The sequence below is a fragment of the Kitasatospora sp. NPDC059599 genome, from assembly GCF_042735125.1.
Classification (GTDB): domain Bacteria; phylum Actinomycetota; class Actinomycetes; order Streptomycetales; family Streptomycetaceae; genus Kitasatospora.
On sequence record NZ_JBHWCL010000037.1, the window covers coordinates 1 to 57,671 of the forward strand.

Annotated in this window: 29 protein-coding genes and 2 pseudogenes; 22 read left to right on the forward strand and 9 right to left on the reverse strand. The window is 75.2% G+C overall.

What is annotated here, in order from left to right; translation table 11 throughout:
* Nucleotides 1-393 precede the first annotated feature (393 nt).
* Together ACFV04_RS15640 and ACFV04_RS15645 are read left to right on the forward strand one after the other, a co-directional pair.
* Entirely contained in the window at nucleotides 394-864 is a 471-nt protein-coding gene (locus ACFV04_RS15640) for a restriction endonuclease fold toxin-2 domain-containing protein (RefSeq protein ID WP_380529458.1), read from the forward strand.
* A gap of 140 nt (nucleotides 865-1,004) precedes the next feature.
* Nucleotides 1,005-1,379: a hypothetical protein gene (locus ACFV04_RS15645; protein ID WP_380348635.1), complete on the forward strand. Its 375-nt coding sequence runs from the start codon at nucleotides 1,005-1,007 to the stop codon at nucleotides 1,377-1,379.
* Between the two features lie 205 nt (nucleotides 1,380-1,584).
* Here ACFV04_RS15645 and ACFV04_RS15650 read toward each other — a convergent pair whose 3' ends face one another.
* Nucleotides 1,585-3,132 (reverse strand): long-chain fatty acid--CoA ligase, encoded by a 1,548-nt coding sequence (locus ACFV04_RS15650; protein WP_380529460.1) that lies wholly within the window; start codon nucleotides 3,130-3,132, stop codon nucleotides 1,585-1,587.
* Nucleotides 3,133-3,367: 235 nt separating this feature from the next.
* Between ACFV04_RS15650 and ACFV04_RS15655 the strand changes: the two genes are divergently transcribed.
* The 4 genes from ACFV04_RS15655 (at nucleotide 3,368) to ACFV04_RS15670 (ending at nucleotide 10,639) form a co-directional block, all read left to right on the forward strand.
* Complete coding sequence (locus tag ACFV04_RS15655; RefSeq protein ID WP_380348631.1) at nucleotides 3,368-3,895, forward strand: hypothetical protein; 528 nt, start codon at nucleotides 3,368-3,370, stop codon at nucleotides 3,893-3,895.
* Nucleotides 3,896-4,007: 112 nt separating this feature from the next.
* Nucleotides 4,008-7,202: a type 2 lanthipeptide synthetase LanM family protein gene (locus ACFV04_RS15660; protein ID WP_380529462.1), complete on the forward strand. Its 3,195-nt coding sequence runs from the start codon at nucleotides 4,008-4,010 to the stop codon at nucleotides 7,200-7,202.
* A 16-nt stretch (nucleotides 7,203-7,218) separates the two neighbouring features.
* Complete coding sequence (locus ACFV04_RS15665) at nucleotides 7,219-7,500, forward strand: hypothetical protein (RefSeq protein ID WP_380348628.1); 282 nt, start codon at nucleotides 7,219-7,221, stop codon at nucleotides 7,498-7,500.
* A gap of 124 nt (nucleotides 7,501-7,624) precedes the next feature.
* Nucleotides 7,625-10,639 (forward strand): AAA family ATPase, encoded by a 3,015-nt coding sequence (locus ACFV04_RS15670; RefSeq protein WP_380529464.1) that lies wholly within the window; start codon nucleotides 7,625-7,627, stop codon nucleotides 10,637-10,639.
* Between the two features lie 90 nt (nucleotides 10,640-10,729).
* Here the strand turns inward: ACFV04_RS15670 and ACFV04_RS15675 are convergent, their stop codons facing one another.
* Entirely contained in the window at nucleotides 10,730-11,668 is a 939-nt protein-coding gene (locus ACFV04_RS15675; RefSeq protein ID WP_380529466.1) for an ornithine carbamoyltransferase, read from the reverse strand.
* Nucleotides 11,665-12,966, reverse strand: a complete 1,302-nt coding sequence (ectB, locus tag ACFV04_RS15680; protein ID WP_380529468.1) for a diaminobutyrate--2-oxoglutarate transaminase — start codon at nucleotides 12,964-12,966, stop codon at nucleotides 11,665-11,667. Before ectB ends, ACFV04_RS15675 begins: the two co-directional genes overlap by 4 nt.
* A gap of 202 nt (nucleotides 12,967-13,168) precedes the next feature.
* Here ectB and ACFV04_RS15685 point away from each other — a divergent pair, with 202 nt between their 5' ends.
* The 10 genes from ACFV04_RS15685 to ACFV04_RS15730 all read left to right on the forward strand — a co-directional run bounded on the left by ACFV04_RS15685 (nucleotide 13,169) and on the right by ACFV04_RS15730 (nucleotide 43,739).
* Nucleotides 13,169-13,390 (forward strand): MbtH family NRPS accessory protein, encoded by a 222-nt coding sequence (locus ACFV04_RS15685; protein WP_360263942.1) that lies wholly within the window; start codon nucleotides 13,169-13,171, stop codon nucleotides 13,388-13,390.
* Nucleotides 13,387-15,240: an amino acid adenylation domain-containing protein gene (locus tag ACFV04_RS15690; RefSeq protein WP_380529470.1), complete on the forward strand. Its 1,854-nt coding sequence runs from the start codon at nucleotides 13,387-13,389 to the stop codon at nucleotides 15,238-15,240. Before ACFV04_RS15685 ends, ACFV04_RS15690 begins: the two co-directional genes overlap by 4 nt.
* On the forward strand, nucleotides 15,237-21,977 hold the full coding sequence (locus ACFV04_RS15695) for an amino acid adenylation domain-containing protein (protein WP_380529472.1): 6,741 nt from the start codon (nucleotides 15,237-15,239) through the stop codon (nucleotides 21,975-21,977). The genes ACFV04_RS15690 and ACFV04_RS15695 overlap by 4 nt, the downstream gene beginning before the upstream one ends.
* Nucleotides 21,974-23,374, forward strand: coding sequence for an MFS transporter (locus ACFV04_RS15700; RefSeq protein ID WP_380529474.1), 1,401 nt, complete (start codon nucleotides 21,974-21,976; stop codon nucleotides 23,372-23,374). The genes ACFV04_RS15695 and ACFV04_RS15700 overlap by 4 nt, the downstream gene beginning before the upstream one ends.
* Before the next feature lie 202 nt (nucleotides 23,375-23,576).
* Entirely contained in the window at nucleotides 23,577-24,572 is a 996-nt protein-coding gene (gene sbnA / locus ACFV04_RS15705) for a 2,3-diaminopropionate biosynthesis protein SbnA (protein WP_360263967.1), read from the forward strand.
* Nucleotides 24,566-25,567, forward strand: coding sequence for a 2,3-diaminopropionate biosynthesis protein SbnB (gene sbnB, locus ACFV04_RS15710; protein ID WP_380529476.1), 1,002 nt, complete (start codon nucleotides 24,566-24,568; stop codon nucleotides 25,565-25,567). The genes sbnA and sbnB overlap by 7 nt, the downstream gene beginning before the upstream one ends.
* Entirely contained in the window at nucleotides 25,564-28,767 is a 3,204-nt protein-coding gene (locus ACFV04_RS15715; RefSeq protein ID WP_380529478.1) for an amino acid adenylation domain-containing protein, read from the forward strand. Before sbnB ends, ACFV04_RS15715 begins: the two co-directional genes overlap by 4 nt.
* Before the next feature lie 140 nt (nucleotides 28,768-28,907).
* On the forward strand, nucleotides 28,908-29,960 hold the full coding sequence (locus ACFV04_RS15720) for a TauD/TfdA family dioxygenase (RefSeq protein WP_380335415.1): 1,053 nt from the start codon (nucleotides 28,908-28,910) through the stop codon (nucleotides 29,958-29,960).
* Nucleotides 29,947-36,489: an amino acid adenylation domain-containing protein gene (locus tag ACFV04_RS15725; RefSeq protein ID WP_380529480.1), complete on the forward strand. Its 6,543-nt coding sequence runs from the start codon at nucleotides 29,947-29,949 to the stop codon at nucleotides 36,487-36,489. Before ACFV04_RS15720 ends, ACFV04_RS15725 begins: the two co-directional genes overlap by 14 nt.
* The gene (locus ACFV04_RS15730; RefSeq protein ID WP_380529482.1) at nucleotides 36,486-43,739 is read left to right on the forward strand and encodes an amino acid adenylation domain-containing protein; all 7,254 of its coding nucleotides are present in this window, start codon (nucleotides 36,486-36,488) and stop codon (nucleotides 43,737-43,739) included. The genes ACFV04_RS15725 and ACFV04_RS15730 overlap by 4 nt, the downstream gene beginning before the upstream one ends.
* Before the next feature lie 69 nt (nucleotides 43,740-43,808).
* On the opposite strand, the gene ACFV04_RS15735 is transcribed toward ACFV04_RS15730, so the two are convergent.
* The 5 genes and pseudogenes from ACFV04_RS15735 to ACFV04_RS15755 form a co-directional block, all read right to left on the reverse strand.
* On the reverse strand, nucleotides 43,809-44,519 hold the full coding sequence (locus tag ACFV04_RS15735; RefSeq protein WP_380529484.1) for a LuxR C-terminal-related transcriptional regulator: 711 nt from the start codon (nucleotides 44,517-44,519) through the stop codon (nucleotides 43,809-43,811).
* A complete protein-coding gene (locus ACFV04_RS15740) occupies nucleotides 44,516-45,124 on the reverse strand; it encodes a response regulator transcription factor (protein ID WP_360263916.1) in 609 nt (202 codons plus the stop codon). The genes ACFV04_RS15735 and ACFV04_RS15740 overlap by 4 nt, the downstream gene beginning before the upstream one ends.
* Nucleotides 45,125-45,425: 301 nt before the next feature.
* A complete protein-coding gene (locus tag ACFV04_RS15745) occupies nucleotides 45,426-47,114 on the reverse strand; it encodes a phospholipase (protein WP_380335428.1) in 1,689 nt (562 codons plus the stop codon).
* Between the two features lie 251 nt (nucleotides 47,115-47,365).
* Nucleotides 47,366-48,793: pseudogene (locus ACFV04_RS15750) on the reverse strand (coagulation factor 5/8 type domain-containing protein); the annotation flags it as partial.
* Nucleotides 48,794-48,870: 77 nt separating this feature from the next.
* A pseudogene (locus tag ACFV04_RS15755) lies at nucleotides 48,871-49,611 on the reverse strand (hypothetical protein); the annotation flags it as partial.
* Here ACFV04_RS15755 and ACFV04_RS15760 point away from each other — a divergent pair.
* From ACFV04_RS15760 to ACFV04_RS15785, 6 genes are all read left to right on the forward strand, one after another.
* The gene (locus ACFV04_RS15760) at nucleotides 49,573-49,734 is read left to right on the forward strand and encodes a hypothetical protein (RefSeq protein ID WP_380335431.1); all 162 of its coding nucleotides are present in this window, start codon (nucleotides 49,573-49,575) and stop codon (nucleotides 49,732-49,734) included. The pseudogene ACFV04_RS15755 and the gene ACFV04_RS15760 sit on opposite strands and share 39 nt — an antisense overlap.
* Nucleotides 49,735-49,737: 3 nt before the next feature.
* Nucleotides 49,738-51,090 (forward strand): NAD(P)/FAD-dependent oxidoreductase, encoded by a 1,353-nt coding sequence (locus tag ACFV04_RS15765; RefSeq protein WP_380529487.1) that lies wholly within the window; start codon nucleotides 49,738-49,740, stop codon nucleotides 51,088-51,090.
* An 85-nt stretch (nucleotides 51,091-51,175) separates the two neighbouring features.
* The gene (locus ACFV04_RS15770; protein ID WP_380529489.1) at nucleotides 51,176-52,654 is read left to right on the forward strand and encodes a cytochrome ubiquinol oxidase subunit I; all 1,479 of its coding nucleotides are present in this window, start codon (nucleotides 51,176-51,178) and stop codon (nucleotides 52,652-52,654) included.
* Nucleotides 52,651-53,694 carry a cytochrome d ubiquinol oxidase subunit II gene (locus tag ACFV04_RS15775; protein ID WP_380529490.1) on the forward strand — a complete coding sequence of 348 codons (1,044 nt, stop codon included), beginning with the start codon at nucleotides 52,651-52,653 and terminating at the stop codon, nucleotides 53,692-53,694. Before ACFV04_RS15770 ends, ACFV04_RS15775 begins: the two co-directional genes overlap by 4 nt.
* Before the next feature lie 216 nt (nucleotides 53,695-53,910).
* Nucleotides 53,911-55,731 (forward strand): glycoside hydrolase family 15 protein, encoded by a 1,821-nt coding sequence (locus tag ACFV04_RS15780; protein WP_380529492.1) that lies wholly within the window; start codon nucleotides 53,911-53,913, stop codon nucleotides 55,729-55,731.
* Between the two features lie 6 nt (nucleotides 55,732-55,737).
* A complete protein-coding gene (locus ACFV04_RS15785; RefSeq protein WP_380529494.1) occupies nucleotides 55,738-56,655 on the forward strand; it encodes a cyclase family protein in 918 nt (305 codons plus the stop codon).
* A gap of 48 nt (nucleotides 56,656-56,703) precedes the next feature.
* Here ACFV04_RS15785 and ACFV04_RS15790 read toward each other — a convergent pair whose 3' ends face one another.
* Entirely contained in the window at nucleotides 56,704-57,654 is a 951-nt protein-coding gene (locus ACFV04_RS15790; protein WP_380529496.1) for a 2-hydroxyacid dehydrogenase, read from the reverse strand.
* Nucleotides 57,655-57,671: the final 17 nt, after the last annotated feature.

A 57,671-nucleotide genomic window follows, 5' to 3' on the forward strand; every position in this document is an offset into this window, starting at 1 on the left:
GGCTGTTCCGTGGGCTACCGCGCGGGGCCGTTCGGTTCCCGGGGTAGGGTAGGGGCCGGGCGGGGTCCGTCGTTCGCGCACGCGCGCGGGGTTCCTCCGCAGGGGAACCGGCGGGGAACCGGCGGGGGCGTCCGCGCGGGCCCCGGCGGGAGTTCCACGGGAGCTTTCGTGGGGGCTTTCGCGGATGATCCGCGTGCACGACGTGAACACCCCGAGAAGGCCCGTCACCAGCCCCGATGCGAGCCGCCCGGGCTCCGGCCCGGGGGCGTGCCACGGTCGGCCCCCACGCCGCCGCCGTTCACGGTCACCCCCGGCATGCCGCCGCTGCCGCGTGACCCGAACAGTCCCTTCCCGGCGTTGTCGCCACAGGACCAGGCCGCTGTCCGGACGTGGATGACGCAGATGCAGCAGGACGGCCGGACCTTCCAGGCGCTCGGCCCCTCCGTGAAGGGCGACCCCAAGATCGACGCGCGCCGGGCCTACCAGGTCCGGGTCGCCGGATCGACCGAGTACCGGCTGTACACCACGGTGACCGACCCGGAGACCGGCCGCGAACTGGGCATGGACGCCGACGGCGTGCGCCCCGAGGACGGCGCGGCGATCGACGCCAAGTACATCGGCCAGCAGAAGAGCTGCAAGTCCCCGTTCCGGCTGGACAACGCCGACGGCGTCTTCGACTTCGTGTACGAGAACACCATGGACGGCGAGGCCAAGAAGCTCGACAAGTACGCGTCGGCGCTGAACGACCCCCGCACCAAGGTCAACCACCTGGAACTCATCACCAACGACGGGAAGGCCAGCTCGTACGTCCAGGGCCTGATGACCGCCACGGGCGTCACCGGGAACGTCCGCGTCGTACCGTGACCCTGACGGTCGCCCGTGACCGTGACGGCCACCGTGACCGAGCGGCCGGACCTCACCGGCAGCCGCCCCGCAGCCGACCTGGCCCGCACCCGACCCGCACGGCATCCGACCCGCACCACCGAGAGAAGCGAGAACACCCCGTGGGATCCGCCTTCTACGTCAGCGCCGACCGCGAACAGGCCGGCCCGTGGACCTTCACCGGCGAGCAGCTGAAGGACTGCGTCCGCCGCCACTGGCCGGACGCCACGGTGAGCGGCGCGTTCGAGAACTTCCTGGAGATCCACGCCGAGGTCGAGCCCGGCCGCTGGGCGGAGCTGTCCTACAACCTGCGGCACGGCGCCTTCTCCTTCGAGGACCGCGAACCGCACTCCGCGCCGCTCACCGTCATCTACACGGCGCTGCACGAACTCGCGCCCGCGGTACCGGTGGTGTGGTGGGTCGACTACGACGCCGAGCTTGAGGCCCTGGACCTGGCCGGCGGCCTGGAGGCCTTCATCGACGGCTTCCCCGCCTAGGGCTTGTCTGACAATTCCCGCCGCGCGCACGACGCCGGGCATCCCGGCTGGACGCACCGCCGAATCGTCCAAGTACGTCCAGTACGAGGACGCTCCGGCGGCACGCCCAGCCGGGCGCCCAACGCCGCGCGCTGATGCGACGCGAATTGTCAGACAAGCCCTAGTCCGGACAGGACCTGGGGCCCGACGTCATCCGGTCCGCCGGTCACCCGAGTTCGCGTTTGAGGATCTTGCCGGTGGCGGTCATCGGCAGGCTGTCGACGATCTCCACGATGCGCGGGTACTTGTGGCCGGCCATCTGCTCCCTGCCCCAGGCGACCAGTTCCCCGGGGGCGGCGCCGGCCCCGGACTTCAGGATGACGAACGCCTTGACCTCCTCGCCGTGGCTCTCGTGCGGCACGCCGACCACTGCGGCCAGGCCGACCGCGGGGTGCGTCATCAGCACCTCCTCGACCTCGCGCGGGTACACGTTGAAGCCGCCCCGGATGATCATGTCCTTGGCCCGGTCGACGATGTAGTAGAAGCCCTCCTCGTCCCGGCGGGCCAGGTCACCGGTGCGGAACCACCCGTCCCTGATCGCCTCGGCGGTGGCCTCGGGCCGGTTGAAGTAGCCCTTCATGACGCCGTGGCCCTTCACCACGACCTCGCCGACGGCGCCCGGCTCGGTGACCTCCGACCAGTCGGCGTGGATCAGCTTGACCTCGACGCCCCAGATCGGCACGCCGACGGACCCGGGGCGCGGTTCCCGCTCCGGGTCGGAGAAGGTCACCACCGGCGAGGTCTCGGAGAGGCCGTAGCCCTCCAGCACCCGGATGCCGAGCCGTTCCTCGATCCGGCCCAGCAGTTCCACCGGCAGCGGGGCGCCGCCGGACACGCCGATGCGCAGGTTGCGGGCGATCCGGTCCACGTCGACGGTGTCGGTGAGCGCGCCCAGCAGGGCCCACCACATGGTCGGGACACCGGCGAAGAAGGTGATCTCCTCGGTGCTCATCAGCCGGACCACCTCGTCCGCGTCGAAGCGCGGCACCAGGTGCAGGGTCGCGGCCGTCGAGAAGCCGGTGTGCATCTGGACGGTGGAGCCGAAGGTGTGGAACAGCGGCAGGCACAGGACGTGGCTGTCCGTGGCCGGCGTGCTCCGGAACGTCCGGTTGCAGGCCAGCACGTTCATCACCGTGTTGGCGTGGGAGAGTTCGGCGCCCTTGGGCTGACCCGTGGTGCCCGAGGTGTAGAGGATGATCGCGGTGTCGGTCGCCTCGGTGGCCACCGGGTCGAACACCGGGGACGCCCCGGCGAGCGCCGCGCCCAGGGTCTGCGCCCCGGCGATCGGCGAGGGGGCGGCCGGATCGGCGGTGATCAGGAAGAAGGTCTCGCAGCTCCCGACCTCGTCGAAGGCCTTCCGGCCCTCCTCGCCGATGGCCAGGTCCCGCGTCCCCTCGAAGCAGAAGTAGGCCTTCACCTCGGCGTCGCGCAGGTGGTAGGCCACCTCGCGCGACTTCAGCAGGATGTTCAGCGGGACGACGACCCCGCCGGCCTTGAGGATGCCGTAGTAGACGACCGGGAACTGCGGCAGGTTCGGGCAGCTCAGCGCCACCCGGTCACCGGGCCGGATCCCGCGCTCCACCAGCAGGTTGGCGACCCGGTTCGCGGCGGCGTCGACCTGGGCGTAGGTCAGCCGCGTCGGGCCGAGCACCACCGCGTCGCGGTCCGGGTGGGTACGGGCGGAGTCCTCCAACAGGACCGACAGGTTCAGCATGGCACCTTCCGAAGGCGTGGATCCGGACCGGGCGGGGACGGCATCGCGTCATCATCGTCCGCGAGGCGGATCACCGCCAGTACCCGGACGGGCCCGGCGCACGGCGCGGCGGGGCCCGCGGATCCGGTCGCCGGCCGGTCCTCGGCAGGTCAGCAGCCGTACCCGGGCAGGCCCCGGGCAGGTCGGGGCGCTCCGAGGGCTTCCCGTTTCCGCACCGGTGCCGGAGGATCCCCGCATGACCCATGATCAGACCGACGGTGCGTCCTCGGCCGATGCGGCCGCCCGCTACCTGGAAGCACTCCGCGAACGCCTGGCCGCCGACGGCTGCCGCATCAACGGGACCGGCCGGCCCGGCCACCGGGTGGTGATCGGCAGCAGGTCGGACCGCAAGGCGCGCTGGTTCGCCACCAAGGTCGAACTGTTCGTCCTCGCCGCCGCCGTCCCCGAGGTCGACGGCGCCTCGCTGGCCGAGTTCACCGGCTGGGCGCTGGGCTACGCGAAGGACCTCCGGAGCGGCCTGGCCGGCGTCCGCAACGCGGCGATGGTCCTGCCCGCCCTGATCAGCGACCGGGTCCACCCGTCCGCGGTGCAGTGGGCCGCCGCGGACGGACGGGTGCTCGGCACCGATCTGATCGCCCGGCCGGTCGTGGTGGAGACGGCGGCGACGGGGCCCGCCCGGACGACCGTGTACCGGGGGCGGGCCGCGTGGGGCGGGATGTTCACCTCACACGTCCTGACGAAGGCCTCGCTGTACTTCCCCTGAGCCCGCGCGCCGGGCCGGCACGCGGGCGTGCGGACTCCCGGTCCGCACACCGGACCTCCACCCGACGATCACGCCCTTGTGGAATCCTCCATGCGGTGCCACCCTCGTCCCTGTGACTGCGACGGTTTCCGAAGCGGCGAACTCCGGTTCCGGATCCGCTGATTGGTGGCTGCCCGGGGTGCCGGAGCAGGACCGGGTCCGGACGGCCGCACCGGCCTGGGCGGTGTTCGTCGAGCAGGCGCTGAACACGGCACCGGCACCGGTCGTGCCGGCCGGGGACCTGCCGGGCCTCACCGGCTTCCGGACCGTCGTGTCACCGCTGGCCCTGGCGGCCGCCACCCGCCTGCCGGCGGACCTGCCCCCGGCCGTGGTCGATCTGCCCGCCGTGCGGGCGGAGTTCGTCGCCGGGCTCACCGACACGCTGGCCCGGCAGGCCGCCCGAACGCTCGTCCTGGAACTCAACGTGGCCAGGGTGACCGGGGCTTCGGCGGGTGCCACCCCGGCCGAGCGCTTCCGCAACTTCGTCCTGCGGACGGCGACGCGGGAAGGGCTGCTCACGCTGTTCCGCGAATACCCGGTGCTGGCGGGGATCCTGGGCCGGACCTGCCTGGCCGCCGCCGACGCCTTCGCCGAACTGCTGGCCCGCTTCGCCGCGGACCGCCCGGCCCTGGCCGCCCCCCTGCTCCGCGACGCCGCTCCCGGACCGCTGGTGGCGGTCCGGCGCGGGGCCGGGGACGGACACCGGGGCGGCCGCGCCGTCGCGCTGCTGCGCTTCGCCGGTGGCGCGCGACTGGTGTACCGGCCCAGACCGACCGCCGTCCACCGGCACGTCGGCGCCGTCGTCGACTGGTTCAACGCGCAGCCCGGTACGCCCGGCCTGCGGACCCCTGCCCTGCTCGAACGGCCGGGGTACGGCTGGCTGGAGTTCATCGAGCGGCGTGCCTGCGCGGAACCCGCCGAGGTGGAGCGGTTCTACGTCCGCCAAGGCGCCTGGCTCGCCCTGCTGCACGCCCTGGACGGCACCGACCAGCACGCGGGGAACCTGATCGCCTGCGGGGAGCACCCGGTGCCGGTCGACCTGGAGACCCTCTTCCACCCGCCCGCCCCGGCCGACCCCGAGCTGCCCGACGACGATCCGCACCGCGCCGACCCGGCGGCACTCGCGCTGCAGGCCTCGGTGCACCGCACCGGCCTGCTGCCGCGGCTGGTCCTCGGCGACGTCCGGGCCCTGGACGCCTCCGGCCTCGGCGGCGACGCCGGCGCGGGCTCGCCGAGCGACGCGGTGCGGTGGGCGGCGGCCGGAACCGACGAGATGCGGCTGGTGCGCGGGGCGGCCGAGTTCACCGGCGCGGAGAACCGCCCCAGACTCGGCGGCACCGACACCGACCCCGCCGACCACCTGGACGCCCTGCTGGCGGGCTTCCGCGCGGGCCGCCGCGCGCTCGCCGCCGGCCGCGCCGACCTCACCGGCCCGGCCGGACTGCTGAGCGCCTTCACGGACGACGAGGTGCGGGTCGTGGTGCGCGCCACCGAGGAGTACGCGACCCTGCTCGACGAGTCGACCCACCCCGACGTGCTGCGCGACGCGGAGCACCGGGAGGCCCTGCTGCGGACCCTGGGCACGGGCGAGTCCGCCCGCCCGGGAACGGCCCGGCTGCTCGACGAGGAGATCGCCGAACTGCGCGACGGCGACGTGCCGTTGTTCACCACCCGCCCGGGCCGGACCGAGCTGTGCAGCGGCCGGGGCGAGCGCTTCCTCGACGCCCTGGAGCGCCCCGGCCTCGACCGGGTGACGGAACGGCTCGCGGCGCCGGGCGCGGCCGACCCGGCCGGGCAGGAGTGGATCGTCCGGGCGGCGATGGCGGCCCGGTCCACCCGCCCCGCCCATACGCCCGGCGGACCGCAGCCACCCGGCGCACCACGGCGGTCCGGCGGACCGCAGCCACCCGGCGCACCACGGCGGTCCGGCGGACCTCAACCACCCGGCGCAGCACGGCGGTCCGGCCGGCCGTGCCCGTCCGACGGGCCACCGGAGGAACCGTCCGACGTTCCCGCACCGGACCCCGCGCGGCTGCTCGCCGCCGCCCGGGTCCTCGGCGACCGGCTGGTCGACGGCGCCCACCGGTCGGCGGAGCGGGCGAACTGGCTCGGGCTCGACCTGATCGCCGACCGGTACTGGCGACTCGCACCCGCCGGCGCCGACCTCGGCGGCGGCTACCCCGGACCGGCCCTGTTCCTCGCCCGGCTCGCCTCGCTCACCGGCGAAGCCCGCTACGCCGACGTGGCCCGCCGCGCGCTGCAGCCGGTGCCGGCGCTGCTGGAGCGGCTGGCGGCCCGGCCGGCGGACCTGCCGCTGGTCGGCTCGGGAGCCTGGGCCGGGCTGGGCGGACTCACCTGGGCCCTGGCGCAGCTGGCCGCCCTGCTGGACGACCGCGAGCTGCTCGACCTGGTCGAGCCGGCCGTCCGGCTCACCGCGGCCGCCGCCGAGGCGGAGGAGCCGGCCGGTCTGGCCGACGGCACGGCCGGCGGGCTCGCGACCCTGCTCGCGGTGCACCGGGCCACCGGCAGCACGGCGGCGTGGACGGGCGCGCGGCTCTGCGCGGCGCGCCTCCACGACCTGTTCGACGGGCCCGACGGACTCGACGACCCCCGAGGCACCGAAGGCACCGAAGGCACCGGAGACACCGGCTCACGCGGCGGGTTCGACCGGTCGCCGCCCACCGGGCCGGGCCTGGCCGCCGGGCCGGGCCTGGCCGCCGGGTCGGCCGGGGTCGGCTGGGCACTGCTGGCGTTCGCCCGGGCGGCCGGCGACGACGGCCACCGGCGTGCGGGCCTGGCCGCGCTGCGCTCGTCCACCCGGGCTCCGGCGCTCGGCGCCTCCTGGTGCGAGGGCGCGCCCGGCATCGCGCTCGCGCTGGTCGACAGCGGGGCCGCGACGGCCGACCCGGCGCTCGCCGACTGGGCCGGCTCCGCCGTGCGGGCGGCCGTGGCGGCCGGTCCGCGGCCCGACCACAGCCTGTGCCACGGCGAGACAGGGGTGCTGGAGCTGCTGGGCCGGGCTCCCGGCGCGGCCGCCCGCCGGGCGTGGGCCGGCCGTTCGGCGGCCCTGGTGGACGCGCTCGCGCGCACCGGGCCGGTCTGTGGCACCCCCGGCGGCCTCGTGGTCCCGGGCCTGCTCTTCGGCCTGGCCGGGATCGGCAACGGACTGCTGCGGCTCGGCTTCGCCGACCGTACGGCCCCGGTGCTGCCACCGGTCGGTGCCGAGCACGACGCGGCCGCCCGCACGGGCGCCGTGATCCGCGAATAGGGAAAGGGCGAACGCCGTGAACCGAACCGACACCCTGGCAAGACCGCTCGTCGACACCACGCCCGCCGCGGGCGGACCGGCCGTCGGGCAGTCCGCCGGAACGCCCGCGCCGGAGGCGGTCCGCCGGTGGAAGCGGTCCGACGGGCACGAGGACGTGGCCGCCGACCACCCGGCCGGCGGGATCAGGCTCCACCCGGGCAGCGGGCTCGCCCGCCGCTCCGCGCTGCTGGGCGGCGGCGAGGGCCGGCTCCTGGAGACCGGGGACCCCTGGACGACGATGAGCTACCACGAGGAGTAGCCCGGGCCCGGGCGTTCACCACCCCGGGGCCGGCCCGATCCGGGAGGACGGTCCGGTCGATCGGGGCGGTGAATGCCCGATTCCGCTCTACCGGAGCCCGCGGCCAGCCAATAACCTGCCGCCCATGCCCACCACATCACCGGTGACCGTCGGCCGGGCGGCCGAGACCTCCCTGCTCCGAAGAGCCCTGACCCGCCTTCAGGACGGCGTCGGGTGTTCGGTGTTCCTGGTCGGCGAAGGCGGCATCGGCAAGTCCCGGCTGGTCGACGACTGCGCCGACCGGGCCCTCGCGGCCGGACTGCCGGTGCTGCGCGGGCGCAGCAGCACGACCGGGGCGGACACGCCGTTCCGCCCGCTGGTCGAGGCGCTCTACTCGTGCTTCCACGCCGGCGGGCCGCCCGGGGACCCGGAGCTGATCCCCTACCGGCCGGCCCTGGCCAGGGTGGTTCCCGAGTGGCGGTCCGCGGCGGTGCCCGGTCACGCCGAGAGCGTGGTGGAGCTCGCCGAGGCGCTGCTGCGCCTGCTCGCGGTCGTCGGCCGGGTGTCCGGCCCCGTGCCGGACGGCGGGTCGGACGGCAGGTCGGACAGCACGTCGGGCGGCGCGTCGGACGGTGGGCCCGGTCCGGGCTCCGGCCGCGCGCCGGGCTGCGTGCTGGCCCTGGAGGACCTGCACGACGCGGACGCCGAGACCGTCGGCGTGCTGGAGTACCTGGTCGACCACCTCGACCGGGTGCCGGTGCTGCTGGTCGCGACCCTGCGGCCGGAGTCCGGCGACGCGCTGGACCTGGTGCGCGCGGCCGAGCGGCGCCGGGTCGCGTCGGTCGCCTCGCTGCCGCCACTGACCACCGCCGAGGTCGGAGCGCTGACCGCGGGCTGCCTGGGCGTGCCGGTCGGCGCGGTGCCGCCCGCCCTGGTCGGGTGGCTGGGCGGGCGCAGCGGCGGGAACCCGTACCTGGCCGAGGAGTTGCTGGCCGAGCTGGTCGGCTCGGACACCCTGCGCCAGGACGGCGACCGCTGGCGGGTGACCGGCGACCTCGCCGCGACCGTGCCGGCCAGCGTGGTCCACGGCTGCGGCCACCGTCTCGGCCGACTGGCCACGCCCGTCCGGGAGTTGCTGCTGCTGGCGGCGACCCTCGGTCCCCGGTTCTCCGCCGACACCCTCCAGCTCGTCACCGGCGACGACGACCCGCGCCTGTTCGCCCACCTGCGCGCCGCCGCCGAGGCGGGCTTCATCGCGCCCGACCCCGGCACGCCCGAGGGGTACGGCTTCCGCCACGCCATCGCCGCGCAGGCGGTGCTGGAGAGCGTCGCCCCGGCGGAGCGGGCCGCGCTCGCCCGCCGGGCCGCCTCCGCGCTGCGCAAGGCCGGTCCGCCCTACTCGGTCGACCAGGGTCAGCTGGTCGCCCAGCTGCTCGTCACGGCCGGCGACCACCCCGGTGCGGCGCTGCTCTACGCCGAGGCGGGCCGGCGGGCGCTGGCCGACGGCGCCTCCGCGTCGGCCGTCCGGCTCCTGGAGCGGGCCTCGGAGCTGGCGGCGCCGGCGGACCGGACGGCCGTCACCGAGTCGCTGGGGTACGCGCTGGTCGAGGCCGGCCGGCTGGACCACGCCCTCGCCCTGGCCGACGCCCTGCCGACGGGCTGCGCGGCGGCGCTGAGCCCCGAGCGCGAGGTCGCCCTGCGCACCCGGCTGGCCTGGGCGGCCGTGGTGGCCGAGCGGGGCTCCGACACCGTCGCCCAGGTCGCGGCGGCCCGGGCGCTGCTGGGCGACGGGGCGCCGCCGGAGCAGACCGCCGCGCTGGCCGTGGTCGAGGGCCACCTGGCGCTGCTGCCCGGCCGGCAGGACCGGGTGGACGACGCCGAGCGGATCGCGCGGGAGACGGCCGAGGCGGCGGAGCGCACCGGGCCGCCCGTCCTGGCCTGCCAGGCGCTGCAGCTGCTCGCCCTGCTCGCGCGAGAGCGCGGCTTCGACGCGGCCGACGCGTGCCTGGAGCGGATGCTGGCCGTCGCCGAGACCCACGGCCTGCCCACCTGGCGGTTCGAGGCGCTGCTCCGGCTGGGCGCCAACGCCTTCCTGCGCACCGGCGACGCCCGCCGGCTGGAGCAGGCCGGGGAGGCCGCCCGGGAGCTGGGCTCGATCGCGCGCACCCAGCACACGGAGAGCCTGCTGGCGATGAACGCGGTGCTGCGCGGCGACCCGGTGACGGCCGGGGCGATCGTCGAGCGGTGGCTGGACACCAGCCTGCGGATGGGCAACCTGGCCACCCACCGCTACCTGCGGCTGACCTCGGCGACGCTCGCCGCCCACCGCGGCCGCCGCCGGGAGATGGAGCGCGAGCTGGAGCTGTTCCGGCAGGCCGGCGGCATGGGGTCGGTGCTGACCCCGGTGGCGCTCGGGCTGTGCCGGGCGGTCTGCGCGCTGCTGGAGGAGGACCGGGCGGGCGCCGAGGCCGAACTCGCCGCCACCGCCGAGTGGGAGGCCCGGCACCCGAACGTCTTCTACCTGTCCGGCCGGTACGGCCTGGATCCGCTGCTCGCCGTGCTGGCCGGCCGGGCGGGGTGGGAGGAGTACGCGGCCCTGGCCGCCGCCCCGGGTGCGGAACTGGCGTGGAACGGCCGCTTCCTGTGCCTGGCCCGGGCGGTGCTGCTCGGCCGGAGCGGCCGGGGCGAGGAGGCGGCCGCGCTGGTCGAGGACCTCGCGCCGGGCGCCGACCTCTTCCCGACCGCCCACCGGCTGGGCCTGCGGCTGGTCTCCGAGGCCGCGCTGGCCGACGGCTGGGGCGACCCGGTGAGCTGGCTGCGGAGCGCCGAGGAGTACTTCCACGGCCTGGACGTCCCGTCCGTCGCGGGTGCCTGCCGGGCGCTGCTCCGGCAGGCCGGCGCGAGCGTCGGGCAGCGCCGCATCGGACGGGAGCGGATCCCCGCCGCGCTGCGGGAGCGGGGGGTCACCCCGCGCGAGTACGAGGTGCTGGCGCTGCTCGTGGACCGGCCCGGCAACCAGGACCTCGCCCGGCGGCTGTCGATCTCGCCCCGCACGGTGGAGAAGCACCTGGCGAGCCTGGTCCAGAAGACCGGGACGCCGGACCGGGCGGCGCTCTGCCGGCTGGCGGCGGAGCTCGCCCCGGACCGCCGCCGGCCGTGACCGGCGGCGCGCGGCCCGGTGACCGTCGCGCCGCCCCCGGCCCGGTGACCCTCGCACGGCACCGTGACCGCCGCCCTCGGCCCGGCCTGCTCAGCCGTTCCCGCCCGTGCACCACTCCAGGACGGCCCGGGCGCTGTGGTACTTGTTCTCGGCCTGCCGGAAGGCCAGGCTGCGCGGGCCGTCGAGCACCTCGGCGGTGACCTCCTCCCCCCGGTGGGCGGGCAGGTCGTGCAGGAAGACCGGGGCGCGGCTCGCGGCCAGGACGGCGTCGTCGACCCGGAAGGGCTCGAACACCGAGCGCCAGTCCGGGTCGGGCTTGCTGGTGCCGGTGGTCTGCCAGCGGGTGGTGTAGACGACGTCGACCTCGGGCAGGTCGGCCATGTCGTGCCGCTGCTCGACCCGGCCGCCCCGGCGGGCGGCCTCGGCGGTCGCCGGTTCCACGTAGCGGGGGTGGACGCCGTAGCCGGGCGGGGTGCGCAGGTGGAGTTCGGTGCCGGGGTAGCGGGACAGGGCGAGGGTCAGCGCGGAGGCGGTGTTGTTGCCCTCGCCCGCGTAGAGCACGCGCAGCCCGTCGACCCGGCCGAAGTGGCCCTGCAGGGTGGTGAGGTCGGCGAGCGCCTGGGTCGGGTGCTCCTCGGCGCTCATCGCGTTGATCACCGCCATCCGCCGCTGGTCGGCCATCGCCCGCATCTCCGCCTCGGGGCCGGACGTCCGGGCGACGAGGACGTCGAGCATCCCGGACAGCACCCGGGCGGTGTCCTCGACGGTCTCGCCGGTGTTCTCCTGGAGGTCGTCGGGGCCGTAGCCGATGATCCGGCCGCCGAGCCTGAGGGCGCCGGCCGAGAAGGCCGTCCTGGTCCTGGTCGAGGTCCTGCGGAAGAGGATGCCGACCACGCGGTCGTGCAGCGGGCGCGCGTCCTCGGCCTTGCCGGCGGCGAACTCGGCGCCCCGGCGGACCAGTTCGTACAGCTCGGCGTCGGTGAGGTCGTCGATCGAGATCAGGTGCCGGCGGCCGGTCGCGGCGCTCATCCGGCCACCACCGCGTCGAGCACGACCGCGAGGCCGCGCTCCAGCCCGGCCCGGTCGATCACCAGCGGCGGGAGCAGCTTCACCACCTCGTCGTGGCGGCCCGCGAGTTCGACGATCAGCCCGTGCTCGAAGCAGTACCGCTGGACGCGCTCCGCCCGCTCGGGGCCGCCGGCCCGTCCGAGGTCGAGGCCGAGCACCATGCCCCGGCCGCGCGCCGTGACGCCGGGCACCTTGGCGGCGACGGTCTCGCCGAACTCGCGCAGCCGCTCGGCGGAGTCGGCCAGCGCGTCGTGGAACTCCGGGCGCTCCCAGTAGTCCCAGGCCGCCGTGGCCGCGACGAAGGCGAGCTGGTTGCCGCGGAAGGTCCCGGTGTGCTCGCCCGGCTCCCAGCAGTCGAGGTCGCGCCGCAGCAGCACCAGGGAGAGCGGCAGGCCGTACCCGCCGATCGACTTGGAGAGGGTGATCAGGTCCGGGACGATGCCGGACGGCTCGAAGGCGAAGAAGGTGCCGGTCCGTCCGCAGCCGGACTGGATCTCGTCGGCGATCAGCAGGATCCCGTGCCGGTCCGTCAGTTCCCGCAGCCGGCGCAGCCAGTGCGCCGAGGCCGGGTAGACGCCGCCCTCCATCTGGAGCGGCTCGACGATCACGGCCGCCGGGAGGTCCGTTCCGGAGGACGGGTCGGCGAGCAGCCGCTCCAGGTAGTCGATCGAGTCGAACGCGCCGTGCGGGCCGTCCTCGTACGGGACGAAGGTGACGTCCTGGGCGGGGACGCCGCCGGCCCGCCGGGCCCGCCGGCTGCCGGTGACCGCCAGCGAGCCCTGCGACATGCCGTGGAAGCCGCCGGTGAAGGCGACCAGCCCGCGGCGCCCGGTGGCCTTGCGGGCCAGTTTGAGGGCGGCCTCCACCGCGTCGGTACCGGTCGGCCCGGTGAACTGGACCTTGTGGTCGAGGCCGCGCGGGCGCAGCAGCACCTCGTCCATCCGGGCCAGGAACTCCCGCTTGGCGACGGTGAACATGTCCAGGCCGTGGCTGACGCCGTCGGCGGCGAGGTAGGCGGTCAGCCGGTCCTTGACGTGGTCGGGGTTGTGGCCGTAGTTGAGGGCGCCGGCGCCGCAGAAGAAGTCCAGGAAGGCCCGGCCGTCCTCGGCGTACAGCTCCGCGCCCTTGGCCCGTTCGAAGACGACCGGGAACTTCCGGCAGTAGAGCCGGACATCGGCCTCCATGGTCTCGAAGAGCGCGTGGTCGCCGGGGGCCGGAAGCCCTCCGGGCCCGGCTTGCACGGTCCGTTCGACGGTCATTCCTGGTCCTTTCCGACGCGTCGGGGTCCGGCCAGCCTCCCCGTCGGGCGCGCGCCCGCAGTAGAGAAGGACGAGCAGTCCTGCGGGCAGCGGGGCTGCCGGATTCTCGGCCGCTTCTTCCCTGACGCACCCGGCCCGCGCCGGGCGAGTCTTCCTGTCGCGGCGCCGGCAGGACGGCGCCGGCCCTGGAGAGGAGAGCGGAATGGCTGACGAGAGCACCGACCCGCGCACGTACCTGGTGGTCCGCAACGACGAGGAGCAGTACTCGATCTGGCTGGCGGACCGGGAGCTTCCGCTGGGCTGGCACCGCGAGGGCAAGGAGGGCGCCAAGCAGGAGTGCCTGGACCACATCGACAGCGTCTGGACGGACATGCGTCCGCTGAGCCTGCGTCGGCGCATGGAGCAGGAGACCCGGCCGGCATGAGCACCGTGGCTGGCCGCGCCGACGCACCGCTGCCCGACCGGTGCGTGCACGAGTGGTTCGCGGGACGGGTGTCGGGCACGCCGGACGCGACCGCCCTGGAGTTCGCCGACCGGCGGTTGAGCTACGCCGAACTGGACGCCGGGGCGAACCGGTTGGCCCATCTGCTGCGGGCCCGCGGCGTCCGGCCGGACGTGCCGGTCGCGGTGTGCGCCCGGCGCAGCCCGGAGGTGGTGACCGCGCTGCTGGCCGTGCTCAAGGCGGGCGGCCACTACCTGCCGCTGGATCCGGAGTACCCGGCCGAGCGGCTCGCCTTCATGGTCGCCGACTCCGGTGCCCGGCTGCTGCTGGTCGAGCCGGAGCTCGCCGACCGGTTCGCCGCCACCGGCCTGGAGCCGGTGGCGATCGAGCCGCAGTGGTCGGCCGCGGCGGGCCTGCCCGCGACGGCTCCCCCCTCGGCGGCCCGACCGGACGACCTGGCCTACGTGATGTACACCTCGGGCTCCACCGGCCGCCCGAAGGGCGTCGCGGTCACCCACCGCAACATCATGCGCCTGGTGCACGAGGCCGACTACGCGGACCTCGACCCGGGGCAGGTGGTGCTGATGCTCGCCCCGCTGTCCTTCGACCTGTCGACCTTCGAGGTGTGGGGCGCGCTGTGCAACGGCGGGCGCCTGGCCGTGCTGCCGCCGGGGACCCCGACGGCGGCGTCGGTCGAGCGGGCGGTGCGCCGGCACGGCGTCACCGTGGCCCTGCTGAGCACCGGCCTGTTCCAGCACGTCGTGCGCACCCGGCCCGGCGCGCTGGCGACGGTGCGCCAGGTGCTGGTGGCCGGGGACGTGGCGCCGCCGGCCGAGGTGCGGATGCTGGTGGAGCAGGGCGTGGAGGTGGTCAACGGCTACGGGCCGACCGAGTGCACCACGTTCTGCTGCGCGCGGCGCGGCGTCACCCTGGACGAGACCCGGGGCAGCATCCCGATCGGCCGGGCGATCACCCGGACCACCACGTACGTGGTGGACGAGGACGGCGTCACGCCCGTGCCGGACGGCGAACCCGGCGAACTGCTGGTCGGCGGGCCGGGGGTGGCCCGCGGCTACCTCGGGCGCCCGGCGCTCACCGCCGAGCGGTTCGTCCCCGACCCGTACGGGACGGTGCCCGGCGCCCGGCTCTACCGTACCGGGGACCTCGTCACCCGGGACCGGGACGGCGTGCTGCACTTCCACGGGCGGCGCGACCAGCAGGTCAAGATCAACGGTCACCGGGTGGAACTCGGCGAGGTCGAGGCCGCGTTGAGCAACCACCCGCAGATCCGGGCGGCCGTGGCCGCGGTGCGGCCGACCCCGGCCGGGGACAAGCAGCTGGTCGGCTACGTGGTGTCGGACACGCTCGACCGGCCGGGCCCGCCGCTGCGGGAGTACCTGCGGGAGCGGCTGCCGGAGTACCTCGTCCCGACCGCGTGGGTCCGGCTCGCCGAACTCCCGCTGAACCCCAACGGCAAGGTGGACCGGACCGCGCTCCCCACCCCCGGGGCCGACCCGGCGGACGCCCCGGCCGCCGCCCCGCGCACGCCGGTCGAACAGGCCGTCGTCGAGGTCTGGGCCGACCTGCTCGCGGTCGCCGCGATCGGCGTGCACGACGACTTCTTCGAACTCGGCGGGCACTCGCTGCTGGCCACCGAGGTCATCGCCCTGCTCGGCGAGCGCTTCCCCGTCGAGCTGCCGGTGAGCGCGGTGTTCGACGCGCCGACCCCGGCGCTGCTCGCCGAACGGGTGCACCAGGCGCTCGCCGAGCGGGTCGCGCAACTATCCGATGCAGAGGTGGAGTCGATGTTGTCGCAGGTGCGTGAGCCATGAACAGTCCGCTGACCGAACCCTCCCCGGCCGAGCCGACGGGCCCGCCGGGTCCGGGGCACCCGGCAGGTGCGCCGGCCTCGGCGGCACCGGCAGGTGCGCCGGCTTCGGCCGACGCGGCCGAGCGACGGCGGGCGCTGCTGGACAGCCTGCTGCGCGGATCGGCCCGGCCGGCCGGCTCCCCCGCCACCACCACCGCCTCGGTCTCCGCCGAGGCCGTCATCGCGCGGGTGCCGCGCGACCGGCCGCTCCCGCTGTCCTTCGCCCAGCAGCGGCTGTGGCTGCTGGACCGGCTGCGCCCCGGCACCGCCGAGTACGTGCTACCGGTCGGCTGGGAGCTGCGCGGCCCGCTGGACGTCACGGCGCTGCGCCGGGCGCTGGCCGAGGTGTCGGCCCGCCACGAGGTGCTGCGGACCCGCTACCTGGAGGTCGACGGCGAGCCGCGGCAGCTGCCGCTGGCCGAGGCCGCGCCGGAGTTCGAGCTGCTGGACCTCACCGCACTGCCCGCGGACCACGCGCAGGACCGGCTCGGCGCCCTGGTCGAAGGACTGGCCCGCACACCCTTCGACCTCGCGGTGGGCACACCGATGCGGGCCCGGCTGGTCCGCCTCGGCGACGACCACCACGTCCTGGTCCTGGCCTTCCACCACATCGCCTTCGACGGCTCCTCGACCGCCGTGCTCGCCGCCGAACTCGGCGCCCTCTACCCGGCGTTCGCCGAGGGCCGGCCGAGCCCGTCGGCACCCCCGGCCGTGCAGTACGCGGACTGGGCCCACTGGCAGCGGGAGGCCCACGCCGCCTCCGCGACCACCGACCGGCTCGACTACTGGCGGCGGAAGCTGGCCGGGTCCACCGCCCTGGAGCTGCCGGCCGACCTGCCCCGGCCGCCGGTCTTCGACCCGGCCGGCGCGATCCTGCCGTTCACCGTGCCGGCCGCGACGGTGAACGCCCTGACCGCCTGGGGGCGGACCCGCGGCGCGACCCCGTTCGTGCTGCTGCTGGCCGCCTTCAAGCTGCTGCTCGCCCGGCATGCCGGCCGGGACGACGTCACCGTCGGCGCCCCGGCGGCCGGACGCACCCGGCCGGAGACCCGGGACCTGCTCGGCTTCTTCGTCGACACCCTGGTGCTGCGCACCGACCTGTCCGGGGCCCCGACCTTCGAGGAGGCCGTCGGGCGCGTCCGGGAGACGGCCCTGGGCGCGTTCGCGCACCAGGACGTGCCGTTCGAGCGGCTGGTCGACGAGCTCGCCGCCGAACGCGACCTCTCCCGCAACCCGCTGTTCCAGGTGATGTTCGTGTACAACGGGGCGGGCGCCGGCACGGAGTTCGGCGGCGCCGGGCTGCGCGCCACCCCGTACGCCACGCCCTGGCACAGCGCCAAGTTCGACCTGACGCTGCACCTCACCGAACAGCCCGACGGCTCGCTGTCCGGCGTGGTCGAGTACGCCACCGCGCTGTTCACCCCGGAGCGCGCGGCGGTCCTGGCCGAGCACTTCACCGCACTGCTGGACACGGTCACCCGGGACCCGGGGGCGGTCGTGACCGGAGCCGCCCTGTTCTCGCCGGAGGAACGCGCCCGGCTGGAACGGTGGAACGAGACCGACGTGCGCCACCCCGAGGGCGAGGTCCTGCACCGGCTGGTCGACCGGCAGGCCGAGCGCACCCCGACGGCCGTCGCCGTGCGCTTCGAGGACGAGCACCTCGACTACCGCGAACTGTGCTCGCGCGCCGACGCGTTGGCCCGCCGGCTGCGGGCCCTCGGTGTCGGCCCGGAGAGCATCGTCGCCGTCTGCCTGAACCGGGGGCTGGAGCTGCCGGTGGCGCTGCTGGCCGTACTCAAGGCCGGCGGCGCCTACCTGCCGCTCGACCCCGGCTACCCCGCCGAGCGGCTGGGCCACATGCTCACGGACTCCGCCGCCCCGGTCGTGCTCACCACCGCCGAGCTGGCCGCCGCGTTGCCGCCGCACCGGGCCCGGGTGCTGCTGCCGGACGGCGGCCGGCCCGGCGCTCCCGCGGACGCCCAGGACGGCCCGGACAGCCCGGACAGCACGGACATCCCGGACGGCCCGGACGGCCCGTACAGCGCGGACGGCCCGGACGGCACGGACCCCGCGGTGGACCCGATGCACCCCGCCTACGTCATCTACACCTCCGGCTCGACCGGCCGCCCCAAGGGGGTGGTCACCACCCACCGGGGCATCGTGAACCGGCTGCGCTGGATGCAGGACGCCTACCGCCTCACCGAGGCCGACCGGGTGCTGCAGAAGACCCCGTACAGCTTCGACGTCTCCGTCTGGGAGCTGTTCTGGCCGCTGATCACCGGCGCGACCCTGGTGATGGCCCGGCCGGACGGCCACCGCGACCCGGCGTACCTGGCCCGGACCATCGCCGACCAGGGCGTCACCGCCCTGCACTTCGTGCCCGCGATGCTCCGCGCCTTCCTCGCCACCGTCCCCGCCGACGCCCCGGCCGGCACCCCGGAGGCCGCCCCCGGCACCCCCGCCGCCGGGCTGCGGCTCGTCCTGTGCAGCGGCGAGGCCCTGCCCGACGACCTGGCCGAGGCCTGCCACCGCCACGCCGTGACCGGCGGCGCCGAACTCCACAACCTGTACGGCCCGACCGAGGCCGCCATCGACGTCACCGCCGGCCCGTGCCGCCCCGGCGAGCGCGTCACCATCGGCACGGCGATCGCCAACACCCGCGTCCACGTCCTGGACGACGACCTCGCCCCGGTGCCCGTCGACGTCCCCGGCCGGCTGTGCCTGGCCGGCGTCCAGCTCGCCCGCGGCTACCTGAACCGCCCGGCCCTGACGGCCGAACGCTTCGTCCCCGACCCGGACCCGGGCAACCCCGGCGGACGGCTGTACCTGACCGGCGACCTCGCCCGGCGCAACCCCGACGGCACCCTCACCTACCAGGGCCGCGGCGACCACCAGGTGAAGCTGCACGGGCACCGGGTCGAGCTCGGCGAGATCGAGTCCGCGCTGCGCACCCACCCGCTGGTCGCCGACGCCGTCGCCGCGCTGTACGGCCCGCCCGGCGGCCTGCGGCTGGCGGTGCACGTCGTCCCGGCCGACCCCGCCGCCGCCCCGGCCCCCGCCGCGCTGCAGGACCACCTGCGGCGCTCGCTGCCCGAGCACATGGTCCCCACCGCCTGGACCAGCCTGGTCCGGCTGCCCGTGACACCGAACGGCAAGCTCGACCGGGCGGCCCTGCCCGATCCGGTGCCGCAGGCCGCCACCGGGTACGTCCCCCCGCGCACGCCCGTCGAGCAGGTGATCGCCCGGGCGTGGGGCACGGCCCTGGAACTGGACCGCGTCGGCGTGCACGACACCTTCTTCGACCTCGGCGGCGACTCCATCCGCGCCATCCGCGCCGTCGGCCGGCTGCGCGAGCAGGGCCTCGACGTCTCCGTCCAGGACGTCTTCCGGCACCGGAGCGTGGCCCGGCTCGCCGAGGCCGTCGCCCCGCGCGGCGCGAGCCGCCCGGCCGCCGCCACCGCGCCCTTCGACCTGCTCGACCCGGCCGACCGCGACGCGCTGCCGGACGGCCTGACGGACGCGTACCCGTTGTCCCAGGTGCAGGCCGGGATGGCGTACGAGATGCTGGCCGGCGCGGCCCGCGGCATGTACGTCAACGTCCTGAGCTACCCGGTGCGCGAGGACGACGGGTTCTCCGCCACCGCGCTGCGCGCCGCGGCCGACCTGCTGGCCGCGCGGCACGAGATCCTGCGGACCTCCGTCGACCTGTCCGGCTACGGCGAGCCGCTCCAGCTGGTGCACGCGCAGGCGGGCGTCCCGGTGGCCGTCCACGACCTGCGCGGGCTCACCCCCGAGCGGGTCCGGGCCGAACTGGCCGCCGCCACGGCGCGCGAGCAGTCCACCGCCTTCGACCTGGCCGCGCCGCCACTGCTGCGGCTGGTCGCGCACCGGCTGGACGACCGGCAGTGGCGGCTGACCGTCGTCTACGCGCACGCCATCCTCGACGGCTGGAGCCAGAACTCCCTGGTGCCCGAACTGCTCGGCTACTACCGGGCGCTGCGCGACGGCCGCGACCCCGCGCCGCCGGCCCCGCCGGCCACCCGGTTCGCCGACACGATCGCGCTGGAGCGCCGCTCCCTGGCGTCGGCCGAGGACCGGGAGTTCTGGCGCGGGCGGGTGGCGCGGCACGCCCCGTGGCGCCTGCCCGAGGGCTGGTCGGCCCCGGAGCGGCACCGCGCCGACGACGCGGACGGCGCCGTCCACCGGGTCGCCCGGGTGGGCTTCGCGGACCTCCTCCCGGGCCTGCGCGCGCTGGCCACCGAGGCCGGGGTCCCGCTGAAGAGCGTGCTGTTCGCCGCCCACCTGACCGTGCTGGGCCTGTTCGGCGGCGGCACCGACGGCCCGGCCGCGTTCACCTCCGGGCTGGTCTGCAACGCCCGCCCCGAGACCGCCGACGGCGACCGGGTGCGCGGCATGTTCCTCAACACCGTGCCGTTCCCGGTGGTCCTGAACGCGGCCGGCTGGCCCGACCTGGCGCGGTCCGTCTTCGCCGAGGAGACCGCGCTCTGGCCGCACCGGCACCACCCGCTGCCCGCGATGCAGCGCGCCTGGGGCCAGGACACGCCGCTGGTGGACGTGTTCTTCAACCACACCGACATGCACGTCCTGGCGGACGAGGGCATCGAGCCGGACGACGTCGAGGACCGGACCCCGAACGAGTTCGGCCTCTCGGTGTCCACCGAGCCCGGCGCACTCGTCCTGGAGGCGGCCGCGGACCGGATCGGCGCCGGGGAGCTGGCGCTGCTCGCCCGGACCTACCGCCACGTGCTGGCCGGGCTGGTGGCCGACCCGACGGCGGATCCGCGGGCCGTCACGCTCCCCCCGGCCGACCGCAGCGCCCTCCTCCCGGCCGGTCCGGCCGTCACCGGGACCCAGGACGGCCCGACGGTCCTCGACCTGTTCCACCGCCAGGCCGACCGCACGCCCGACGCGGTCGCGCTGGTCTGCGGCGCGGAGCGGATCGACTACGCCGGCCTGCGCTCGCGCGCCAACCGGCTGGCCCACCACCTGCGGGCGCTGGGCGTCGGCCCGGGCACCGTGGTCGGCCTGCTCCTGGACCGCGGCCCCGACCTGCTGACGGCCGTACTGGGCGTGCTCGGTTCCGGCGCGGCCTACCTGCCGGTCGACCCCGCGCTGCCCGAGGACCGGATCCGCTACCTGTTCGACGACTGCGCCAGTCCGGTGGTCGTCACCGACACCGCGCGCTCCGCCCGGCTCGCCGGGGACGGCCGGGCCGGCGGCCGCCGGCTGGTGCTGACCGACGCCCACCGGGCGGAGATCGCCGCCCGCCCCGACACCGCGCCCGCGCTCCCCGCCGACCCGGCGGCGCTGGCCTACGTCATCCACACCTCCGGCTCCACCGGCCGGCCCAAGGGCGTCATGGTGACCCACGGCGGCCTCGCGGGCTTCCTGACCGCCATGGCGGACCAGGTGCCGCTGCGGCCCGGCACGGCCGTGGCCGCGCTGACCACGGTCTCCTTCGACCCCTCCGTCCTGGAGCTATACCTCCCGCTGCTCGCCGGCGCCACCGTGGTGCTGGCCGACACCGAGGAGGCCAGGGACCCGCTGCGGATGGCCGAACTGCTCGACCGGACCGGCCCGGCCGTCGTCCAGGCCACCCCGGTCACCCTGCGGATGCTGCTGGACGGCGGCTGGAGCGCCCCCGCCGGCCTGCTGGTGCTCAGCGGCGGCGAACGGCTCCCGGCCGACCTCCTCGGCCGGCTCACCGCCGGCGGCGCCCGGGTCCGGGACCTCTACGGCCCCACCGAGACCACCGTCTGGGCCACCGTCACCCGGCCGGCGGCGGAGCCCGGCGAACCCCGCTGGTCCGTCCTCGCCAACACCCGGCTGTACGTCCTGGACGGCCGCCTCGAACCGGCCCCGGACGGCGTGGTGGGCGAGATCCACCTGGGCGGCTCGGGCCTGGCCCGGGGCTACCTCGGACGGCCCGGCACCACCGCCGGCGCCTTCGTCCCCGACCCGTACGGCGCCACCCCCGGCGCCCGGATGTACCGCACCGGCGACCTCGGCCGCAGACGACCGGACGGCAGTCTGGAACTCCTCGGCCGGGCCGACCACCAGGTGAAGATCCGCGGCCACCGGATCGAGCCCGGCGAGATCGAGGCGGCGCTGCTCGCCCGCCCGGAGGTGCGGGCGGCGGTGGTCCAGCCGGTGACCCTCCCGACCGGCGAGGTCGAACTGGTCGCCCACCTGGAGCCGGTGCCCGGCACCGTGGTGCCCGAGCACGGCGCGCTGCGCGACCACCTGCTGACGACCCTGCCCGACTACATGGTCCCGGCCGCCTTCGCGGTCCTCGACGCACTGCCCCTGACCCCCTCCGGCAAGGTCGACCGGCGCAACCTCCCGGGCGTCGGACTCGGCTCGGCGGAGAAGGAGTTCGTCGAACCGCGGGACGAGGCCGAGCGGGCCGTCGCGGCCGCCTGGCGCGAGATCCTCGGCCACGCCCGGATCGGCGTGCACGACAACTTCTTCACGCTCGGCGGGCACTCCGTCCTGGCCACCCGGATCGCCCTGCGCCTGCGCGAGTCGACCGGCCGGGACGTCCCGGTCCGGGCGGTCTTCGACCGCGCCACGGTGGCCGCGCTGGCCGCCGCGCTGCCCGGCTACCCGGAGGCCGCAGCGGTCGCCGCGCTGCCGCTGCTCGGGGCCCGGCGCGCCCGCCGGGGAGGTGCCCGGTGACCGCCACCCGACCCGGGCGACCCGAGGGGGACGAGCGGGAGCTGGTGGCCGACCAGCCCCTGCACCGCAACCGGGACTTCGTCCTGCTGTGGAGCGGATCGGCGCTGTCGATGCTGGGGTCGACGGCCGCCACGGTCGCCTACCCGCTGCTGGTCCTGGCCCTCACCGGCTCGGCCGCCGACGCGGGGTTCGCCGGGTTCACCGCCCTGCTGCCGCTGCTGCTCTTCCCGGTGCCGGCCGGGGCGCTGGTGGACCGGGTGGACCGCAAGCGCCTGATGATCTGGTGCGACGCCGTCCGGGGGGCCGGCGCGGTCAGCATCGTCCTCGCGCTGGCCCTCGACCGGCTGACCCTGACGCAGATCCTGCTGGTCGGCTTCGTCGAGGGCACCCTGACGGTCTGCCACGAGCTGGCCTCCCACGTCGCCGTGCCGCACCTGGTGCCCGGGCACCGGCTGTCCGAGGCGCTGGCGCGCAACGAGGCCCGCGAGCGGGCGGCGATCACCCTCGGCACCCCGCTGGGCGGCGCGCTCTTCGGACTGGCCCGGGCGCTGCCGTTCCTGCTGGACGCGATCAGCTACGCAGTGTCCGTGGTGACGCTCCTGATGATCCGCAAGGACTTCCAGGCCGCACCCGCCGCACCCGCCGCAGCTACCGCACCCGACGCAACCGACCCACCCGCCGCAGCCGACGGGACCGGGGGGAGCGCCGACACCGCCGGGCAGCAGCCGAAGCCGAAACCGCTCGCCGAACTCGCCGCCGGGTTCGCCTGGCTGTGGCACCAGCCGTTCCTGCGCGTCGCCGCCCTCGCCGTCGCCGGCAGCAACCTGCTCTTCCGGGCCCTGTTCCTGATCGTCGTGGTGCTCGCCGGGGAACGCGGCGCCTCGCCCACCGGGATCGGCGTCCTACTGGGGGTCGCGGGGGCGGGCGGCGTGCTCGGCTCCACCGCCGCCTCCTGGTGCCGCCGGCACCTGCCGCTGCGGGCCGTGGTGATCGGCGCCAACTGGGCCTGGGCGCTGCTGGCCGTCGGCCTGGTCCTCGCCGGGAACCTCTACCTGACCGGCGCGCTCTACGCGCTGATGTGGTTCGTCGGCCCGATCTGGAACGTCGCCGTCGCCACCCGGCAACTCTCCACCACCCCGGACCACCTGCAGGGGCGGGTCTCCGGCGCCGGCGGCGTGCTGTCCGGCGGAGCGCTGCCGCTCGGCTCGCTCGCCGGCGGCCTCCTGCTCCAGTGGTACGGCACCGGGACGGCCCTGACGGTGCTCGCCGTCTGGATGGTTCTGCTGGCCTGCGCGGTGACCCTCAGCAAGGCGGTCCGCCAGGCCCCGACCGGGCCCGACGACCACCCCGCGGCCGACCCGGCCCACCCCACCCGGACGGAACCGCCCACCGCCTAGGCCTGTCCGGCCCAGGGCGTCCGCCGCCCCACCCCGACGCGACCACGAGGAGTCCCACCATGACCCGTACCCCACCGACGTCCCCGCCCCGTCCGCTCGCCGCGCGCCCGGCGGGCGTGCCGGCCGGGGCCCCCGCCGGCGCCGGCCTCGACGCGGGCCCGGGCGTCCGGTGACCGCGCCCCCGTCCGGTGCCGCCGGCGGGATGCCCGCCGGTGTGCTGTCCACCGTCGGCGCCACTCCGCTGGTCGAGCTCACCCGGGTCTTCCCGGACAGCGCGTTCCGCACCTACGCGAAGCTGGAGTCGCACAACCCCGGCGGCAGCATCAAGGACCGCGCCGCGCTCAGCATGCTGGTCGACCGGATCCGCTCCGGCACGCTCACCCCCGGCAAGTCCGTGGTGGTGGAGTCGAGTTCCGGCAACCTCGGGATCGGCTTGGCCCAGGTGTGCCGGTACTTCGGACTGCGCTTCGTCTGCGTGGTGGACGCCCGGACCAACCAGCAGAACATCGCCGTGATGCGGGCCCTGGGCGCCGAGGTGGAGGTGGTGACCGAGCCCGACGCGGGCACCGGCGAGTACCTGCCGGTGCGGCTGCGCCGGGTGCGGGAGCTGGTCGCCGGCATCCCGTTCGCGTACTGCCCGGATCAGTACGCCAATCCGCTGAACGCCCGGGCGCACCGGCAGACCATGCGGGAGATCGTCGACGAGCTGAACGGCCGGGTCGACTACCTGGTGTGCGCCGCCAGCTCCTGCGGAACCCTGCGCGGGTGCGCCGAGTACGTGCGCGACCTCGCCCTCCCGACCCGGATCGTGGCCGTCGACGCCATCGGCAGCGTGATCTTCGGCGGGCCCGCCGGGCCCCGGCTGATCCCCGGTCACGGCGCCTCGGTGCGCCCCGCGCTGTACGGCGCGGACCTGGCCGACGAGGTGGTGCACGTCGACGACCTGGACTGCCTGGTCGGCTGCCGCCGGCTCGCCCACCGCGAGGCGATCCTGGCCGGCGGGTCCTCCGGCGCGGTGCTCAGCGCCCTGGACCGGCTCCGGCCCCGGATCCCGCCCGGGTCCGTCTGCGCGGTGATCCTGCCCGACCGGGGCGAGCGCTACCTCGACACGATCTACGACGACGACTGGGCGGCCGCGCACTTCGGCGAGGCCGCCGACCTGTGGAAGGAACCCTCCGTGGAGGTGGGAGCATGCTGATCCTGGGCGCACGCGACGTACGACGGGCACTCGACGACCGGGAGCAGGAGGTGCTCGCGGCCGTCCGCGACGCCTACGTCCGGCACGCGCGGGGCGACAGCGCCGTCCCGCACTCGGTGTTCCTGCGCTTCCCCGACGACGAACGCAACCGGATCATCGGCCTGCCCGCCTACCTGGGCGGCGAGCAGCCGGTGGCCGGCATGAAGTGGATCTCCTCCTTCCCGGGCAACCTCGCCCTGGGCCTGGAACGCGCCTCGGCCGCGCTGATCCTCAACTCGATGCGCACCGGGCACCCCGAGGCGCTGATCGAGGCCTCCCTCGTCTCGGCCCGGCGCACCGCCGCGAGCGCGGCGCTGGCCGCCGCCGCCCTCCCCGGCGATCGGCCCGACACCGGGGCCGGGCTGATCGGCTGCGGCGTGATCAACTTCGAGGTGCTCCGCTTCCTGCGGGTCGTCCTGCCGGACCTGGACACCGTCACCCTGTACGACCGGGACCGCGCCCGCGCCGAGGAGTTCGCCGGGCGCTGCGCGCGGGAGCAGCCCGGCCTGAAGACCTCGGTGGTGGACCGGCCCGAGGACGCGCTGGCCGCGCACCCGCTGGTCGCCCTGGCCACCACCGCCGGCACCCCGCACCTGGACACCGCGCCCTGCCGTCCCGGCACGCTGGTCCTGCACGTGTCCCTGCGCGACCTCACGGTGGAGTCGGTGCTGTCCGCCGTCAACGTGGTGGACGACCCGGACCACGTGTGCCGTGCCGCGACCTCGCTGCACCTGGCCGAACAGCGCACCGGCGACCGGGAGTTCATCACCGACACGATCGGCGGCCTGCTCTCCGCCGGCGGCCCGCACCGGCGCGACCCGCGGCGCACCACGGTCTTCTCGCCGTTCGGCCTCGGCATCCTCGACCTCGCGGTGGCCGACCTGGTGCGCCGCCGCGCCGAGGCCGAGGACCTCGGCACCCGGCTCACCGACTTCCTCCCCGGCGGCGCCCCGTGACCGCCCGGTCCGCCGTCCCCGCCCCGGTGGAGCTGCGCCGGTACCTGGCGGACGCGACCGGCCCCGACCGGCCGTACCCGCTGGACCGGTGCGTCCACCAGCTGTTCGAGCGGCAGGCCCGGCGCACCCCCGACGCGGTCGCGCTGGTCTGCGACGGCGTCGAGCTGGACTACGCGGGGCTCAACGCGCGGGCCAACCGGCTGGCCCACCGGCTGCGGGCGGCCGGGGCGGGGCCGGAGTCCCTGGTCGGTGTCCGCCTGGAGCGCGGCACCGACCTGGTGGTGGCCCTCCTCGGGGTCCTCAAGTCCGGTGCCGGGTACGTGCCGCTCGACCCCGAACACCCGCCGCTGCGCACCGCGGCCGTCCTCGCGGAGAGCGGCGCGGCCCTGCTGGTCACCGACGCCGCGGCGGCGGCCGCCGCCGAGCACGCCGGGGTGCGGCCGGTCGTCCCCGACGACGAACCCGGGTGGCCCGCCCACGACCCGGCCCCGGCGGCGGACCCGGACAACCCGGCCTACGCCATCTTCACCTCCGGTTCGACCGGCCGCCCCAAGGGCGTGCTGGTGCCGCACCGGGGGGTGGTCAACCGGCTGCTGTGGATGCGCGACGACTGCGGGCTCACCGGCGGCAGCCGGGTGCTGCAGAAGACGCCCGCGACCTTCGACGTGTCGGTCTGGGAGTTCTTCGGCCCGCTCGCGGTCGGCGCGACGCTCGTCCTGGCCCGCCCCGGTGGGCACCGCGACCCGGCCTACCTGTACGAGGTCCTGGCCGGACAGCGGGTCGACACCGTGCACTTCGTCCCCTCGATGCTGCGGGAGTTCCTCGCCGACCTGCGGGCCCGCCGCGACCACGGCGGGCCGCCCGTCCTGCCCGCACTGCGCCGGATCGTGTGCAGCGGCGAGGCGCTCGGCCCCGACCTCGTCCGCGAGGTGCACCAGCTCCTCGACTGCGAGCTGTTCAACCTGTACGGGCCCACCGAGGCGGCGGTGGACGTCACCGCCGAGCGGTGCCTGCCCGGGGCCCCGGTCACCATCGGCCGGGCGGTCGCCAACACCCGGGCCTACGTGCTCGACCCCGACGGGGTGCCCGCCCCGCCGGGCACCCCGGGCGAACTCTGCCTGGCCGGCGTCCAGCTGGCCCGGGGCTACCTCGGCCGGCCCGGGGCTACCGCCGCCGCCTTCCGGCCCGACCCGCACGGCCCGCCCGGCGCCCGGCTCTACCGCACCGGCGACCTCGCGCGCCGGCGCGTCGACGGCCGGATCGAGTACCTGGGCCGGCTCGACCACCAGGTGAAGATCCGCGGCCTGCGGATCGAACTCGGCGACGTCGAGACCGCGTTGGCCGCCCACCCGCAGGTGCACGCCGCCGTGGTGGCGGCGCACCCGGCCGCCACCGGCGGCAGCCGGCTGGTCGGCTACCTGGTCGGCGCCGTCCCGGACGTGCCCGACCTGCCCGACCTGCGCAAGCACCTCGGCGAGCTGCTCCCCGACTACATGATCCCCACCGCCTGGGTCCGGCTCGCCGAACTCCCGCTCACCGCGAGCGGCAAGACCGACCGCAAGGCGCTGCCCGCCCCGGACGACGGCCGCCCGGAGCTCGCCACCGCCTACCTGGCGCCGCGCACCCCGACCGAACGGACCCTGGTCGGCATCTGGGAGCAGGCCCTCGGCGTGGCCCCGATCGGCGTCCGGGACCGCTTCCTCGACCTCGGCGGCCAGTCACTGATCGCCACCCGGATCTGCTCCCGGCTGCGGGCGCGCACCGGCGCCGCGCCCTCCCCCGCCGACCTGCTCGCCCGCCCCACCGTCGAGGACCTGGCCGCGCTGCTCGACGCGGCCGGCCCGGCCCCCGCACCGCAGGACCTCCGGACCGTCCCGCCGCGCCCGCCCGGACCGGTACCGCTCTCCTCCGAGCAGCACCGGCTCTGGTTCCTCGACCGGCTCACCCCGGGCAGCACCGAGTACACCATGTACGACGCGCACCGGCTGCGCGGCCCGGTCGACCCCGCCGCGCTGCACGAGGCCCTGCGGGCGACCGTCCGCCGGCACGCCGCCCTGCGCACCACCTTCGAGGCCCGCCGCGGGGTGCCCCACCAGGTGGTCCACCCGGACCCGCCGACCGCCCCGGAGGTGGTGGACCTCACCGGCACGCCGCCCGACGGACGCGAGGAGGCGGCCCGCCGCGCCGTCCGGGCGCAGGTGGAGCGGCCGTTCGCCCTGGACCGCGGCCCGCTGCTGCGCCTGGTCCTGCTGACCCTGGAACCGGACCACCACGTCCTGCTCGCCGTGGTCCACCACATCGTCGCCGACGACTGGTCGATGGGCGTGTTCTGGCGCGACCTGTCCGAGGGCTACCGGGCCGCGCGCGCCGGCCGCACGCCCCGGCTGCCGGCCCTGCCCGTCGACTACCCGGACTACGCGGCCTGGCAGCGCAGCGGGGCCGGCGCGGCCGACCGCACCGAGGACGACCTCGACCACTGGCTGCGTCACCTCCGCGCGCCGCTGCCGGCCCTGGAGCTGCCCGGCGGCCCGCGGCCACCGCTGCGCGGACGGCGGGACGCCGTCGTCGACTTCACCCTGCCCGCCGCGGTCACCACCGCCCTGAACCGGACCGCGGGCGAGGCCGGCGCCACCCCGTTCATGGCCCTGCTCTCCTGCTTCTCGGCGGTGCTCGCCGGGGCCTGCGGAACGGAGGACCTGGTCGTCGCCACCTTCACCGCCAACCGGCCGATGGCCGAACTCGCCGACCTGGTGGGCCTGTTCGTCAACACCCTGGCGCTGCGCACCCCGGTGGGGCGGCGCGAGCCCTTCACCCAGGTGCTCGCCCGCACCAGGGCCACCGCGCTCGCCGCCTACCGCCACCAGGGCCTGCCGTTCGACCGCGTGGTGACGGCGCTGCGGCCGCCGCGCGACCCGAGCCGCAACCCCGTCGCCCAGGCCGGGTTCCAGCTCCTCGGCCCGCTCGCCGGCCGGGTCGACCTCCCCGGGACCACCGCCGAACCGTACGACCACGGCCAGGGCGGCCACCCCTTCGACGTGCTGGTCGACCTGCGCGAGAACGGCGCCGCCCTGGACGGCCGGCTGCACTACCCGCAGGGCCTGCTCGGCGACGCCGCGGCCCGTGACCTGGCCGGCGCGTTCACCGGGTTCGTCGCGGCCGCCGCCGAGCGGCCCGGGCTCCCCGTGGAACGGCTCGGCTGACCCCCGACGGCCGACGGCGGAGTCCGCAGCGTCGGCGCGGCGGCAGAGAAGAACGCGCAGCGGCCCCGGAGAACGCGCTGCCGACAGGGCTGCTCGTTGTTCTCTCGCCGCGCCCGGCCCGGCCGGAGAGGCTGAGGCGCATGACTGCGAACCCGTCACCCCCGGCCGCGGCCGCGGACCCCTCGGGAGAGCGCGACGCGGCGTCCGCACTCCCCTTCGTCCTGTCGGCGGACGCGCCGGGCACCCCGGTGGCCGACTACCTGCCCGCCGCCCGTCCCCTCCTCCGCCGGCGGCTCCTGGAGCACGGCGCGGTCCTGCTGCGCGGCTTCGACGTCGGCGGGGTGGACGGGTTCGCGGGCGTGGTCGAGGCCGTCTCCGGCGAACCGCTGGCCTACACCGAACGCTCCTCGCCCCGCAGCACGATCAAGGGGCGGGTGTACACCTCGACCGACTACCCCCCGGCCGAGGAGATCTTCCTCCACAACGAGAACTCCTACCAGGCCGCCTGGCCCCGCACGCTGTTCTTCCACTGCGCACAGCCGCCGCTGACGCTCGGCTCCACCCCGCTCGCCGACATCCGGCGCGTCCACGCGGCGATCGACCCGGCGGTGCGCGAGGAGTTCACGGCCCGGGGCTGGATGGTGACCCGCAACTTCACCGAGGGCTTCGGGGTGAGCTGGCAGCAGGCCTTCGGTACCGAGGACCGCGCCGGCGTGGAACGCTACTGCGCCCGCAACGGCATGACCGCCGAGTGGACCGCGGCCGGCCTGCGGACCCGGGCCCGGCGCGAAGCCGTGCACCGGCACCCGGAGACCGGCGAACCGGTCTGGTTCAACCACCTCGCCTTCTTCCACGTCACCACCCTGGGGCCCGAGGTGTGCGCCGGCCTGCGCGAGATGTACGCGGAGGCCGACCTGCCCACCAACACCTACTACGGCGACGGCAAGCCCGTCCCGGACGACGTGGTGGCCCACCTGAGGGACTGCTACCGCGCCGAGCAGCGCCGCTTCGACTGGCAGCTCGACGACGTCCTGGTGGTGGACAACATGCTGGCGGCACACGGCCGCGAGCCCTTCACCGGCCCGCGGCGGATCGCCGTGGCCATGGCCGAGCCCTGGTCCGCGGCCTCCGCGGCCCAGGCCCGCGCCGCCCGTACCCACACGCCCGGGGAGACGTCCGATGACACCCGATGAGACCGGCTCCCCGCTCTCCTTCGCCCAGGAGCAGCTGTGGTTCGTCGACCAGTTGCGCTCGGGCGCCTCGATCGAGTACCTGCTGCACGAGACGGTCCGGCTGCGCGGCCCGCTGGACGAGGCCGCGCTGACCTCCGCGCTGACCGAGATCGCCGCCCGGCACGAGGTCCTGCGCACCCGCTACGCCGCCGAGGGGGACAGCGCGGTCCAGATCGTCGACGATCCGGCCCCGGTCGAACTCCGCCGAGTGGACCTGAGCGCCCGGTCCGACGCCGAACAGCAGCACGAGCTACGGGAGTTGATCGCCACCGAACGGCGGACCCCGATCGACCTGCGCACGGCGGCGCCCTGGCGGCTGACCCTGGCCCGGCTCGGCGAGACCGACGCGGCCCTGCTGGTGACCGTCCACCACATCGCCTTCGACGCCGCCTCCTGGGTCGTACTCGCCCGCGAACTCGACGCCCTGTACGGCGCGTTCCGCTCCGGCGAGGCATCCCCACCGGCACCGCCGCTGCAGTACGCGGACTTCGCCCAGTGGGAGCGCGACCGCTGGGCGGCCGACGCCGAGCGGACGCAACGCCGCCGCGGCTACTGGCGGGAGCGGCTCGCCGGGCTGGAACCCCTGGAACTGCCCGCCGACCGGCACCGGCCGGCGCACTGGGACCCGGCCGGCGCCGACGTCACCTTCACCGTACCGGCCGCGCCCGCCGCCCGGCTCACCGAGCTGGGGCGCGACTGCGGCGCCACCCCGTTCATGGTGCACCTGGCCGCCTTCCAGCTGCTGCTGGCCCGGCACGCGGGCCGCGACGACGTCGCCGTCGGGGTGTCAGTCTCGCGCCGCGACCAGCCCGAACTGGAACACCTGCTCGGCATGTTCCTCAACACCGTGGTGCTGCGCACCGACCTGTCCGGCTCCCCGACCTTCCGCGAGCTCCTCGGCCGGGTCCGGGAGGGCGTCCTGGACGCGTACGACCACCAGGACGTGCCCTTCGACCGGGTCGTCGCGGACCTCGCACCGGAGCGCGACCAGTCCCGCAACCCGGTCTTCCAGGCCGCCTTCGCCCTGCACACCACCGACCCGCAGCCGTTCCGCCTCGCCGGCCTGGACGTCGACCTCGTCCCGGCGGCCGTCACCACCTCCCCCTTCGACCTCTCGTTGCACCTCGACGAGGAGGCGGACGGCTCGCTCACCGGGCGCTTCTTCTACCCGACCGCCCTGTTCGACCATGCCCGGATCGACCGGATGGCCGGCCACCTGCTGCGGTTGCTGACCGGCATCGCCGAGCACCCGGACGCCCCGGTGCACCTGCTGGACCTGCTCACCGACGCCGAGTCGCGGGCGCTGCAGGCGTGGAACCGCACCGACCCCGGCACCCCCACCGACACCGACACCGGCACCCCCACCGACACCGACACCGACACCGCCGGCGGCAGCGACCGCCCGTACACCGGCCCGTCGCTGCCCGAGCTCTTCCTCGCCCAGGCCGAGGCCACCCCGGACGCCGTCGCCGTGGTGGCCGGCGCCCTGGAGCTGAGCTACGCCGAACTCGCCGACCGCACCCTGCGGTTGGCGCACCGGCTGACCGCACTCGGGGTCACCGGGGAGACCCCGGTCGGGGTCGCGCTGCACCGCGGCGCCGACCTGGTCACCGCCCTCCTCGCGGTGCTCACCGCGGGCGGGACGTACGTGCCGCTCGCCCCCGACCACCCCGCCGACCGGCTGGCCTACCTGGTCGCCGACGCCGGGGTGGAGCTGGTGATCACCGAGGAGTCGCTGCGCGGTCACCTGCCCGACGGGCCCCGGCTGCTGGTGCCGGCCGGCGACGCGCCCCAGGAGGCCGACGCCCTCGCGACGCCCGTGCCGGTCGGCGCCGAGGACGCCGCGTACGTGATGTACACCTCCGGCTCGACCGGCCGCCCCAAGGGCGTGGTGGTGCCGCACGCGGCCATCCGCAACCGGGTCCTCTGGTCGGTCGAACACCTGGGGCTCGGCCCCGGCGACCGGCTGCTGCAGAAGACCACGATCGGCTTCGACGCCGCCGTCTGGGAGTTCCTCTCCCCCCTGGTGTGCGGCGCCACGGTGGTGACCGCCCCGGCCGACGCCCACCGGGACACGGCCGTGATGGCCCGGGCCGCCGCCGAGCACGGCGTCACCGTGCTGCAGCTCGTCCCGTCGGTGCTGCGGCTGCTGCTGGCCGAACCCGGCCTCGCGGACTGCTCCGCCCTGCGCGTGGTGTGCTCCGCCGGCGAACCGCTGCCCGCCGAGCTCTGCGACCGGCTGCGCACCCTCCTCGACGTCGAGGTGGTCAACACCTACGGCCCGACCGAGTGCGCGATCGACTCCACCGCCTGGCACCACGACCGCGCCCAGCGCGAGGGCATCGTCCCGATCGGCCTCCCGCTGACCGGGGCGCGGGTCCACGTGGTCGACGCCCACGACCGGCTGGTGCCGGTCGGCGTGCCCGGCGAACTCTGCGTCGCCGGCATCGGCCTGGCCCGCGGCTACCTGGGCCGCCCCGGCCTGACCGCGGAGCGCTTCACCCCGAACCCGTACCCGCAGGCCCCCGGCGAGCGCTGGTACCGCACCGGGGACCTGGTGCGCCGCCGCGCCGACGGCGCGCTGGAGTTCATCGCCCGGCTGGACGACCAGGTCAAGGTCCGGGGGGTGCGGATCGAGCCGGGCGAGATCGAGGCCGCACTGGCCGCGCACCCGGCGGTGCGGGCCGCCGCCGTCGCCACCCACCGCTCGTCGGCCGGAGACCTGGAGCTCGCGGCCTACGTGGTGCCCGAACCGGGCGGCGCGGCCGACCCCGAGGACCTGCGCGCGCACCTCGCGGCCCGGCTGCCGGAGGCGATGGTCCCCTCGACCGTGCAGCAGCTGGACGCCCTCCCGCTGACCCCCAGCGGCAAGGTCGACCGGAAGCAGCTGCCCTCGCCGCAGGCCCGGGAGCGGAGCGCCGGCCACGCCTGGGTGGCCCCGCGCACCACCGCCGAACGGGCCGTCGCCGAGGCGATGGCCGAGGTCCTGGAGGTGGACCGGGTCGGCGCCGAGGACGACTTCTTCGCGCTCGGCGGCCACTCGCTGGTGGCGATCCGGATGGTCCTGCGGCTGCGCCGCACCCTCGGCACCGACCTGACCGTCGGCGACCTGTTCGCCACCCGCACCGTCGCCGCACTCGCCGCCCGGGTCGACGCGGCCCGCGCCACCGCCGACGACGGGCCCGCCGTCCTGCCCGTACCGCGCACCGGCGACCTGCCGCTCTCCTTCGGCCAGCAGCGCCTGTGGTTCCTGGACCAGCTGGAGCCGGGCAGCGACGAGTACCTCGTCCCGCTCGCCGTGCGCCTGCGCGGCCCGTTCGACGTCGACGCGCTGCGCCGAGCAGTGGACGCGGTCACCGCCCGGCACGAGGTGCTGCGCACCCGGTACCTGGCCGACGGCGGCGACCCCCGGCAGGTCGTCGACCCGGCCGGCCCGGTGCCGCTCTGGCTGGTCGACCTCGCCGCCACACCGGACGCCGAGGAACAGGCCCAGCAGCTGCTGGCGAACGTCGGCGGCCGCCCGTTCGACCTGGCGGCCGAGTGGCCGCTGCGCGTCACCGTCATCCGCACCGCACCCGACGAGCACCTGCTCGCCCTGACCCTGCACCACATCGTCTGCGACGGCTGGTCGACCGGGCTGCTGCTGGCCGACCTGGACCGGGCGTACCGCGCGCTCGCGGCCGGCGAACCCTCGCCGCTGCGGCCGCAACCCGTGCACTACGCCGACTTCGCCGTCTGGCAGCGCGAACGGGAGAACGCCGGCGCGCTGGCCGCGCAGCTCGACCACTGGCGGGAGCGGCTGACCGGCCTGGTGCCCGTCGAACTGCCCACCGACCGGCTGCGCGCCGCCGTCCGCGACACCCGCGGCGCGACCTTCGACACCGCCGTCCCGGCGGAACTCGGCCGGGAGCTGACCGAGTTGGCCCGGCGCAGCGGCGTGACGCCGTTCGTGCTGCTGCTGGCCGCGTTCCAGGTGCTGCTGGGCCGCCACACCGGGCGGGAGGACGTCGCGGTCGGCACCCCCGTCGCCGGGCGGACCCGGCCCGAGACCGAGGACCTGGTCGGCTTCTTCACCAACACCCTGGTGATCCGCACCGACCTGGCCGGCGACCCGCGCTTCACCGAGCTGCTGGAACAGGTGCACCGGGCGTCCGCCGACGCGCTCGCCCACCAGGACGTGCCGTTCGAGCACCTGGTCGACGCGCTGCGGCCGGACCGCGACCTCTCCCGCAACCCGCTGTTCCAGGTGATGTTCGAACTGCAGCGCGCGGACGGCCTGCCCTCCGCGCTCGGCGACGCCACCGCGGAGTGGCTCGACGCCGGGCCCGCCGTGGCCAAGTTCGACCTCACCGTGACGGTGACCCAGCACGACGACGGCGGGCTGCGGGTCTGGTTCGAGTACGCCACGGCCCTGTTCGACCGGGCCACCATGGACCGCCTCGCCGGGCACTACCTGACCCTCCTGCAGGCGATCGCCGCCGCCCCGGACACCCGGCTCGGCGACCTCGGTCTGCTCACCGACCGGGAACGCCACCAACTCCTCGACCTGTGGCCCGACCCGGACGGCCACCGGACCGCCGCCCTCGACCCGGCCGACGAGCACGACCTGTGCGTCCCGCAGCTGATCGAGCGCACGGCCCGCCGCACCCCCGACGCGGTCGCGGTCGTCGCCGGGCAGGAACGGATCGGCTACGCGGAGCTGAACGCGCGGGCCAACCGCCTCGCCCACCGGCTGCGCGACCTCGGCGTGCGGCCGGAGACGGTGGTCGCCTCCTGTCTGGAGCGTAGCGTCGAAGCGGTGGTCACGCTGGTCGCGGTGCTCAAGGCGGGCGGCGTGTACGTCCCGCTCGACCCCCGGCACCCGGCCGAGCGGCTGGGGTTCATGCTCGCCGACGCCGGCGCCGAACTGGTGCTCACCACAAGCGAGTTCGCCGACCGGACGGCGGGCGGCCGGTACCGGACGGTCCTCGTCGACGACAAGCCCGAGCAGGACGGCGGCCCGGCCGGCCCGGCCGACCAGGCCGCCCGGACAGACCGGGCCGACCGGACCGACCCCGCGCCGCTCGCCGGGCCGGGGAACCTCGCCTACGTCATCTACACCTCGGGGTCGACCGGCCGCCCCAAGGGCGTGATGATCGAGCACCGCTCCTACGCCCACCACTGCCGGGTGATCGCCGACGCCTACGGCATCACCGCGGGCGAGCGGGTGGTCCTGCTGTCCGCACTCACCTTCGACGTGGCGATGGACCAGATCGCGGCCACCCTGGTGGCGGGCGCCACGATCGTCGTCGGCGCTCCGGAGTTCTGGACGCCCGCCGAACTCCCTTCCCGTCTCGCCGAGTTCGGCGTCACGGTCGTCGAGATCACCCCCGCCTACTACCGGGCGATGCTGGAGTCCCCCGACCTCGGCCGGCTGACCGACCTCAAACTGATGAACGTCGGCAGTGACGTCGTCACCGTCGAGGACGCCCGGCGCTGGGCGGACACCGGCCTGCCCGGCCGCTTCCTGGGCAACTACGGGCCGACCGAGGCGACCGTCACCTGTCTGCTGCACCCGGTGGGCGCCACCGACCGGGCCGACGGACGGGCGGCCGCCGCGCTGCCGATCGGGCGGCCGGTCCCCGGCACCCGGGCCCACGTCCTGGACGCCGACCTGCGGCCGGTCCCGGTCGGGGTGCCCGGTGAACTCTGCCTGGGCGGGGTGCGCCTGGCCCGCGGCTACCACCGCCGGCCCGGCCTGACCGCCGAGCGCTTCGTCCCCGACCCGCTCGCCACCGCGCCCGGGCAGCGGCTCTACCGCACCGGCGACCTGGTCCGCCGCCGGCCGGACGGCGCCGTCGAGTTCCTCGGCCGGATCGACCGCCAGGTCAAACTGCGCGGCCTGCGGATCGAGCTCGGCGAGATCGAGGCGGCGCTGGCCCGGCACCCCGCGGTGCGGGAGGCCGTGGTCGTCGCGGCACCCACCGCGCCCGGCGAGCGGCAGCTGGTCGGCTACCTGGTCGCCGGGCCCGGCGAGGAGGTCCCGCCGGTCGCCGAGCTCCGCGCCCACCTGCGCGACCTGCTGCCCGAGTACATGATCCCCGCGCGCTGGACCCCGCTCGCGGAGTTCCCGATGACGTCCAGCGGCAAGGTCGACCGCAGGGCACTGCCCGACCCGGCCCCGGCCGGCGCCGAGGACGCGGCCGACGACCTGCCCCCCGAGGGCCCGGTCCAGGAGACGCTCGCGGCCATCTGGTCCGAGATCCTCGGCCTGCCCCGGATCGGCGCCCGGGACGACTTCTTCGCCCTCGGCGGCCACTCCCTGCTGGCCACCCGGGTGCTCGCGGCCCTGCGCGAGGCCTTCGCGATCGACCTGCCCCTGCGGCGACTGTTCGAGGCCACCACGGTGGCCGCCCTCGCCGAGGCCGTCCAGGAGGCCGTCGAAGCCGACATCGACCGGCTGACCGACGACGAGATCGACGACCTGCTGACCCGGAAAGGTGTCCGATGAGCGAGACCGTGGACCGCGCCGCCCGGCGCGCCGAGCTGCTGCGCCGACGGCTGGAGGGCCGGGCGGCGCCGGGGCGGGCCGACGGCGTCGGCCGGGCCCCCCGCACCGGCCCCCTGCCGCTCTCCTTCGCCCAGCGCCGGCTCTGGATCCTCGACCGGATGCGGCCGGGCGGCACCGAGTACCTGATGACCGCCGCCCTGCACCTGCGCGGCCCCCTGGACCGCCGGGCCCTGCACACCGCGCTGGACGCCCTGCCGGCCCGGCACGAGGTGCTGCGCACCCGCTACCCGGTGGTCGGCGACGAGCCCGTGCAGCTGGTCGACGAGCCGGCCCCGGTACCGCTGGACGAACTGGACCTGCGCGACCTGGACCGCGCCGCCGCCGAGGCCCGGATCGACGCCCTGACCAGCTCCGAACGCCGCCCGGTCGACCTCGCGGTGGACCCGGTGTTCCGCGCGACACTGGCCCGGCTCGCCGACGACGAGCACGCGCTGCTCCTGACCGTCCACCACATCGCCTCGGACGGCTGGTCGGAGGACCTGCTGGTGACCGAGTTCACGGAGCGCTACGCGGCGGCCGCAGCCGGCCCTGGGGCCGACCCGGTCAGCGCGCCGCTGCAGTACGCCGACTACGCCGTCTGGCAGCGCGAGCGGCTCTCCGGTGAGCGATCGGAGCGCCAACTGGACTTCTGGCGGACCGGGTTGGCCGGTCTCGCCGCGCTGGAGCTGCCCACCGACCGGCCCCGGCCGCCGGTCTGGGACTCCGCCGGCGACCAGGTCCCCGTGACCGTCCCGGCGGACACCGCCGGACGGCTCACCGCGCTGGCCCGGGAGCACGGCGCCACCCCGTTCATGGCCCTGCTCGCCGCCTACGCCGTCCTGCTCGGCCGCTGGAGCGGGCAGCGCGACCTGGCCGTCGGCACCCCGGTGGCGGGCCGGGACCGCGCCGAACTCCAGTCCATGGTAGGGCTGTTCCTCAACACCCTGGTCCTGCGGACGGACCTCTCCGGCACCCCGTCCTTCACCGACCTGCTGCGCCGGGTCCGCGAGAGCGCGATGGACGCCTACGCCCACCAGGAGCTCCCGTTCGAGCTGCTGGTGGACGACCTGGTCCCGGAGCGCGACCCGTCCCGGAACCCGCTGTTCACCACGATGCTGCTGTGGGAGGACGCCACCGCAGATCCGGGCCCCGCGCGGGCCGGCGGGCTGACCGTCGGGCGGCTGCCGGTCGGCGAGAGCAGCGCCAAGGTCGACCTCACCCTGGGCCTGGCCGAGCAGCCGGACGGCTCACTGGCCGGCGGGATCACCTACGCCTCCGCCCTGTTCGACCGCAGCACCGTCGAGCGCTTCGCCGCCCGGCTGGCCCGGCTGCTGGAGAGCGCCGTCGCCGCGCCCGAGCTGCCCGTCGACGACCTGGACGTGCTGCCCGCCGCCGAGCGAACCCTGCTGCTGGACATCTGGAACGACACCGCCCGCACCTACCCCACCGCGACCCTCACGGCCCTGGTCGAGGCCCAGGCCCGTCGTGTCCCGGACGCTCCCGCGCTGCGCGACCGGGGCGTCACGGTGACGTACGCGGAGCTCAACGCCTGGGCCAACCGGCTCGCGCACCGGCTGCGCGCTCTCGGCGTGGGCCCGGAGTCCGTGGTCGGGGTCCGGCTGCACCGGGGCGCCGACCTGGTGGTGGCGCTGCTCGGCGTGCTCAAGGCGGGCGGCGCCTACCTGCCGCTCGACCCGGACTACCCGGCGGAGCGGCTGGCCCTGATGCTCGCCGACTCGGGCGCCCGGGTGGTGATCGGCCACGGCGGCCCCGAGGCGGCCCGGCAGGACGGGGACGCGCTCCCCGTCGACATCGCCGAGGACCTGTCCGCCCTGCCCGCCGAGGACCCGGCGCCGCTCTGCGGGCCCGCCCACCCGGCGTACGTGATCTACACCTCCGGCTCGACCGGCCGCCCCAAGGGGGTGGTGGTGGAGCACCGGGCGATCACCAACCGGCTGCACTGGATGCAGGAGGCCTACCGGCTGGGCGCCGACGACCGGGTCCTGCACAAGACGCCGACCGGCTTCGACGTCTCGGTGTGGGAGCTGTTCTGGCCGCTGGTCACCGGCGCCACCATGGTGCTCGCCAAGCCCGGCGGCCACCGCGACCCGGCCTACCTCGCCGAGCTGATCGCCGACGAGGGGGTGACCACCCTCCACTTCGTGCCGTCCATGCTGCGCGAGTTCCTCGCCGGGGAGCTGCCCGCACTGCCCGCGCTGCGCCGGATGATCTGCAGCGGCGAGGCCCTGCCCGCGGAGCCGGCCGAGGCGGTGCACCGGCGGATCGGCTGCGAGCTGCACAACCTCTACGGCCCGACCGAGGCCGCGGTGGACGTCACCGCCGCGCAGTGCCTTCCCGGCGAACCCGTCACCATCGGCCGGCCGATCGCCAACACCCGGACGTACGTCGTGGACGCCGGCCTACGACCGGTACCGATCGGGGTGGCCGGTGAACTGCTGCTCGGCGGCGTGCAGTTGGCCCGCGGCTACCTGGGCAGGCCGGCGCTGACCGCGGAGCGGTTCGTCCCGTCCCCGTTCGCCACCGCCCCCGGTGAGCGGCTCTACCGCACCGGCGACCTGGCCCGGCTGCGGCCCGACGGCGCGATCGAGTACCTCGGCCGGCTCGACGACCAGGTGAAGATCCGCGGCCAGCGGGTCGAGCCCGGCGAGATCGAGGCGGCGCTGGCCGGCGCCCCGGGCGTGACCGCGGCCGCGGTCACCGTCCACGACGGCCGGCTGGTCGCCCACCTCGTCCCGCGCACGGTGGACGCGGCCGCGGTGCGCGAGCACCTGCACCACCGGCTGCCCGCCCAGCTGCACCCGGCCCACTGGCTGCTGCACGACGCCCTGCCGCTCACCCCCAGCGGCAAGACCGACCGCCGGGCGCTGCCCGCCCCCGACGGCAGCCGCTCCGCGCTGGCCGGGGAGTACGTGGCCCCCCGGGACGCCCTGGAGCAGACCCTCGCCGAGGCGTTCGCCGACGCCCTGGGCCTGGACCGGGTGGGCGTCCGGGACGGCTTCTTCCAGCTCGGCGGCGACTCGATGCGCGCCATCCGGGTGGTCGGCGCCCTGCGCGCGCAGGGGATCCGGCTCGCCGTGCACGACCTGTTCACCCGCCAGCGGGTCGGCGAACTCGCCGACCTGGTCCGCGCCGCGGACGCCGCCGGACCGGACGCCGCCCGCGACGCCGGGCCGGACGACGGGCCGCTGGTGGAGGCGTTCGCCCTGATCGGCGCGGAGGACCGCGAGCGGCTCCCGGACGGCCTCTCCGACGCCTACCCGCTGGCCCAGACCCAGGGCGGCATGGTGTTCGAGATGCTCGCCGCCACCGACCGGGCGGTCTACCAGAACGTCTCCTGCTACCGCGTCCGCGACGAGGAGCCGTTCGACCCGGAGGCCCTGCGGGAGGCCGGACGGCTGCTGGTGGAACGCCACGAGATCCTCCGGACCTCCTTCGACCTCTCCGGCTTCTCCCAGGTCCTGCAGCTGGTCCACCGGCACGCCGAACTCCCCGTCCACGTCGAGGACCTGCGCGGCCTCCCGGCCGCCGACCGGCGGGCCCTGGTGGACGGCTTCCTGACCGCCGAGCGGCGCCGGCCGTTCGACCTGGCCCGGGCACCGCTGCTGCGGTACACCGCCCACCTGATCGACGACCACGAGTGGTGGCTGACCCACACCGAGTGCCACGCCATCCTGGACGGCTGGAGCCACACCTCCGTGGTCGCCGAGCTGATCGCCCTCTACCGGGCCCTGCGCCAGGGCAAGCGGCCCGATCTGCCGCCCCCGCCGGACGTGCGCTTCGCCGACTTCGTCGCGCTGGAGCTGGCGGCCCTCGACTCGGCCGAGGACCGCGCGTTCTGGGCCGAACGGGTCACCCGGCACGAGAAGTTCGAGCTGCCCCCGGGCTGGGCCGGCACCGAGCAGGACGAACGCGCCCACATCGTCGACGTCGAGCACGAGGACCTGCTGCCCGACCTGCGGCGGCTCGCCGCGAGCGCCGGCGCGTCCCTGAAGAGCGTGCTGCACGCGGCCCACCTGGCGGCCCTGGGCATCGCCGCCGGACGCACCCGGTTCTTCACCGGCCTGGTGACCAACGGCCGCCCCGAACGGGCCCGCGGCGACGAGGTGATGGGGCTGTACCTCAACACCGTGCCCTTCCCGGCCGACCTGTCCGCACCCACCTGGCGGGCCCTGGTCGCGGATGTCTTCGCCGGCGAGGCCGACCTGTGGCCGCACCGCCGCTACCCGATGCCGGCCATGCGGCGGGCGTGGGGTTCCGACGCGCCGCTGGTCGAGGCCGCGTTCGGCTACCTGGACTTCCACGTGCTCGACTGGGAGTCCGGCGACATCGGCATGGTCGACGACTTCAGCCCGAGCGAACTCGGCCTGGAGGTCTGGACCTTCCCCGGCGTGCTGCGCCTCGGCGCCCGGCCGGCGGTGGTCGGCCGCCCGCACCTCGCCCTGCTGGGCCGGATCTACCGCCACGTGCTGGAGTCCATGGCCGCCGACCCCGAGGCCGACCCGCGCGCCCTCACCCTGCCGCCGGCCGACCGCGCGGCGGCGCTGCGCGCCGGGCTCGGCGCCGAACCACCGCTCCCCGAGGAGGGGTCGGTCCACGGTCTGGTGGCGCTGCAGGCCCGGCGGACCCCGCACGCGACGGCGCTGCGCCACGGCACCCGGACCGTCGGGTACCGGGAGCTGGACGACCGGGCCGCCCGGCTCGCGCACCGGCTGCGGACCCTCGGCGTCGGGCCCGACACCGTCGTCGGGCTGCACCTGCCGCGCACCCCGGACCTGGTCACCGCGCAACTGGCGGTCCTCAAGGCGGGCGGCGCCTTCCTCTCGCTCGACCCGGCCTACCCGGCCGAGCGCCTGCGGCACATGGTGACCGACGCCCGCGCGGCGGTCCTGCTCACCACCCGCGAGCTGCGGCCCGCCCTGCCCGCCGGAACACCCGGAACGGTCGAGGTGCTCGACCCGGACGCGTACGCCGCGCTGCCGCCGTACACGCCCGAGGGCCCCGCCGACCCCGACTCCCTCGCCTACCTGATCTACACCTCCGGCTCGACCGGCCGGCCCAAGGGCGTCGGCGTCCCGCACCGGGCCGCCCTGAACCTGCGTCAGGCCCAGTGCGGCCCGCTCGACGTGCGGCCCGGCGACCGGGTGCTCCAGTACGCCTCGCCCAGCTTCGACGCGTACGTCTGGGAGCTGCTGATGACGCTCACCCACGGCGCCGAACTGGTGCTGCCGCCGCCGGACACCGACCCCGGCGACCTGCGGCAGCAGTCCGCCCTGGTCACCCACATGACCCTGCCGCCGTCCCTGCTCTCCCAGCAGGACCCGGCCGACTTCCCGCAGCTGCGGGTGCTGGTCTCGGCAGGCGAGGCCTGCCCGGCCGCCCAGGCCGCCCGCTGGTCGCGGCACGCCACCTTCGTCAACGCCTACGGCCCGACCGAGACCGCCGTCTGCGCCACGCTCACCCCGGTCACCACCACCGGCGAGGACGGGCCGCCGTCGATCGGCGGCCCGATCGCCGGGGTGTCCGCGTACGTCCTCGACGACGGCCTGCGGCCGCTGCCGGACGGCGTGCGCGGCGAGCTGTACGTCGGCGGCGACGGCGTCGCCCGCGGCTACCTGAACCGCCCGGGGGCCACCGCCGCGGCGTTCGTTCCCGACCCCCACGGCGGCCGGCCCGGCGCACGGCTCTACCGCACCGGGGACCTGGTGTCCCGCTCGGCCGACGGCACCCTGCAGTACCACGGCCGCCGCGACCACCAGGTGAAGGTGCGCGGCCTGCGGATCGAGCCGGGCGAGATCGAGGAGTTGCTGCTCGGCCACCCCGACGTGGCCGCCGCCGCGGTCACCGTGCACCGCGCCCCCGGCACGGACGCCACCCTGGTCGCGTACACCAGGGCCGTGCCCGGCCGCACCGCCGACCCGGCCGAACTGCGCGAACACCTGCGCGGCCGGCTCCCGCAGGCCCTGCTGCCGACCCACTACCTCGCCGTGGCGGACTTCCCGCTCAGCCCGACCGGCAAGGTCGACCGGTCGGCGCTGCCCGCACCGGACGGCCTGCGGCCGCGGCTCGGCGCGGCGTACACCGCGCCGTCCACCGACCTGGAACGGGCGCTCTGCGAGGCCTGGGCCGAGGCGCTGGGCGTGACCGGGGTCGGCGTCCACGACGACTTCTTCGACCTGGGCGGGCACTCGCTGGCGATGATGCGGATCGTCGCCACCGTGCGCGCCCGGCACGGACTGGAGCTGCGCTTCCGCTCCTTCATCGAACACCGGACGGTCGCCGGGCTGGCCGCCGAACTGGAGTCCAGGGCGGCCGACGCGGCGGACGCGGCGGAGGGGACCGGCGCGACCGGCGGCGCCCTGGTCTGGATCCGCGAGGGAGGCACCCGGAACCCGCTGTTCTGCGTCCACCCCGGCGGCGGCAGCGCGCACTGGTACCTGCGCCTCGCCCCGCACCTGGACCCGGACCTCCCGGTGGCCGCCTTCGAGTGGCCCGGCCCGCACGACGGCGCGACGGCGCCCGGCGCCGAGGAGATGGCCGGGCGCTACCTCGCCGAACTGCGCCGGGCCCAGCCCGCCGGCCCGTACCGGCTGTTCAGCTGGTGCGGCGGCAGCGGGATCGCCTCCGAGCTGGCCCACCGGCTGGCGGAGGCCGGCGAGGAGGTCACCTTCCTGCTGCTCGACCCCGGGCTGGACGCCCACCGGCGGGCCGAGGGCTGGCGGGAGTTCGCGCTGATCCGGCGGCTGGAGCAACTGACCGCCGAGCTGGCGCGGGGCGGAGCGGCCGCCGACACCCCGGCCCGGCGGCAGGAGGTCCTGGAGCTGCTGGACCACCTGGTGGACGACGTCGACGAGGAGACCGGGATCACCCTGCCCGAGGAGGGCATCGGCGAGGTCTGGCCGCGCGAGGCGCGGATCTGGCGCGAGGTGATGGAGATGGACCTCGCCTACCGGCACCGCCCCTTCGCCCTCCACCTGCACCTGATCGCCAGCGACGAACTGGCCCAGGGGCGCCACGAGGTGTCGTACGGCCAGGAGTTCGCCGACTACCAGCGGCGCTGGCGCGAGCTGGCCACCGGTGGCGTGACGGTCCACCGGGTCGGCGGCGACCACTTCGGCGTCATGAAGCCGCCGCACGTGTCCGACCTGGCGGGGGTGATCGAGCGGGTGATCGGCGCGGACGGCCGGGAGTAGCCGGACGCCTCCGGTGGGGCCGGGAGCGGGCGGTGGGGCGCCGGGCGCCGGCGCCCCACCGGACCGGTCTCAGATCAGCCCCGCCCGGACGGCGTGCGCCACCGCGTGCGCCCGGTTGCGGACCTGCAGTCGCGCCATCAGGTCGTACAGGGCGTTCTTCACGGTGTGCTGCGAGCAGGACAGCGCCCGGGCGATCGCGGCGTTGTCGTGGCCCTCCGCCACCAGGGCGAGCACCAGGGACTGCCGGGCGGTCAGCGGCGTCCCGGGGCGTCGCGCTCCGGACTCCTCCGCCCCGGCGGGGAACAGTCGCAGCACCACACCCTGCGGGATCATCCCCTCGCCGTGCCGCGCGGTGCGCAGCGCGGCGGCGAGCCGGTGCGGGCCGGTGTCCGTGGCACGCAGCATGGTCCGCGCGCCGGAGCGCACCGCCCTCAGCACACCGCCCGCCGTGAACCGCTCGGCCACCAGCAGCACCGCCGGACCGGACCCCGACCGCACCGACGGCGGGCAGACGCCGAGGGCCTCCTCGACCGTCCCGCCGACGGCGACCGTGACCGCGCCCGGTGGTCCGTCGACGGGGCGGCTGCCGAGCACGTCCACGCCGGCCCGTCTCAGCGCGTCGGCCAGGGCCTCGTACCCGGCGGGGTCGGTGGCCCGGAGGTACGCGCGCAGCCGGTGGCCCGCCGGCGCACGGTCGGCCGGCGGGGGCGGGCACCCCGGGCCGGCCGGTGTCCCGTTCCACGGCCCGGTCTGCACCTCCGCGACCGCCGCGCCGGTCACAGCAGGCCCCCGCGCAGCGCGAAGGCGACGGCGTGGGCGCGGTTGCGCAGCCGGAACCGCTGGGTGATGTCGCGCAGCACGGTCGTCACGGTCCGCACCGAGTAGCAGAGTTCCCGGGCGATCTCCTCGGTCTCCCGGCCCTCCGCGACCAGCCGCAGCACGGTGCGCTCGCGGTCGCTGAGGCCGGGGCCGTCGGCGTACGGCCGGGCGGTGTCCTCCCGGTGTTCCAGCAGTTCGTCGAGCAGGTCGGCCGACATGGTGCAGTCGCCGCCGGCGGCGGTGAGCACGGTGCGCACCAGGCGGTCGGTGGTCACCTCGCGGCGGCGCAGCAGTCCGGCCACGCCCGCGGTGATGGCCTGGCGGGCCTCGGCGGCGACCAGTTCGGTGGCCACCAGGACCACCTCGGGCCGCTGTTCCTGCTCGCGGGTGGTGGTGACCAGGTCCAGGGCCCGGCGGTCCACCTGGTCGACGATCACGACGGCGACCCCGGCGGGCTCGTTCGGGAGCGCCAGCGCGACCTCCGGGCTGTTGCCCAGAGTGCTGGCGGCTCCCGCCTCCAGGACGGGATCCAGTGCGACTACGCTGACGGACAGGGCGTTCCCCATAGAGCGGCTCCTCGATCGACGCGCGGTGAGTCCTCCTGGGCCTTGAGCATCGGTCGAGCCCGGCTGGAGCCGCATGGGGGATCCGCCCCCGCATTCCGCCCACGCCCGAGGCCGCCTGCTCCACCGCCCCGGCCCGACGGTTCCCGCGTCCTGCCGGAGGGCGCCCGCACGCCGCGCGGCCCCGGGCCGGGGCACACCCCGGCCCGGGGCCGCATGGGGGCGTCGCCCCCAGGTTCCCGGTACCGCCGGGCCGGGTGGTGGGGTGTCAGCCCCGGTGCCGGCCCCGGAGTCAGCCCCGGTGTCAGCCCCGCGACGTGCTCCCGCAGAGGCCGCGGCTGTAGTCGACGGTCGCGGCAGCCTGCGAGTACTGCCACTGCGGGGCGAGCAGCCGCTGGTCGAGCTGGGCGGCGGCGGTGCGGTCCTCGACGACGTAGCCGAAGTCCTGCAGCCAGGCCGGGTAGAGGTTCTTGGAGCCGATGAAGAAGGCGGATCCGTCGACCGAGACCAGCTTGTGGTGCAGCGCGTACGGGTGGCCGTCGGCCCAGGTGGAGGTGGGGGCGGCGCGGAACGGGGCGAGCTGCAGGTTCTCGCACATGGTCGTCGCGGCCCGGGCCGGGTCGCCGAGGCGGGCGGTGAGGCGGGCGACGAGGGTGTCGCTGATCTCGTTCAGGGACTTGATCTGCGAGTAGCCGCCGCTGCCGACCGTGCCCCGGTTGCCGGGGTCGCTGACCACGATGCGGACCTTGACGCCCTCGGCCATCTTGGCGGCGAGCAGGTCGAAGAGCCGCACGTCGTAGCGGGGCAGCGGCGGGCAGGTGCCGGTCACGTCCTGCTGGGAGATGTCGATCCGGCTGCCGGCGCTCGCGACGAGCGCGCGCAGGGCGGACTCCTCCGGGTTGACGGTCGCGTAGTCGCGGTCGGCGTTGGTGTTGTCGTGCAGGCCGATCGGGCCGCAGGTGAGGTCGTCGGGGGTGGGCACCGGGCCCGGGCGGTAGCCGGAGGCGGTGTCCTTGCTGCGGATCCCGACGCCCAGGCCGCCGACGGCGAGGACCGGCAGGCCGCCGGTGGCGGGCACCCGGTCGGCCGGCGGGTTGCTGCGCTTCTCCAGGTCGGGGGTGCAGGCGGCGCCGTTGGTGGAGGCGAACCAGGCGGCCGAGAACACCCCGGTGTTGCGGCAGGTCCAGTCCCACAGGGTGTCGAGGTAGGCGCCGGCGGAGGCGGCGGCCGGGCCGTTCAGCGCGAGGTCGACGTCGCTGACCGGGTGGGTGGTGTCGAGGTAGTCGTTCTTCCAGTTGTTGATCCCGCCGGTGATGACGCTCTGCCCGTCGACGACCAGCAGCTTGGAGTGGTTCCAGGAGAGCGCGGTCTTGGCGGTGGTCATCGAGGCGACTTCGAGGGTGACCCGGCCGGCGGCGTCGCCGAGCCTGGCCACCAGGTCGTCCCGGTACTTCGACGGGAGTGCGGTGATGTTGTACAGCGGCGCGGCCCCGGCGAGGACCCGCACGTGCGGCGTGTTGCCGGCGGCCACCGAGGCCTTGAGGCCGGCCGCGATGGCGTCCTGGAAGGCGCCGTCCGGGAACGGCGCGAGGGTGGATATGTCGACGGTGCGGGTGGCGCGTGCGATGTTCTCGCGCATCTTGTCGAGCAGTTGCCGGGTGCCGGTGCGCTCGGTGCAGGAGGGGTCGCCCCAGCAGCCGGGGGTCTGCAGCAGCCAGCCGCCCGGGTCGTCGGCGGGCGCGTCGAGCCGGTTGCCCGCCGTGCGCTGCCACACCGTGCCCTCCAGGCCGGGGGACACCTGGCGCAGTGCCTGTTCCACCGCGTCCAGGTGCGGGGTGGTGCCGGTCTGCGCGGCCGGGGCGGGTGCGGGGGCCGGCGCGGGGGCCTGGTCGGCGAACGCGGGGGCGACGGGCAGCGCGCAGAGGGCGGTGGCGAGGGCCAGCGCCGGACCGGCGAGTCGGCGGCCGGAACGGCGGGGCTGGTGATCGTGCACGTACGGGTCCTTCATGAGGGGCCGGGGAATGTTCACCCGGGCATTACCAACGGATTACCCAAGGGTAACCTGAGATCGTGTCAGGATCCTGCCAACGCTGCTGCGCCGACCCCGCTCCGGCACCCGCCCGGACCGCCAGGAGCCTTACGCCCCAGAGGACTTGAACACGCCGGAGCAAGATCGAATTTCGCCCGGCGACCGGGGCTGCCACCCCCACGGTGGCAGCCCCGGTCGCGGCGGGTGGCGCCCGTCTACGGGTAGGACGTCACCGTCGACGGGGCGGTCGAGGTGCCGGAGGTGGCGGCGCCGGTGGTGTCGATGACGTGGTTGTACTGGCCCTTGCCGCCGAGGGAGACGACCAGCAGGTCGTGGAACCGCACGCCCGCCCGGGTGGGCGCCTCGAAACCGTGGTCCATGCGGATGGTGGGGTCGACGTCGAAGTAGCAGTAGCTGCCGAGGCCCCAGCCCTCGTGGACGGCGACGTTGTCGTCGACCTTGTAGGCGGCGTAGCCCAGGGTGGACCCGTTCTGGATCGCCGCCTGGTTCGGGGCGTCGTAGGCCTTCTCGTTCTGGAAGAAGACCGGGCGGCCGCGTTCGCCGGACCACTCGACGTCGTACTTCTCAAAGTGCTCGACGAACAGGCCGGTGCCGAGCACGTCGGCGCCGCGGACGACGAGGCCGTAGTCGGCGGGGTTGACGTCCCAGCCGACGCCGGCGCCGTGGTCGGCCCGCCAGATCCAGGTGTGGTCGACGATCACGTCGTTGCTGTTGACGACGATGCCCGCGGTGGCGGAGCCGACGCCGGCGCCGCCGACCCGGACGAACACGTCCTGCAGGGTGGTCGGGTCGGCGGCGTGGATGCCCTTGGCGCCGTCGGGGCCGACCTGTACCAGCACGTTCGACCGGACCGGTCCGGCGTCGACCAGCAGGCCGGCGAGCCGTACGCCGTCGACGTCGGCGACCTGGACGGCCGTCACGCCGTTGTCGGGCACGAGGGTCGCCAGGCCGAGGCCGAGCACCACGGTGTCGGGCCGGGTGATCGCGATCGGCCGGTCGAGGTGGTAGACGCCCGGGGTGAACAGCAGGTCGAGCCCCTGGGCGAGCGCCGTGTTGACGGTCGCCGCGGTGGCGCCCGGCTTGACGACGTAGAAGCGGCTCAGCGGGCGCGACTCGCCCTGGAGGGCGCCGTCCCAGGAGACGCCGCGCGCGGCAGCGCGCCCGGCCGGGACGAACACCTTGTAGTCGGCGCCGTCGAGGTAGAGGAAGGGCTTCTCGCGGGAGACGGGCGTGGTGTCCAGCGTGGTGTACGGCGGGTCGGGGAAGCTCTGCGCGGGTGCGCCCTGGACGCCGGAGAAGACCTGGTTCCAGACGCCGTTGGTGAAGCCGCCGATCGCGCTGTCGCGGGTGTACCACTGCTGCTGGGAGTAGTTGCCGACGGTGCCGTCGATCCTGCTGTCGGCGATGTAGCCGCCGCTGGCCCACCCGTAGCCGGCCGGGGAGAGGTCGAGGCCGCCCCGGACGTGCATCCGGCGGAACGGGGCGGCCTGGGCGACGGCCCAGCGGTCGGTGCCGCTGACCGGGTCGAGGGCGAGGTTCTCGGCGGAGCGCCAGAAGTTCTGGGTCGCGTTGCCGTTGAACCAGCCGGCGTCGACGGTGACGTCACCGTTGATCGTGGTGTCGCTCCCGATCGGCGATCCTCGCCCCGCCACCGGTAGCGTCCCGCACCGACCCGGTTCGGCCACGGTACGAGGATCTGGCCACGCCCTCCGGTGATGGGGTCATCGGCGTCGAACCCGTGGAGCACCTGGCGGTCACCAACGGTGTACGAGCGCAGGGCTGCTCCGAGTTCCACCACGACTGCGACTTGGTCGCCGTGTCGCAGGGTCAACTGACGTCCGGTCTGGCTCACATGCACGTGCTGAGAGTGCGCACCGTTCCAGGTCACGGCAAGCAGGACGCGGGCAATCCCCGGAATCCTCACCCTGCGCCGCTGGAACGGATCTGCCGAACGGCCCTCGCCGGCCGTACCGGTAGTGCCCGAGCGCGGCACGCTCACCGAGGTCGATCTCAGCGTCCGCCGAGGGTGACCGGCCTCGGCCCGGGTCGGAGTCCGCGTATCGGGGGCGGGTCTTCCGACAGCCGTCGTGGTCGCTGCGGAGTCCGCTGCCTTGGCTCGATCGGGGAGCCCACCGAACACGGTGGCGCAGTATCCCTGCGGTGCGCTGCCGGCCTCCGTGGTCGCGGTCGGGGGGGTGGTCCGTCCCGGTGACGCGACCTGATGAAGAGCCCCCACCTGGCGCGCCGGTCTGTTCGCCCACCGTGCACCGTGCTTTCGTTTGAGCTCCGTGCCGCAGAACGGCTCGTGCATCTGTTCCGAGTGCGTCCAGCGGCCGAGCCCCCGACCAGACCGCCAGTGGGCATGGCCGCGGCGTCCTTCGATAGGCCAAGAGGAGAGATCATGGTCGTGGGAATGGCCGCCGAGTCCCGGGGGATGCATCCGGACAGCACCGTCGACGCGGTCGACGCCGTTCGGTCCGGCCTGTTCGACCACATCGCGGGCGCCCCCTCGTACGTCGATGGCCGCCTGACACCTTTCCTCGGCTTCGTCACGGGCGGCTGAGTGATGTTGGAGGACCACGTCACGCCCCGCCGGGTGGTGATCATCGGCGGCGGGTTCGCCGGACTGTTCGCCGCTCGCGCCCTGCGGCACGCACCGGCCGCGGTGACCGTGGTCGACCGCCGGGCTCACCACCTGTTCCAACCGCTGCTGTACCAGTGCGCGTCCGGGATCCTGTCGGAAGGCCAGATCGCGCAGCCGCTGCGTTCGGTCCTGCGCCGCCACCAGAACGTGAGCTGCCTGCTCGCCGAGGCTACCGACGTGGATCCCGACGCAAAGGTGGTGCACGCGCAGCGACCCGACGGCGGGGCTCTGACGTTGCCCTACGACGACCTGATCGTCGCCGCCGGCATGCGCCAGTCCTACTTCGGGCATGACGAGTTCGCCGAGCACGCGCCCGGCATGAAGACATTGGACGACGCCCTCGACATCCGTCGCAGGATCTACCGGGCCTTCGAGATGGCGGAGACGGCCACCGACCCCGAGGAGCGGCGGCAGTGGCTCACCTTTGCACTCGTCGGGGGCGGTCCGACGGGTGTGGAACTCGCGGGCCAGATCAGGGAGATCGCCGGCCTCACGCTCGATCGGCAGTTCCGGTCGATCGACTCCGCCCAGGCACGGGTGCTGCTCTTCGAGGGATCTGACGCGGTGCTGGGCGCCTTCGGACCGCGCCTCGCCGCCCGTGCGACCCGGACCCTGCAGGACCTCGGCGTGGAGATCCACCTCGGCACGATGGTCACCGATGTGGAGGCGGACGGGCTGACCGTGAAGGACAGGAACGGTAGTAGTAGTAGTAGTACGCGGTTCCCGGCGCGTACGGTGCTGTGGACGGCTGGTGTCGAGGCCCCGCCCATCGCCACCGCGCTGGCACGGGCCACCGGAGCGGCCCAGGACCGGGCCGGGCGCATCGCCGTCCAACCCGACCTGACCCTCGCCGGACATCCGGACATCCGTGTCACCGGCGACATGATGAGCCTCGACCGGCTCCCCGGGCTCGCCGAGGTCGCCATGCAGACGGGTGCGTACGCGGGCCGCGCGGTGCGTCATTCCATCGAGGGCAGGAAGAGGCAGCCGAAGCCCTTCAAGTACATCGACCTGGGTTCCGCCGCCTACATCTGCCGCGGGAGGGCCGTCGTCAAGGTCGGCAGGGTGCACCTCTCGGGAAGGACCGGCTGGCTGGCCTGGCTGTTGATCCACCTGGCCTTCCTCACCGGATTCCGCAGCAGGTTCGGCGCGGTGCTGAGTTGGGCGATCGTGTTCGCCCTCGGCTCGCGGCGCGAACGCGCCTTCACCATGACCGACCCGTCCGCGCCGCCCGATGCCCGCACCGGGCCGAGGGCCTCGTCCACTTCCTCCTGACGTCGCCCGGCCGGTCCGCGCCGGTCGTACGGCTGCCCTTCCCCACTCAGCCCCGCCTCACGCGGGGCGGACCATCGAGGCGCACATGCTCAGCATCGCCGCCCATCTGGCGGACACACCTCCCCAGCTCCTGCCGGCCCGTGAGCAGATGGCCTTCACCCTGGCCTCGCACATCCTGCTGGTGCCGTTCGGCGTGGCGCTGCCGTTCATCACCGTGCTGATGCACTACCGCGCGCTGCGCCGCAACGACCCGGTGGCCCTGCTACTGGCCCGGCGGTGGTCCGCGGTGATGGCGGTGCAGTTCGCCATCGGGATCATCACCGGCACCGTGCTGTCCCTGGAGTTCGGCCTGCTGTGGCCGGGCATGATGGGGCGCTGGGGCGACGTCTTCGGCCTCGGCTTCGGGGTGGAGGCGTGGGCCTTCTTCCTTGAGGCAGTCCTGATCGCGGTGTACCTCTACGGCTGGCGCCGGCTCAAGCCGTGGACGCACTGGTGGCTGGCCGTGCCGCTGCCGCTGACCGCCGCGATGGGGGCGTTCGGCATCATCGCGGCCAACTCCTGGATGAACACACCCCAGGGCTTCACCCTGGACTCCCAGGGCAACCCCGTGAACGTCAACGTGCAGCAGGCGATCTTCACGCCGATGTTCGGCCCCCAGTACTGGCACTTCGTGGTCGCGATGTTCATGACGGCCGGCTACGTGGTGGCCGGCGTCTACGCGGTCGGCTGGCTGCGCGGTCGGCGCGACCGCTACCACAAGCTCGGCTTCACTCTGCCGTTCACCGTCGCCGCGATCCTCACCCCGATCCAGTTCTTCCTCGGCGACTCCGCCGCGCGCGCCGTCTTCCACAAGCAGCCGGTGAAGTTCGCCGCCATGGAGATCGTCTGGAACACCGACACCCACGTGCCGGAGTACGTGTTCGGACGGCTGAACGGGAACGGCACGATCTCCGGCGGGATCAAGATCCCGCAACTGGACTCCATCCTCGCCGGGTTCAAGCCCAGCACCCAGGTGACCGGGCTGACCACCGTGCCGGCGTCCGACCGCCCCACGGCCACGCAGGCGACCATCGTGCACTGGGCGTTCGACATCATGGCCACGATCGGAAGCGTGCTGATCCTGCTCGCGCTCTGGTACGCCTGGCTGTGGTGGCGGCACCGGGACCTGCCGCGGAACCGGTGGTTCTTCTCCTGCGCCGCCCTGGCGGGAGTCGCGTGCCTGATCACGGTGGAGTGCGGATGGATCACCACCGAGGTCGGTCGCCAGCCGTGGATCGTCTACTTCAACATGCGGGTGTCGGAGGCCGTCACCTCCACCGAAGCCGCCGGGATCTGGACGATGCTCGGCATCGTCATCGTCCTGTACGCGCTCGTGTTCGCAGCCTTCCTGACAGTGCTCCTGAAGATGCGAACCCGCTGGCGCATCGCCGACGAAGGTGCAGCGATGCGGGGGGCGCTCGATCCCGAGACCGACACCCCCTACGGGCCCAGACGGGAGCCCGCACCGGCCGAAGCCGGGGCGGGGCACGGCGGGTCCGGCACGACGCCCGGCGGTGCCCGATGATGGCCGACCTCATCGCCTGGCTGCTGGTGATCGCTATCGCCGCCTACGCCTGCGCCGGCGGCACCGACTACGGCGCGGGCTTCTGGGACCTGTTTGCCGGCGGCGCCGAGCGCGGCAAACGGCCACGCTGGCTGATCGACCACGCCATGGCACCGGTCTGGGAGGTCAACAACGTCTGGCTGATCTTCATCCTGATCATCATGTGGACCGGCTTCCCCGCGATGTTCCAGGCGGTCTTCGAGGCGATGTGGCTGCCGCTCGCCCTCGCGGCCGTCGGGCAGCTCCTCCGCGGCGCCGGGTTCGCCCTGCGCAAGCCGACCCGGCGGATCGCCCAACGGCGCGTCTACGGCGCGGCGTTCGCGATCTCCTCGCTCCTCACGCCGTTCTTCCTCGGAGCGGTGCTGGGCGGGATCGCCTCCGGACGGGTGGCGGTGGGCACCCCGGCGTCCGCAGATGCCTGGGCCAACCCCACCTCGGTCCTGGCGGGCCTGCTGGCCGTCGCCGCCACCGCCCTCCTCGGTGCGGTGTTCCTGTCTTCCGACGCACGGCGGTTCGGAGCCCACGACCTCGTCGACTACTTCCGCCTGCGGGCGTGGATCGCCTTCGCGGCCGTCGTCGTCATCGCTCTCGCTGCCCTGCCCATTACCCGGAACGACGCACGGTACGTGTGGGACGGCCTCACCAGCGGCCTCGGACTGCTGATGGCGATCCTGGCCGGTGTCTGCGGCCTTGCCACGGTCCTGTTCCTCGGGCGTCGGCTTCACGGCTGGTCCCGCTATTCAGCGGTGGCGACCGTCGGACTGGCCGTGCTGGCCTGGGGCTTCGCCCAGCGCCCGTACCTCCTGCCGACCTCGCTGACGGTGTCCCAGGCCGCCGGGGCCGCACACAGCCTGCGGTGGCTGGGGATCGTGACGCTCATCGCGGTCGTGCTCGTCGTCCCGGCACTGGTGCTGGTCTACCGGCTCGACACGAAGGGCCGGTTGGAGCCGCTCACCGACTCCGACACCTCCTCTGCGGGGCTGCCCGGGGACAACCTCTGACATCACGCGCCGAACCGGGGTCCTGATCATCCGAAGGACCTGCCCGGGCGTGACGCCGCGCCCGGCGCGCAGCAGGGCCGGCCGACCGTCGCGGCAGACGCCGACTCGGCCGTCCGGGGGGCAGGTCAGCTGATATCGCCAACGGCAACGACCGGGGCGGAAGGAGCTCGGTTAGCGTCATGCGGGGGGCCTCGATCTTTGATACGGAGAGTGCTGATGGACCGCTACCCCCCGATCGCCGACCACGGCCTGGTGGGCGACCTCCAGACCGTCGCACTGGTCTCGTCCAAGGGCGTTTTGGACTGGTTCGCCGCGCCCAGGGTCGACTCGCCGAGCATCTTCGCCGCCTTGCTGGACCACGACCGCGGCGGTCACTTCCGGATCGGCCCCGACGCCGAGGACGTGACCTACCGCCAGCTCTACTACCCGGACACCGCCGTCCTGGTCACCCGGTTCATGTCGCCCGAGGGCGTCGGCGAACTGATCGACTGGATGCCACCCAATCCGTCCGGCACACCCACCGACCGCCACACCGTGGTCCGCGCGATTCGTGCCGTCCGCGGCAGTGTCACGTTCACGCTCGAATGCCGGCCCCGCTTCGACTACGGCCGCGCGACCCACGAACTCCATCTCGACGACCGGTACGCCGCCTTCCACTCCCCCGGCATCGCCTGCCATTTGCGTACCACCTTCCCGGTGGAACGCGCCGGCGACGACGTGGCCGGCACCGTGACGCTCAACGCCGGCGAGACCGCCGGTGCCGTGCTGACCGTCTGCGCCGCGGACGGCGCACCGCCGCCCCCGGCGAACGAGGAGGAGCTCACCGAGGCCCTCTGGGACACCGTCAACTTCTGGCAGGCCTGGGTTCGCACCTCCAGCTACCGCGGCCGCTGGCCCGACATGGTGCACCGCTCGGCGATCACCCTCAAGCTGCTCACCTACGCCCCTACCGGCGCGCCGATCGCCGCCGCCACCATGGGACTGCCCGAGCAGGTGGGCGGCGAGCGCAACTGGGACTACCGATTCACGTGGGTGCGGGACGCCTCGCTATCGGTGCGCGCACTGCTCGATCTCGGTTTCGCCGAGGAGGCGGGTGCCTACACGCACTGGCTCAGCAACCGGCTCCACGAACGGCTTGAGCTGCCCGGCGAGCGGTTGCAGATCATGTACCGGGTGGACGGCGACCCGGAGCTGACCGAGGAGATCCTGGAGCACTTCGAGGGCTACCGCGGCTCCTACCCCGTCCGCGCCGGCAACGCCGCGATGGACCAACTGCAGCTCGACATCTACGGCGAGGCGCTGTACGCGCTGGCCGAGGGTCGTGAGGTAGGCATCCAGGCCGGCTACCGCAGCTGGCGGGCGACGGCGCGGATGCTCGACTGGCTCGCCGACAACTGGGACCGGCCCGACGAGGGCATCTGGGAGACCCGCGGCGGCCGCAAGGACTTCACCTACAGCCGGGTGATGACCTGGGTCGCCTTCGACCGGGGCATCCGTCTGGCCGAGCAGTTCAGCCGCCCGGCCGACATCGTGCACTGGCGCGACACGCGCGACGCGATCCTGAACCAGATCATGGCCAAGGGCTGGAGCGAGAAGGAGCAGGCGCTCGTCCAGCACTACGACGGTGACGTCCTGGACGCCTCGCTGCTGGTCATTCCCCGAGTCGGGCTGCTCGCGCCGCGCGACCCGGCCTGGCTGTCCACACTCGACGCGATGGACCGCAAGCTCGTCTCCGACAGCCTGGTCTACCGCTACGACCCCGCCGCCTCTCCCGACGGCCTGCGCGGTTCCGAGGGCACCTTCAGCCTGTGCACCTTCCTCCACGTCGACGCCCTCGCCCGCGCCGGGCGGCTGCGGCAGGCCCGCTACGCGTTCGAGAAGATGCTCACCTACGCCAACCACGTCGGCCTGTTCGCCGAGGAGATCGGCCCCTCCGGTGAGCAACTGGGCAACTTCCCACAGGCGTTCACCCACCTCTCCCTGATCATGGCGGCCAATACCCTGGACAACGCACTTGACGCGAAACTGGGGTCCTGAGTGGCCGTGGACCCCAGCACCGCGGCGGTCGGCGCCGCCGAGTTCCGCGAGCTGTACCGGCGGCTGCGCCGCAACCGGCCCGACGGCGCCCTCGCCGAGCTCACCCCGGAACGCGTGGCGGCAGCCGCCCGCGAGGTGCGGGCGGGGCTACGGGTCTCGCTGGCCGCACCGGTGGAGACCGGCCCCGGGCCGGACAACCCCGAGCCGGCCGTGCACCGGATGACCGGCGCGGTGGCCGGCCGGGTGCCCGACGAGGGCCTGGACTTCGCCCGTGACCACATCGCCATGAACGTGCACGGCGACGCCGACAGCCACCTGGACGCGCTCTGCCACGTCGTCTACGACGGCACACTGTACGGGGGCGTCGACGCGGACACCCTGACCGCCCACGGGGCCGAGGCGCTCTCGGTGGACCTGGTCCGGGACGGCATCGTCGGCCGCGGCGTCCTGCTGGACGTCCCGCGGCTGCGCAACGTGCCCTGGTTGGAGCCCGGCGAACAGGTGGGCGCCGAGGAACTGGCCGCGGCCGAAGCTGCCCAGGGCGTCCGGGTCGGCCCGGGCGACCTGCTGTTCGTCCGGGTCGGCCACCGCCGCCGCCGAGCCGAACGCGGCCCGTGGGACGCGACCAAGGCCCGCGCCGGACTCCACCCGGACGCCATGGAGTTCCTCGCCGAACGGCGGGTCGTCGCCCTCGGCAGCGACGGCAACAACGACGCCGCGCCGTCCCCGGCGGAGAGCGTGGACTACCCAGTCCACGTGCTCGCCGTCCATGCGATGGGCCTCCACCTGCTGGACTACCTGCAGTTCGAGGACCTCGTGCCGCTCTGCGTCCGGGAGCGCCGCTGGTCCTTCCTCTGCGTCATCGCTCCGCTGCGGCTGCCACGCGCCACCGGCTCCCCGGTCAACCCGATCGCCATCCTCTGAGGCTCGGATTCTCGGACGCACCGTGGAGGCCACCCGGCCCGCCGCGGGTCAGCCGCGACCGGCAGACACCACGTTCGCCAGCGGCTCGCCCGCGGCGTACCGCGCCAACTGGACGCGGACCAGCGCCAGCGCCCGTGGGCGGAAGGCCGACGTGGTGGCGGCCACGTGCGGACTGATCAGGGTGTTCGGCGCCGTCCACAGAGCGTGCCCCGGCGGGAGCGGCTCCGGGTCGGTGACGTCGAGCGCTGCCCACAGCCGTCCCGAGTGCAGCTCCGCGAGCAGCGCCGCGGTGTCCACCACCGCACCCCGGCCGACGTTCACCACGACGGCGCCGTCCCTCAGCCGGGCCAGGAGCCCGGCGTCGACCAGGCCGCGGGTCCGCTCGGTGAGGGGCACGGTCAGCACCACCGCGTCGGCCCGCGGCAGCAGGGACGGCAGTTCCGCCATGGCGTGCACCGGCCCGCGCGGAGCAGGCCGCGCCGAGCGGGCCACCCGGAGCACCTCGCACTCGAACGGGACGAGCCGGGCCTCGACGGCGGCACCGATCGACCCGTAGCCCACGATCAGGACCGTCCGATCGGCCAGCGCCGGACGGAAGCCCGCCGACCACCGCTGTGCCTCCTGGGCCCTGACGAGGTCGGGGATCCCGCGCAGGACAGCCAGCAGCAACGTCACCGCGTGCTCGGCCGTACTCGTGTCGTGCACCCCCCGGGCGTTGCAGAGCGTGACCTCCGGAGCCACGTGCGGCAGCAGGTCCTCCACCCCCGCGCTCAACGACTGCACCACCCGCAGCGCCGGCAGCCGTCCCAGCACGGGCACCGCCGCATCGGTGCGGGTGTACGGGACGACGAAGAACTCGACGGCCGCCAGGGCGCCGTCGGGCGGTGCCGGGCCGCGACCGTCCCACACGACGGCCGGCCAGCCCTCGGGCAGGCCGCCGAGCTCCGACAGGGCATACGGCAGCATCGTCCGGGCCCCGGTGGAATCGCCGGCCGCCATGCGGACCTCCCGTGCCC

Coding starts and splice junctions, on each gene's coding strand:
- ACFV04_RS15640 (WP_380529458.1), top strand. CDS start 394: ATGACGCAGATGCAGCAGGACGGCCGGACCTTCCAGGCGCTCGGCCCC.
- ACFV04_RS15650 (WP_380529460.1), bottom strand. CDS start 3,132: ATGCTGAACCTGTCGGTCCTGTTGGAGGACTCCGCCCGTACCCACCCG.
- ACFV04_RS15655 (WP_380348631.1), top strand. CDS start 3,368: ATGACCCATGATCAGACCGACGGTGCGTCCTCGGCCGATGCGGCCGCC.
- ACFV04_RS15670 (WP_380529464.1), top strand. CDS start 7,625: ATGCCCACCACATCACCGGTGACCGTCGGCCGGGCGGCCGAGACCTCC.
- ACFV04_RS15675 (WP_380529466.1), bottom strand. CDS start 11,668: ATGAGCGCCGCGACCGGCCGCCGGCACCTGATCTCGATCGACGACCTC.
- ectB (WP_380529468.1), bottom strand. CDS start 12,966: ATGACCGTCGAACGGACCGTGCAAGCCGGGCCCGGAGGGCTTCCGGCC.
- ACFV04_RS15685 (WP_360263942.1), top strand. CDS start 13,169: ATGGCTGACGAGAGCACCGACCCGCGCACGTACCTGGTGGTCCGCAAC.
- ACFV04_RS15690 (WP_380529470.1), top strand. CDS start 13,387: ATGAGCACCGTGGCTGGCCGCGCCGACGCACCGCTGCCCGACCGGTGC.
- ACFV04_RS15695 (WP_380529472.1), top strand. CDS start 15,237: ATGAACAGTCCGCTGACCGAACCCTCCCCGGCCGAGCCGACGGGCCCG.
- sbnA (WP_360263967.1), top strand. CDS start 23,577: ATGCCCGCCGGTGTGCTGTCCACCGTCGGCGCCACTCCGCTGGTCGAG.
- sbnB (WP_380529476.1), top strand. CDS start 24,566: ATGCTGATCCTGGGCGCACGCGACGTACGACGGGCACTCGACGACCGG.
- ACFV04_RS15720 (WP_380335415.1), top strand. CDS start 28,908: ATGACTGCGAACCCGTCACCCCCGGCCGCGGCCGCGGACCCCTCGGGA.
- ACFV04_RS15725 (WP_380529480.1), top strand. CDS start 29,947: ATGACACCCGATGAGACCGGCTCCCCGCTCTCCTTCGCCCAGGAGCAG.
- ACFV04_RS15730 (WP_380529482.1), top strand. CDS start 36,486: ATGAGCGAGACCGTGGACCGCGCCGCCCGGCGCGCCGAGCTGCTGCGC.
- ACFV04_RS15740 (WP_360263916.1), bottom strand. CDS start 45,124: ATGGGGAACGCCCTGTCCGTCAGCGTAGTCGCACTGGATCCCGTCCTG.
- ACFV04_RS15760 (WP_380335431.1), top strand. CDS start 49,573: ATGGTCGTGGGAATGGCCGCCGAGTCCCGGGGGATGCATCCGGACAGC.
- ACFV04_RS15765 (WP_380529487.1), top strand. CDS start 49,738: ATGTTGGAGGACCACGTCACGCCCCGCCGGGTGGTGATCATCGGCGGC.
- ACFV04_RS15770 (WP_380529489.1), top strand. CDS start 51,176: ATGCTCAGCATCGCCGCCCATCTGGCGGACACACCTCCCCAGCTCCTG.
- ACFV04_RS15775 (WP_380529490.1), top strand. CDS start 52,651: ATGATGGCCGACCTCATCGCCTGGCTGCTGGTGATCGCTATCGCCGCC.
- ACFV04_RS15780 (WP_380529492.1), top strand. CDS start 53,911: ATGGACCGCTACCCCCCGATCGCCGACCACGGCCTGGTGGGCGACCTC.
- ACFV04_RS15790 (WP_380529496.1), bottom strand. CDS start 57,654: ATGGCGGCCGGCGATTCCACCGGGGCCCGGACGATGCTGCCGTATGCC.